The sequence below is a fragment of the Rheinheimera sp. genome, from assembly GCF_036782235.1.
Taxonomy (GTDB): Bacteria; Pseudomonadota; Gammaproteobacteria; order Enterobacterales; family Alteromonadaceae; genus Pararheinheimera.
On the sequence record NZ_DAIPZL010000012.1, the window covers coordinates 57,672 to 114,799 of the forward strand.

59 protein-coding genes and 1 riboswitch (1 of these 60 only partly in view) are annotated in these 57,128 nt (G+C 49.9%); of the genes, 37 read left to right on the forward strand and 22 right to left on the reverse strand.

Annotation, left to right across the window (positions count from 1 at the left end; genetic code table 11):
- Positions 1–92 precede the first annotated feature (92 nt).
- The 3 genes from V7P87_RS13070 to V7P87_RS13080 all read right to left on the reverse strand — a co-directional run bounded on the left by V7P87_RS13070 (position 93) and on the right by V7P87_RS13080 (position 3,249).
- Positions 93–410 carry a hypothetical protein gene (locus tag V7P87_RS13070; protein WP_333797826.1) on the reverse strand — a complete coding sequence of 106 codons (318 nt, stop codon included), beginning with the start codon at positions 408–410 and terminating at the stop codon, positions 93–95.
- A 380-nt stretch (positions 411–790) separates the two neighbouring features.
- Positions 791–1,822: a cytochrome d ubiquinol oxidase subunit II gene (gene cydB, locus V7P87_RS13075; protein ID WP_333797827.1), complete on the reverse strand. Its 1,032-nt coding sequence runs from the start codon at positions 1,820–1,822 to the stop codon at positions 791–793.
- Positions 1,822–3,249, reverse strand: coding sequence for a cytochrome ubiquinol oxidase subunit I (locus V7P87_RS13080; protein WP_333797828.1), 1,428 nt, complete (start codon positions 3,247–3,249; stop codon positions 1,822–1,824). The genes cydB and V7P87_RS13080 overlap by 1 nt, the downstream gene beginning before the upstream one ends.
- Before the next feature lie 320 nt (positions 3,250–3,569).
- Between V7P87_RS13080 and V7P87_RS13085 the strand changes: the two genes are divergently transcribed.
- From V7P87_RS13085 to V7P87_RS13095, 3 genes are all read left to right on the forward strand, one after another.
- Complete coding sequence (locus V7P87_RS13085) at positions 3,570–5,471, forward strand: sensor histidine kinase (protein ID WP_333797829.1); 1,902 nt, start codon at positions 3,570–3,572, stop codon at positions 5,469–5,471.
- Positions 5,472–5,474: 3 nt separating this feature from the next.
- Positions 5,475–6,863 (forward strand): sigma-54-dependent transcriptional regulator, encoded by a 1,389-nt coding sequence (locus V7P87_RS13090; protein WP_333797830.1) that lies wholly within the window; start codon positions 5,475–5,477, stop codon positions 6,861–6,863.
- 300 nt (positions 6,864–7,163) lie between these two features.
- The gene (locus V7P87_RS13095) at positions 7,164–7,544 is read left to right on the forward strand and encodes a DUF3592 domain-containing protein (RefSeq protein ID WP_333797831.1); all 381 of its coding nucleotides are present in this window, start codon (positions 7,164–7,166) and stop codon (positions 7,542–7,544) included.
- Positions 7,545–7,640: 96 nt separating this feature from the next.
- On the opposite strand, the gene V7P87_RS13100 is transcribed toward V7P87_RS13095, so the two are convergent.
- Genes V7P87_RS13100 through recQ form a run of 4 tightly spaced genes read right to left on the reverse strand, consistent with a single transcriptional unit; the run spans position 7,641 to position 13,281 of the window.
- Positions 7,641–8,228: a YkgJ family cysteine cluster protein gene (locus V7P87_RS13100; RefSeq protein WP_296295034.1), complete on the reverse strand. Its 588-nt coding sequence runs from the start codon at positions 8,226–8,228 to the stop codon at positions 7,641–7,643.
- A 59-nt stretch (positions 8,229–8,287) separates the two neighbouring features.
- On the reverse strand, positions 8,288–11,146 hold the full coding sequence (locus V7P87_RS13105) for an EAL domain-containing protein (RefSeq protein ID WP_333797832.1): 2,859 nt from the start codon (positions 11,144–11,146) through the stop codon (positions 8,288–8,290).
- 30 nt (positions 11,147–11,176) lie between these two features.
- The gene (locus V7P87_RS13110; protein ID WP_333797833.1) at positions 11,177–11,482 is read right to left on the reverse strand and encodes a DUF3630 family protein; all 306 of its coding nucleotides are present in this window, start codon (positions 11,480–11,482) and stop codon (positions 11,177–11,179) included.
- Positions 11,482–13,281 (reverse strand): DNA helicase RecQ, encoded by a 1,800-nt coding sequence (recQ, locus tag V7P87_RS13115; protein WP_333797834.1) that lies wholly within the window; start codon positions 13,279–13,281, stop codon positions 11,482–11,484. Before recQ ends, V7P87_RS13110 begins: the two co-directional genes overlap by 1 nt.
- A 158-nt stretch (positions 13,282–13,439) precedes the next feature.
- Between recQ and V7P87_RS13120 the strand changes: the two genes are divergently transcribed.
- The 3 genes from V7P87_RS13120 (at position 13,440) to V7P87_RS13130 (ending at position 15,144) form a co-directional block, all read left to right on the forward strand.
- Complete coding sequence (locus V7P87_RS13120) at positions 13,440–13,892, forward strand: thioesterase family protein (RefSeq protein ID WP_333797835.1); 453 nt, start codon at positions 13,440–13,442, stop codon at positions 13,890–13,892.
- Between the two features lie 71 nt (positions 13,893–13,963).
- Positions 13,964–14,881 (forward strand): EamA family transporter RarD, encoded by a 918-nt coding sequence (rarD, locus tag V7P87_RS13125; protein WP_333797836.1) that lies wholly within the window; start codon positions 13,964–13,966, stop codon positions 14,879–14,881.
- The gene (locus V7P87_RS13130; protein ID WP_333797837.1) at positions 14,878–15,144 is read left to right on the forward strand and encodes a hypothetical protein; all 267 of its coding nucleotides are present in this window, start codon (positions 14,878–14,880) and stop codon (positions 15,142–15,144) included. Before rarD ends, V7P87_RS13130 begins: the two co-directional genes overlap by 4 nt.
- Before the next feature lie 161 nt (positions 15,145–15,305).
- Here the strand turns inward: V7P87_RS13130 and recG are convergent, their stop codons facing one another.
- The 11 genes from recG to V7P87_RS13185 all read right to left on the reverse strand — a co-directional run bounded on the left by recG (position 15,306) and on the right by V7P87_RS13185 (position 26,050).
- Complete coding sequence (recG, locus tag V7P87_RS13135) at positions 15,306–17,387, reverse strand: ATP-dependent DNA helicase RecG (RefSeq protein WP_333797838.1); 2,082 nt, start codon at positions 17,385–17,387, stop codon at positions 15,306–15,308.
- Positions 17,388–17,464: 77 nt separating this feature from the next.
- A complete protein-coding gene (locus V7P87_RS13140; RefSeq protein WP_333797839.1) occupies positions 17,465–18,256 on the reverse strand; it encodes a transporter substrate-binding domain-containing protein in 792 nt (263 codons plus the stop codon).
- Positions 18,257–18,309: 53 nt separating this feature from the next.
- Positions 18,310–19,137 carry a substrate-binding periplasmic protein gene (locus tag V7P87_RS13145; protein WP_333797840.1) on the reverse strand — a complete coding sequence of 276 codons (828 nt, stop codon included), beginning with the start codon at positions 19,135–19,137 and terminating at the stop codon, positions 18,310–18,312.
- Positions 19,138–19,220: 83 nt separating this feature from the next.
- Positions 19,221–19,613 carry a RidA family protein gene (locus V7P87_RS13150; RefSeq protein ID WP_260656948.1) on the reverse strand — a complete coding sequence of 131 codons (393 nt, stop codon included), beginning with the start codon at positions 19,611–19,613 and terminating at the stop codon, positions 19,221–19,223.
- Between the two features lie 5 nt (positions 19,614–19,618).
- Positions 19,619–21,733, reverse strand: a complete 2,115-nt coding sequence (gene spoT / locus V7P87_RS13155; protein WP_260656949.1) for a bifunctional GTP diphosphokinase/guanosine-3',5'-bis pyrophosphate 3'-pyrophosphohydrolase — start codon at positions 21,731–21,733, stop codon at positions 19,619–19,621.
- Between the two features lie 195 nt (positions 21,734–21,928).
- Entirely contained in the window at positions 21,929–22,201 is a 273-nt protein-coding gene (gene rpoZ, locus V7P87_RS13160; protein ID WP_260656950.1) for a DNA-directed RNA polymerase subunit omega, read from the reverse strand.
- 54 nt (positions 22,202–22,255) lie between these two features.
- Complete coding sequence (gmk, locus tag V7P87_RS13165; protein ID WP_333797841.1) at positions 22,256–22,879, reverse strand: guanylate kinase; 624 nt, start codon at positions 22,877–22,879, stop codon at positions 22,256–22,258.
- A gap of 150 nt (positions 22,880–23,029) precedes the next feature.
- Positions 23,030–23,536, reverse strand: coding sequence for a DUF4442 domain-containing protein (locus tag V7P87_RS13170; protein ID WP_333797842.1), 507 nt, complete (start codon positions 23,534–23,536; stop codon positions 23,030–23,032).
- A gap of 32 nt (positions 23,537–23,568) precedes the next feature.
- On the reverse strand, positions 23,569–24,135 hold the full coding sequence (locus V7P87_RS13175; protein WP_333797843.1) for a hypothetical protein: 567 nt from the start codon (positions 24,133–24,135) through the stop codon (positions 23,569–23,571).
- 314 nt (positions 24,136–24,449) lie between these two features.
- Positions 24,450–24,752, reverse strand: a complete 303-nt coding sequence (locus V7P87_RS13180) for a hypothetical protein (RefSeq protein ID WP_333797844.1) — start codon at positions 24,750–24,752, stop codon at positions 24,450–24,452.
- Positions 24,749–26,050 carry a motility associated factor glycosyltransferase family protein gene (locus tag V7P87_RS13185; protein ID WP_333797845.1) on the reverse strand — a complete coding sequence of 434 codons (1,302 nt, stop codon included), beginning with the start codon at positions 26,048–26,050 and terminating at the stop codon, positions 24,749–24,751. The genes V7P87_RS13180 and V7P87_RS13185 overlap by 4 nt, the downstream gene beginning before the upstream one ends.
- 309 nt (positions 26,051–26,359) lie before the next feature.
- On the opposite strand from V7P87_RS13185, the gene V7P87_RS13190 reads away from it, so the two are divergent.
- From V7P87_RS13190 to V7P87_RS13310, 25 genes are all read left to right on the forward strand, one after another.
- A complete protein-coding gene (locus tag V7P87_RS13190; protein ID WP_333797846.1) occupies positions 26,360–27,193 on the forward strand; it encodes a flagellin N-terminal helical domain-containing protein in 834 nt (277 codons plus the stop codon).
- A gap of 56 nt (positions 27,194–27,249) precedes the next feature.
- A complete protein-coding gene (gene fliD / locus V7P87_RS13195; RefSeq protein WP_333797847.1) occupies positions 27,250–28,539 on the forward strand; it encodes a flagellar filament capping protein FliD in 1,290 nt (429 codons plus the stop codon).
- Between the two features lie 11 nt (positions 28,540–28,550).
- Positions 28,551–28,940, forward strand: a complete 390-nt coding sequence (fliS, locus tag V7P87_RS13200) for a flagellar export chaperone FliS (protein ID WP_260656958.1) — start codon at positions 28,551–28,553, stop codon at positions 28,938–28,940.
- A gap of 255 nt (positions 28,941–29,195) precedes the next feature.
- Positions 29,196–29,519, forward strand: a complete 324-nt coding sequence (locus tag V7P87_RS13205) for a hypothetical protein (protein ID WP_333797848.1) — start codon at positions 29,196–29,198, stop codon at positions 29,517–29,519.
- A complete protein-coding gene (locus V7P87_RS13210) occupies positions 29,519–30,925 on the forward strand; it encodes a flagellar hook-length control protein FliK (RefSeq protein WP_333797849.1) in 1,407 nt (468 codons plus the stop codon). Before V7P87_RS13205 ends, V7P87_RS13210 begins: the two co-directional genes overlap by 1 nt.
- A gap of 26 nt (positions 30,926–30,951) precedes the next feature.
- Positions 30,952–31,380 (forward strand): flagellar basal body-associated FliL family protein, encoded by a 429-nt coding sequence (locus V7P87_RS13215; protein ID WP_333797850.1) that lies wholly within the window; start codon positions 30,952–30,954, stop codon positions 31,378–31,380.
- Positions 31,381–31,388: 8 nt separating this feature from the next.
- Positions 31,389–32,108, forward strand: coding sequence for a FliA/WhiG family RNA polymerase sigma factor (locus V7P87_RS13220; protein WP_333797851.1), 720 nt, complete (start codon positions 31,389–31,391; stop codon positions 32,106–32,108).
- A gap of 18 nt (positions 32,109–32,126) precedes the next feature.
- The gene (gene motA / locus V7P87_RS13225) at positions 32,127–32,984 is read left to right on the forward strand and encodes a flagellar motor stator protein MotA (protein WP_333797852.1); all 858 of its coding nucleotides are present in this window, start codon (positions 32,127–32,129) and stop codon (positions 32,982–32,984) included.
- Positions 32,984–33,967: a flagellar motor protein MotB gene (locus V7P87_RS13230; protein WP_333797853.1), complete on the forward strand. Its 984-nt coding sequence runs from the start codon at positions 32,984–32,986 to the stop codon at positions 33,965–33,967. Before motA ends, V7P87_RS13230 begins: the two co-directional genes overlap by 1 nt.
- A 7-nt stretch (positions 33,968–33,974) precedes the next feature.
- On the forward strand, positions 33,975–34,391 hold the full coding sequence (locus V7P87_RS13235; RefSeq protein WP_333797854.1) for a PilZ domain-containing protein: 417 nt from the start codon (positions 33,975–33,977) through the stop codon (positions 34,389–34,391).
- Between the two features lie 30 nt (positions 34,392–34,421).
- Positions 34,422–35,312: a FliM/FliN family flagellar motor switch protein gene (locus tag V7P87_RS13240; RefSeq protein WP_333797855.1), complete on the forward strand. Its 891-nt coding sequence runs from the start codon at positions 34,422–34,424 to the stop codon at positions 35,310–35,312.
- Positions 35,312–35,668 (forward strand): FliM/FliN family flagellar motor switch protein, encoded by a 357-nt coding sequence (locus tag V7P87_RS13245; protein WP_333797856.1) that lies wholly within the window; start codon positions 35,312–35,314, stop codon positions 35,666–35,668. Before V7P87_RS13240 ends, V7P87_RS13245 begins: the two co-directional genes overlap by 1 nt.
- Positions 35,661–36,401 (forward strand): flagellar type III secretion system pore protein FliP, encoded by a 741-nt coding sequence (fliP, locus tag V7P87_RS13250; protein ID WP_333797857.1) that lies wholly within the window; start codon positions 35,661–35,663, stop codon positions 36,399–36,401. Before V7P87_RS13245 ends, fliP begins: the two co-directional genes overlap by 8 nt.
- A complete protein-coding gene (locus tag V7P87_RS13255) occupies positions 36,398–36,667 on the forward strand; it encodes a flagellar biosynthetic protein FliQ (protein ID WP_333797858.1) in 270 nt (89 codons plus the stop codon). Before fliP ends, V7P87_RS13255 begins: the two co-directional genes overlap by 4 nt.
- Positions 36,664–37,440 carry a flagellar biosynthetic protein FliR gene (gene fliR / locus V7P87_RS13260; RefSeq protein WP_333797859.1) on the forward strand — a complete coding sequence of 259 codons (777 nt, stop codon included), beginning with the start codon at positions 36,664–36,666 and terminating at the stop codon, positions 37,438–37,440. Before V7P87_RS13255 ends, fliR begins: the two co-directional genes overlap by 4 nt.
- Positions 37,441–37,442: 2 nt before the next feature.
- On the forward strand, positions 37,443–38,597 hold the full coding sequence (flhB, locus tag V7P87_RS13265) for a flagellar biosynthesis protein FlhB (protein ID WP_333797860.1): 1,155 nt from the start codon (positions 37,443–37,445) through the stop codon (positions 38,595–38,597).
- Complete coding sequence (gene flhA, locus V7P87_RS13270) at positions 38,594–40,666, forward strand: flagellar biosynthesis protein FlhA (protein ID WP_333797861.1); 2,073 nt, start codon at positions 38,594–38,596, stop codon at positions 40,664–40,666. The genes flhB and flhA overlap by 4 nt, the downstream gene beginning before the upstream one ends.
- Positions 40,667–40,988: 322 nt before the next feature.
- Positions 40,989–41,081, forward strand: a riboswitch (cyclic di-GMP riboswitch).
- A gap of 268 nt (positions 41,082–41,349) precedes the next feature.
- Positions 41,350–42,117, forward strand: a complete 768-nt coding sequence (locus tag V7P87_RS13275) for a MotY family protein (protein WP_333797862.1) — start codon at positions 41,350–41,352, stop codon at positions 42,115–42,117.
- A gap of 13 nt (positions 42,118–42,130) precedes the next feature.
- On the forward strand, positions 42,131–43,441 hold the full coding sequence (locus V7P87_RS13280) for a sigma-54-dependent transcriptional regulator (RefSeq protein WP_333797863.1): 1,311 nt from the start codon (positions 42,131–42,133) through the stop codon (positions 43,439–43,441).
- A gap of 18 nt (positions 43,442–43,459) precedes the next feature.
- Positions 43,460–43,780: a flagellar hook-basal body complex protein FliE gene (locus V7P87_RS13285; RefSeq protein WP_333797864.1), complete on the forward strand. Its 321-nt coding sequence runs from the start codon at positions 43,460–43,462 to the stop codon at positions 43,778–43,780.
- An 80-nt stretch (positions 43,781–43,860) separates the two neighbouring features.
- Positions 43,861–45,543: a flagellar basal-body MS-ring/collar protein FliF gene (gene fliF, locus V7P87_RS13290; protein WP_333797865.1), complete on the forward strand. Its 1,683-nt coding sequence runs from the start codon at positions 43,861–43,863 to the stop codon at positions 45,541–45,543.
- Entirely contained in the window at positions 45,524–46,543 is a 1,020-nt protein-coding gene (locus tag V7P87_RS13295) for a FliG C-terminal domain-containing protein (RefSeq protein WP_333797866.1), read from the forward strand. Before fliF ends, V7P87_RS13295 begins: the two co-directional genes overlap by 20 nt.
- Before the next feature lie 2 nt (positions 46,544–46,545).
- Positions 46,546–47,184 (forward strand): FliH/SctL family protein, encoded by a 639-nt coding sequence (locus V7P87_RS13300; protein WP_333797867.1) that lies wholly within the window; start codon positions 46,546–46,548, stop codon positions 47,182–47,184.
- A complete protein-coding gene (locus V7P87_RS13305; protein WP_333797868.1) occupies positions 47,171–48,514 on the forward strand; it encodes a FliI/YscN family ATPase in 1,344 nt (447 codons plus the stop codon). The genes V7P87_RS13300 and V7P87_RS13305 overlap by 14 nt, the downstream gene beginning before the upstream one ends.
- Positions 48,507–48,857, forward strand: a complete 351-nt coding sequence (locus V7P87_RS13310) for a hypothetical protein (RefSeq protein ID WP_333797869.1) — start codon at positions 48,507–48,509, stop codon at positions 48,855–48,857. The genes V7P87_RS13305 and V7P87_RS13310 overlap by 8 nt, the downstream gene beginning before the upstream one ends.
- 62 nt (positions 48,858–48,919) lie before the next feature.
- On the opposite strand, the gene V7P87_RS13315 is transcribed toward V7P87_RS13310, so the two are convergent.
- The 4 genes from V7P87_RS13315 to flgA form a co-directional block, all read right to left on the reverse strand.
- Positions 48,920–50,962: a GGDEF domain-containing protein gene (locus V7P87_RS13315; RefSeq protein ID WP_333797870.1), complete on the reverse strand. Its 2,043-nt coding sequence runs from the start codon at positions 50,960–50,962 to the stop codon at positions 48,920–48,922.
- A gap of 267 nt (positions 50,963–51,229) precedes the next feature.
- Positions 51,230–51,670 carry a flagellar export chaperone FlgN gene (gene flgN / locus V7P87_RS13320; RefSeq protein ID WP_333797871.1) on the reverse strand — a complete coding sequence of 147 codons (441 nt, stop codon included), beginning with the start codon at positions 51,668–51,670 and terminating at the stop codon, positions 51,230–51,232.
- Positions 51,667–51,948 (reverse strand): flagellar biosynthesis anti-sigma factor FlgM, encoded by a 282-nt coding sequence (flgM, locus tag V7P87_RS13325; RefSeq protein WP_333797872.1) that lies wholly within the window; start codon positions 51,946–51,948, stop codon positions 51,667–51,669. Before flgM ends, flgN begins: the two co-directional genes overlap by 4 nt.
- Before the next feature lie 69 nt (positions 51,949–52,017).
- The gene (flgA, locus tag V7P87_RS13330; RefSeq protein ID WP_333797873.1) at positions 52,018–52,776 is read right to left on the reverse strand and encodes a flagellar basal body P-ring formation chaperone FlgA; all 759 of its coding nucleotides are present in this window, start codon (positions 52,774–52,776) and stop codon (positions 52,018–52,020) included.
- 79 nt (positions 52,777–52,855) lie between these two features.
- Between flgA and flgB the strand changes: the two genes are divergently transcribed.
- The 6 genes in view from flgB to flgG are tightly spaced (at most 18 nt apart) and all read left to right on the forward strand, a layout consistent with a single transcriptional unit that may run on beyond the window.
- Positions 52,856–53,230, forward strand: coding sequence for a flagellar basal body rod protein FlgB (flgB, locus tag V7P87_RS13335; protein ID WP_333797874.1), 375 nt, complete (start codon positions 52,856–52,858; stop codon positions 53,228–53,230).
- 2 nt (positions 53,231–53,232) lie between these two features.
- Complete coding sequence (gene flgC / locus V7P87_RS13340) at positions 53,233–53,649, forward strand: flagellar basal body rod protein FlgC (protein WP_260656985.1); 417 nt, start codon at positions 53,233–53,235, stop codon at positions 53,647–53,649.
- Positions 53,650–53,659: 10 nt separating this feature from the next.
- The gene (locus tag V7P87_RS13345) at positions 53,660–54,331 is read left to right on the forward strand and encodes a flagellar hook assembly protein FlgD (protein ID WP_333797875.1); all 672 of its coding nucleotides are present in this window, start codon (positions 53,660–53,662) and stop codon (positions 54,329–54,331) included.
- 11 nt (positions 54,332–54,342) lie between these two features.
- Positions 54,343–55,683 (forward strand): flagellar hook-basal body complex protein, encoded by a 1,341-nt coding sequence (locus V7P87_RS13350; protein ID WP_333797876.1) that lies wholly within the window; start codon positions 54,343–54,345, stop codon positions 55,681–55,683.
- Between the two features lie 10 nt (positions 55,684–55,693).
- Entirely contained in the window at positions 55,694–56,422 is a 729-nt protein-coding gene (locus tag V7P87_RS13355) for a flagellar basal body rod protein FlgF (protein ID WP_333797877.1), read from the forward strand.
- 18 nt (positions 56,423–56,440) lie between these two features.
- A protein-coding gene (gene flgG / locus V7P87_RS13360; RefSeq protein WP_333797878.1) for a flagellar basal-body rod protein FlgG crosses the window boundary here: on the forward strand, positions 56,441–57,128 show its 5' portion. It continues 98 nt past the right edge of the window; 688 of the gene's 786 nt are visible here — the first part of the coding sequence; its start codon is at positions 56,441–56,443; the stop codon falls past the right edge of the window.

The following is a 57,128-nucleotide window of genomic DNA, read 5'->3' on the forward strand; positions in this document are numbered from 1 at the left end:
ATGACTCAGAGGCAGTCATTGCGAATTCATTTGATAGGTGATTTTGCGCTTTGTATCAGCGGCAAAATTTAAAACAACAACAAAATGAACAATCAGTGATGGGCTGGTGGAGCGCGTGGTTGAGCGGCAATGGCTCTGTTGATCGGAGGTTCGGTGACAACAAAAACAGGCACAGCGTTAGAGGTGCTGGCGATATGAAGGGTAGCTTTGCTGCACAAAGCCAAATCATCAGGACTGTCGTTAAATTCAAGCTGGCCTGATGCAAGATGTTGGGAAAGCGGCATAATGGCTTGCTGACTGGCGATACCGCCGCTTATCACATCAACACGACTGGCAGTGACCGCTTTCACTGGTGGTGAAAACAGCACACTCAGATAAATGATAGTGATAAAAAGGTGAAACCAGCGCATAACCTGACATCCCGGAAATTGGCGGTACTACACTGCCATGACCTGACTATAGCAGCGGCTAATTTAAAATAGCAATCGCCAAAACCTGCTGTTGTCGAAAATAAAGTCAAGGCTGAAGAACGGGAAAAGCCTGATCCAGGTCAATAAAGTTGACAAAAGCTGAGGCGGAATCAAAATTCCGCCTCAGTGATTTTCGCTGATTTAGATAAATTTCATCGCTAATTTCAGTAAAAATACAACAATGAGTAAAGAGACTGTACCCACAAGGTATAACAGCAAAAACCATTGGGGCGCCGTTAATTTTTTATTGAGCCTGCGGTAAAAATTGCGACCAGTGACCAAAAATTTCTGCCCGCAAACACTGTTGTGGTTGGCAAACATTAATAACCCTCCTCAAAATCTTCGACTTTGCCGGCAAAAATGCGATAACCCCACAGGGTGTACGCCAGAATAAGCGGCACAAAAATCAGCACACCAGGCAGCATAAACCACAGACTGTGTTCAGGCGCTACCGCTTGTTGATAACTCAGCTGACGTGGCAGCAGGTAAGGGAATAAACTGACCAGTAAGCCAGCAAAAGCAAGCACAAATAAACTGACTGCAAGCCAAAAAGGCCTATCCTCGTGTTTTTCTGTCACCTGCTCTTTGTTGTGATGGCTTTTGCGCACCCGGCCAAGGTCGCGATACAACAATCTGGCTGCTGCCAGTGCCAGCAGTGGCAAAGGTAACAACCACAAGGTTTGCCAGCCGCCAAACCAGCGTTGCCAGATCAAGTCGTCGCTGAGCACGGTAAAGAGGCTGACCAGCGCCATCGCCAGCATCACCACCCAGACCAGCACACGCCCGCGCTGCGCCGCTTTGTGCTGAATAGCCCCGCGGCTTTTCATCACCAGATAAGCGCAGCCCAGCAGGGCGTAACCAGCCACCACAGACACTGCGGTAAAAAGTGAAAAGGGCGTGACCAGCTGCAGGCTGTTAGCGCCAAGGGCATCTGCAGGTACACCTTGTACCACTGCACCCAGCATCAGTCCCTGACAAAATGCCGCCAGGGTAGAACCCAGTGCAAAAGCGCGGCTCCACCACACTTTGGAGCTGTGTGACTTAAAGCGGTATTCAAAAGCAACACCACGGAAAATCAAGCCAATCAGCATCAACATAATGGGCAGATATAAAGTCGACAATAACTGGGCATAAGCCGTCGGAAAAGCACCAAACAATATGACACCACCAAACACCAGCCAGGTTTCGTTGCCATCCCAGACGTGTGAAACAGAGCGCATCAGATGGTCGTGCTCGGCATCTGAATTAAACCAGGGATATAAAATGCCAATACCCAAATCAAAACCATCCAACAGCACATACATCAGAATGGCAAAACCCAATAACAGGAAATAAAACAAGCTGATATCCATTAATGTGCTCCCTGGTGTTTTGTTTCGTCGGCGAGGTTTTTGGTAAATGCTACGGCATAACCTGACGCTTTTACCCCTACTTTTAACTGCTGCAAATCGGCCAGTTCAGGCGGACCTTTTTTGACCAGTTTGCGGAAAAAATACAGATACACGCCAAACAGCAGGCTGTACGTCAGTACAAATAAAGTCAGGGACAAGGCCACCCGCTCCGCAGGCAAAGGAGAGACCACATCCATAGTGCGCACTAAACCTTGCACCAGCCAGGGCTGACGACCCACTTCCACTACATACCAGCCCGCCAGCACTGCAATAACCCCGCTGGGCGCCATCACAGTGCACAGCCGCAAAAACCAGCGACTTTGATATAAAGTGCCACGTTTTCTCAGCCATAAGCCTGCTACTGCGATAAAGATCATCAAAAGACCAAGCCCAACCATCAGCCGAAACGAAAAAAACACCAGGGGTACATTGGGTCTGTCGGCTTTTGGCACAGACTGCAGCCCCTGTAATTCACCCTGCCAGTCATGGGTCAGCAGCAGGCTGGCCAAACCCGGAATTTTCACTTCAAAGTGGTTTTTTTCCTGCTCCGGGTCGGGAATCGCAAATAACAAATAAGGCACATTGGCTTCGCGGGCTGGCCAGATCCCTTCCATCGCCGCCAGTTTTACCGGCTGATGTTCTTTGACATTCAGGCCATGAAAATCCCCCACCAGCGCCTGCAGTGGCGCCAGTACCAGTGCCAGCCATAAGGTCATCGACAAGCCTTTACGGGCAAACGCCTGATGTTGTTGTTTCAGCAGATACCAGGCACTGGTGGCCATCACCACAAAAGTGGCGGTCAGCATAGTTGCCAGCAACATATGAGATAACCGATAGGGCATCGAAGGGTTAAAAATAACGGCAAACCAGCTTTCGACTTCAAAGCGGCCGTTGACGATTTTATGGCCGGCCGGGGTTTGCATCCAGCTGTTGGCGGCGATGATCCAAAAAGCTGAGATCCAGGTGCCGACTGCCACAGTGCAGCTGGCAAAAAAGTGCATCCGTTCGCTGACCCTTTGCCAGCCAAATAACATCACCCCTAAAAAGCCGGCTTCAAGAAAAAACGCCGTCAGCACTTCGTACGCCATTAAAGGCCCGAGCACAGCGCCGGTCAGTTCGGAAAATTTCGAGAAGTTGGTACCAAATTCATAAGACAATACGATGCCAGACACCACGCCCATGCCAAAGGTAATGGCAAAAGGTTTGATCCAGAATTTGGCCAGCTGCAGATACACAGGGTTGCGGGTTTTTAACCATAAACCTTCCCACACCGCAATCAGCGTGGCGAGACCAATGGTAATAGACGGAAAAATGATGTGAAAACTGACGGTAAAGGCAAATTGGATCCGCGATAAAATGGCGGAGAGTTGTACGCTGTCCATCTCCATGCTCAGCGCTCCTCATCCTTGCGGCCAAGCGCCAGATAGTGGGGCAGCTGCCATACCAAAGCACTGGACAACAACAGCAACAGCGCCATACCCAGTTCCACCACAAAAATATGTATATCCATCAATCACTCCGGTTATTTATTTGTGTTGACGGTGCAGGTGCCAGAATCAGGCCAGTTGTTATCATTGAGTGAAAACATTGATCTATATCAAGTTTTCTGGAATCGCTTGCACACACTGTGAACTTGATTTACGCTCTTGTCGCCTTGAGGTGTCAACAGTGTGGACAGCTGATATAAAAGAGCTGCAACCGGAGTCTTATGCTGGATTTAAGTTTGCTGTTTGAACTGATGCTGTTATTAACCAGCCTCTGTGCCGGCTGGACCGCCTTGTGGTTATGGTGGCATGCCCGGTTTCAGCCGTTGTTATCACCGCTCAGTGCTTTTTGTCTGATGTTGATGTTGTGGTGTCTGGGGCATCTGGCGCTGCAACACCAATTCTGGCTGGTGGGGAAGGCGCTGATCCTGGCCAATCCGTTGATGCCGGCCTTTTATCTGCAATTTGCCTTGTATTTTGTTGCCGATGGCAAAAATGCCACGGCTGATTCCGGTATTTCCAGGCTCAAAACGCTGTTACCCCTGCTGTTTTTAACCTCGATCCTGGTCACTTTATTAAGCTGGTCCCAACCCTCTGCCACTGTACAACCTGCAGCGCAGTTGCCGCAGTTTTTCCTGTTTAGCGGTTTTGGCTGGGTGAATCTGCTGTACACAGTCGCGCTTGGTGTACTGGCCCATGGGGTGCTTTGGCAGGGCTGGCGCAACAGTAGTGGCAATAAACGCCGCACCATTGCCGCCATCAGTGTCAGCGCCGGTTTAGGTTTGCTGCTGGCCAGCAGTTTTGTGTTGCCGTCACTTGGGCTCGACTGGTATCCCTATCCTATGTTGCTGCTGCCGGGTTATCTGCTGCTGCTGGTGTACAGTGTGGTGCGTTATCAGATGCTGGCGGTGAACGCTTTTGCCAGCAGAGCTTTATTTGTGCTGGTGATGGGGCTGTTGCTGCTGCTGCTGATGGGGCTGATTAGCGCCCTGTTTGGTCAGCTTGGGATGCCGGCGCTTGCCGCAGTGCCCGGCTGGCAGCTGTGGTTATATTCATCGTTATTATTGTTGCTGGCGGCCGCCTGTTACCGGCCTTTAAGCCGGTTAGCCGAAAGATTAATTTACCCTGGGGTTGCGCTCAGTCAGCAGATGGTCAGCTCCTGGCTCAGTGAATTGTCCAAACCACAACAATGGCAGGCACTGGCGGATGTGGCGGCGGCGCTGGTGAGTCAGCCGCTGAAACAACCGCTTCAAATCAGGTTGCAGCAGGGCGACAGGCTACTGGCGCAGAGCGGCCCTGGCACAGCAGCGCTGCAGCTTTGTTGTAAAGCGCAGCAGGACGGCTGGCATTTTGTGTATAGCCCGCACACTGAACTCACCCCTGGCATGCAGCTGACCACTGAAGTCTTTGGCTCTTTATTACAAAGTAGCTGTACCAATCTGGAACGCTCTCTGGCGCTGGCCGAGGCAGAAAAAAGCCGCCTGAGCCAGCAACATCTGGTGGAGCTTGGCGCGCTGGCCGCCTCTATGGCGCATGAGCTGCGTAACCCACTGAATATTATTTCGATGGCGTCTGCTGCTGTAGACGCCGAACTCAAAGGTCATATTCAAACCCAGCTGAAAAGAGCCGACCGACTGATTGCCGATATGCTGGTGTATGCCGGTAACCTGCAGTTGCAGAGGCAACAGTTGCAGTTGTTAGCTCTGGTGCAGGGTGTGCTGGCGCAGTGTGAGCTTGGTGAAGTGCAGTTAGATTTACGCATTTCGCCAGATCTCTGGCTGCAGGCGGACGCTATGCGGTTACAGCAAGTGCTGATTAACCTGATTGACAACGCACTGGCGTTTTTACGCAACGCGCCAGCAGCAGAGCTCTGTATTGAAGCCGATGCAGCCACACAAAACAATGGCAGCCGCTCTGTAGTGTTGCGCCTGCATAACAATGGCCCGGCGCTGGACCCTGCCATTGAGAGCCGGTTGTTCCGGCCTTTTGTCAGCAAAAGAGCGGGCGGCAGTGGCCTGGGCCTTGCCATAGTGCAACGCATTGTTGCTGCCCATGGCGGCACTATTTGCCATCGTACTGACCTGGGCTGGCCTGTCAGTTTTGAAATTTGTTTTCCCGGAGCCTGATGAATGACGTTGGAACGTTTTGACATAGCGCGTATTTTGCTGGTGGATGATGAGCCGGCTTTTCGCTTATTAGCCGAGCGTTTTTTAACGCAACAAGGCCATCAGGTGGTGTCGGTGGCCGATTTAGCCACTGCCAGAACCCAGCTGGCCGCGCAGAGTTTTGATTTAATTTTGCTGGATTTGTCGTTGCCACCGGCTTTTGATCCTCAGGCAACACTGTTGGCTTTAGCGGAATTTACCGCGCAGCCGGTGATTATTATGACAGGCCACGCCGAGCGTGAGCTGGCACTCAAAGCCATCAGCCTGGGCGCCTGGGATTTTCTCGCCAAACCTGTGGACCCCGATATGCTGGCGGTGGTGGTAAAACGCGCTATCAGCAAACATCAGCTGTCCCGCGAACTGACCTTACTCAAAAGGCATCATCAGCCGACTGATGTGTTGTCGCAGCTGGTGGGTGTTTCCAGGCAAATGGACAATATCCGCACTCTGGTGCAGCGGATTGCGCCCACCGAAGTGCGGGTGCTGGTGACAGGCCCGTCCGGTACCGGCAAAGAAGTGGTATCGCGGGTGTTACATCAGCTGAGTTTGCGTAGCAAAGGGCCTTTTGTCTCTGTGCATTGTGGCGCTATTCCGGCTGAACTGTTAGAAAGTGAGCTCTTTGGGTATGTGAAAGGCGCTTTTACCGGCGCCGACAAAGACCGGCAAGGGCTGTTAAGCCTGGCCAACGGCGGCACTTTGTTTTTGGATGAAATTGGCGAAATGCCGCTGCCAATGCAGGTCAAAATGCTGCGAGTATTACAGGAAGGTACTTTTTATCCTGTGGGTGGGCGCGAGCAAAAACAGATTGATGTACGGCTGATTAGCGCCACCAATGCGGTATTGCCTGAGCTGGTGCGCCAGGGCAAATTCCGTGAGGATTTATATTACCGCATTAAAGGTATTACGCTGGAAACCCCGGCTCTTGATGAAAGGCGCGAAGATATTCCCCTGTTAATTCAACGGTTTTTACAGCAGCATCCGGCGGACATTCAGTTATCACCCGAAGCCATGGCCTGGTTTTTACAACAAACTTTCCCAGGCAATGTGCGGGAGCTGAAAAACACCTTAGAAAGTGTGCTGGCAATAGCCCAGGGTGGGGTGGTGACCCTTTCGGATATTCAGTTGTTACACTTAACCCCGCAGCAAACAGCAGCAGCGACGCCGCTGTTGGCAAGCCCTGGTCTGTCGCTTGATGAGCAGGTGCGACAGCTGGAAGTCAGCTTATTAACCCAGGCCCTGCTGGAGTCGCAGGGCAACCGCAGCCAGGCCGCCCGCGTTTTGGGGTTATCGCGCCAGGGGCTGCTGAAAAAAATTGAGCGTTATGGCCTGCAACAAATGGGGGTTGAGGACTGAAAGTTTTCACCTGATAAGTTGTGGTGATTTGTTCGCTATGTGTGGTTTTGTTGTTGTTTGTTCTGCAGTGGTCAGATAATCTGCTGACCCGCTTTGGCAGGGACGCCGGACGTTGTTTTGATGGTATTTTTTTATCACAACCACGTTTTCTGCTGTTTGGTATCAGTTTGTTATTTATGAACTGAGCTGTGCTTAGCCAAAATCCCCGAATAAATAAAACCCCGGTTATTGCACCTGAAAGTGTCCGGCGCTGAGTCTTGCACATTTCATCGACTGAAATTGAAAGGAATATATTAGAAAATGAAGAAAATAACCCAGATGCTTGGTTTTGTTGTTGTCGTCTTTATTTTAATCAAAGGCTGCCAACGTACCATGGAGGTGCGCTCCTGGCCTGAAACTTCAGCCGTTATCAGCAGCCATGCCGTTGAAGAATATACGGAAACCGAAAGCAAAAAGAATAGTGACGGCACAGTGAAACACAGTAGCGACAATGAATACAGATTGTGGGTTTCTTATCAATTTCAAATAGATGGTGTGCAGTATAGCGGTCGTTTTGATAAAGATGATTTGGATGATGAGCGGCAGGTAGAGCAACAACAACGCATTTATCCGCTGGGTAAAAAAATTACCGTCCGGTACGACCCACAAAATCCTGCAGATAGTGAATATAAAGGGTATTGAAGGTTTTAACGCAATTTAACCATTAATTTCAGTGTATTAGTGGCTCATTGTGACTGTTGGCTACAAAATGTAGCCAGCAGTCGTGAAAATGCAGTGTTATTCCGCTAACCCAGCGTAATACTGCTCAAATAATACTTTTTCCAAGGCCTGACGCATGGCTTCGTTAATCGGGAAATTGACACCACCCAGCTCATAGTCAATCTGACGGATTTGTTCTTTGCCGTTGCGGATCATTGGCGGTGGGTCGGATTCCAGCGCTATTAAAGTGTCGGCATAAGCCACCGGATGGTCGGCTTTAATGTTTTTACACACCGACAACAACACTTCACCTTCGCGGCCGTTATAACCGGCGGCGCCAAATAACCGGCAAATACCGGGGCGTTTTAAATACACACTGCACTGGCCCATTTTGCCATCAGCGGAGTGGCGCTGATAAAAAAAGCAGCCGTCTTGTTGGTGGTTCGCCAAAGCATCCAGCGTGCTTTCGGCTTTGCCTTCTTCCAGTAAACTGTAAGCCAGTGGCAACATTTCCAGCACTGTGGCTTCAATGCCCGGGTGTAAACAACATTCACCACAACCAGAGCGGCAGAATAAACCGCGGTCTCTTTGATATTGAGCATAAGTCTGGCCAATGTCGGCGAACACCTGTTCGACTTCAAGAGACAATTGTTTTAAACGTTGCATAGGGCTACCTCAGTTGGGGCGCGTATTGTACTGAGGTCACACAGCGATCAGCAAGAGGCTCAGAGCTCGCTGAGCGGTTTAGGTTTGGCAATGCCATAACCCTGGGCGTAATCCACCCCCATAGCGCGCAGCTCGTGCAGAATATCGATACTTTCAACATACTCCGCCACTGTCATAATGCCCATGGCGGCGGCCACATCGTGAATCGAGTTCACAATAGCACGGTCAAATTTGTCGCTTAATAAGTCCCGCACAAAGTTGCCGTCAATTTTAATGTAATCCACCGGGAAGTTTTTCAGATAACCATAAGATGAAAAACCACTGCCAAAATCATCCAGCGCAAAATGACAGCCTAAATTTCTGAAATGATGAATAAAATCCAGAGTGTTTTGCAGATTCAGAATGGCCATGCTTTCGGTAATTTCAAAACAGATATGGCGTGGCGGAATTTTATATTCCTGAAACAGCGCCGACACATAAGCTTTAAATAACGGGTCTACCAGGGAAGCGCCCGACAGGTTAATGCTGCAATGCCCCAAATTCTGCAGATGGGCCGGGTGTTGCGCCAGCCAGCGGAAATAATTGCGGATCACCCAGCGGTCGATATGTGGCATCAGCCCATAACGTTCGGCCGAACTTAAAAAATTACCAGGCGCAATAATGCTGTTATCTTCGCCTTTGAGGCGCAGCAATAACTCATAATTACTGACACTCTGTGGCAGCTGAATGGCCTGAATTGGCTGCATATAAAGCACAAAACTGTCATGCTCCAATGCCCGCTGCAGGATCTGCACCCACTGAATTTCGGCTTGTTGTTTTTGTAACTCATCATCATCCGGATGGAATAAATGAATGCGGTTACGGCCTTTTTCTTTGGCAACAAAACAGGCGGAATCGGCTTTTTTCAGTGTCTGTTCGGCCGACAGATCGTCGCGGCTGATATCGGTCATGCCAATGCTGACGCTGATACTAAACAGGCTGTCCTGCCAGAAAAAGCGGAATTCCTTCACCACTTCCAACAGGTTATAAGCCACGGCAAAGGCTTCCTGCGCTGTTTTACCCGGTAACAATACGGCAAATTCGTCACCACCCAGGCGCGCCAGCACACCATGATTGCCGAGCGCCCGTTTCAGCTGATCGCTGATTTGCAGCAGCAATGCATCACCGGCGCTGTGGTTGCAGGTGCTGTTCACCAGCTTAAACTGGTCGATATCTATATATAAAATGGTGCTGGTCAGATGCTCTGTCTGCATCCGGTGCCAGGCCTGCTGTGCCAGCTGGGCAAAATGATGACGGTTATACAGGCCGGTTAACGGGTCGTGTGAAGCCAGATAAGCCAGTTGTTCGTGGTTAACTTTTTGTTCGGTAATGTCGATGACAGAACCATGGATAAAAGCTTCGGCAGTGCCGTTTTGGGTCAGTCTTGCCGACATCAGTGCCCAGAATGGTGTGCCGTCGGCGCGTAAACCTCTGAATTCAAAACTCTGGTTATTGCTGTGCTGCAGCTGACGCACCATTTGTAATCTGTCATCCGGATTGGCGTAAAACTTGGCCATACCGTATTTTTTGACATCCTGTTCCATGTCGCTCAGCTGCTGGTAACCCAAAATATTCAGCAATGAACGGTTGGCGGCAATAAGGCCACCATCCAGGGTGGTGGTAAACATACCTTCCACCGCATTGTGGTAAATATCGTAATACTGTTTGAGCGTCTGAATGGCTTGCTGGTGCGCCTGGGTACTTTCTTCACTGACCTGCTGCATGCGCTGCGCCAGGCCATAACTCATCAGCGCCATGCTGCACACCACAGAGCCTATCAGCAGATATTGCCAGGTTTTGGTGTCTGAAACATAACCCAGCTGCGCCAGCAGCAGCACCAGGCTGGCGGCAAAAAACAATAACCAGCTTAAGCTAAAAGTGCGGGCTCTGGGTTTGCCACTAAAGGTATGGGCCAGCACCTGCAGCAGGTTAGTGCCCATCACCAGTGCCAGCACCGCCAGTAATAACAACAGCCGGTGTTCAAATTCAATATAAAGCGGACTAAACAATAACAGTGCAGAGGCCAGCAGGTTCAGCCATAACAGGCCTAGCCGGGCATTGCTCAGCATGGTGTGGGTGGCCAGGCTTAAAAACGCCAGACAGGCGCCCACGGCCAGATAAAAGACGGCCTGATTGACTTCCGGATATTCCGGCCACATTAACGCAAAGCCGGCGCCATTTAACACCGCAATCACCAGACTGAAAAACACAAAAAAACCGGCAAAATAACCATAAAGTACGGTTTTAATATTCAGATATAACAACAGGTTATACGCTGCCATTAACAGCAACAGCCCCAGCATCAGGCCATCAAATAAATTGGAGGTCAGTTGCAGCTGATAATAACGGTCGGGTTGCCATAGCTGAAAATCGGAGCGGATCAGGGTGCCGTCCTGCACTTTGATCAGAATATCCAGCTCTTGCTCGGCTTTAAACTGCAGGGGCACGGCAAAAGTGCGGCTTTTGATCTGCCGTTCGCCAAAAGGCAGGCTGGTACCGGCGCGGTTCAGTTTTTTCAGTTCGTGGTTTTGCCGGTCAAAACTATAAAACTCCACCAGATTGGCCGACGGAAAGTTGTAATCGAGGATCAGTTGTTGCTGGCGTTGCCCTAAATAATGTAGCCGGGTAAAAAACCACACCACTTTATCCTGGGCTTTAAAACTAAAATCGGCGGAAGGTACAGGGCTAAAAGCGTGGTGGTGTTCAGGTTCGTACACTATGTCTTCAATGCTGACACTGGCGTCAGTGACCTGATAATGCAGGTGCGGATGCAAAGACAGGCGTTTGAGTTGTTCGTCCAGTTTCAGCACGTCAGCCGGAAAAGCCTGCAGCATGGCCGGGAACCACAACATCAGCAGCAGCCACCACCTTGTTACCACACCAACCTCCGCTCTGTTAAATCCCTAAGCCTATGATAATGCACTATTGCTCTGCAGCAGGCTTGCTAAATCTGACAGTAACACAGCGCCGGCTGCGTTGTCAGCCTCCACCCAGCAACTGTCACTGTAGTGTTCATAATGCAGCGCAAAAACGGCATTGCAAAAATAAAAGCGGATCTGCAGCCAGTCCAATCCTTGTTCTGCTTGCAGCTGACTGAGCTGTGGCATGTTTTGCAGGTAGTTTTTAAAAAATGGCAATAACAACTCGGGGTCGGGCAGGGGTTGTGACGGCTGTAACAACAGTTGCCCCTTGGCAACACGAACTAACATCTGCATCAGTTATCCAGATATTCTGCAATTAAATCAAGGAAATCATCACCATAGCGGCTGAGTTTAGTTTGGCCAACACCGCTGATGGCTAAAAACTCAGCCGGTGTTTGTGGCATTTGTTGTGACATTTCAATCAGGCTGGCGTCGCTGAACACCACAAAAGGGGCCACATCATCACGCTCGGCAATTTGTTTACGCAAGGCTCTGAGTTTACTAAATAAAACGCGGTCATATTCTTGTTTTTGCTGTACTTTGCCTGCTTTGCTGCTGGTTTTGGCTGGTGCAAGGCGCGGCACTGCCAATGCCAGACTGCTTTCGCCTCTGAGCACAGGTCGGGCCGCAGGCAACAGCTTTAATACCGAGTGCTGGGTAATATCCTGTTGCAACAATCCATGATGGATCAACTGACGAAACACCGACAGCCAATAATCGTGGCTTTGTTCTTTGCCAATGCCAAAGGTAGAGAGTTTGTCCTGCCCCAGTTCCAGAATACGCTGGTTTTGGCTGCCCCTGAGCACATCAATGACATGGTGCATGCCAAAACTCTGGCCCACCCGATACACGCAGGACAACGCTTTTTGCGCCAGCACAGTGCCGTCGAATTTTTTCGGTGGATCCAGACAAATATCACAGTTACCACAAGGGGTTTGATTGGCTTCGCCAAAATAATTTAATAACACCAGCCGGCGGCAGGTTTGAGCCTGCGCAAAAGCAGCCATAGCATTAAAACGCTGCATGGTGACTTCGGCTCTGGCCTGATTCTCTTCCGCCATGATCCAGCTGCGCATCCGGCTGATATCGGCAGGGTCGACCAGCATCACAGCTTCGGCGGCTACACCGTCACGGCCGGCGCGGCCTGTTTCCTGATAATAAGCTTCAATAGTGCGGGGTAAGTCGTAATGCACCACAAAACGGATATTGGGTTTATTCACGCCCATGCCAAAGGCCACAGTGGCAACAATGATCTGCAGGTGGTCGCGTTTAAACTCGTCCTGCACTCTCATCCGTTGTTCGTTGCTTAATCCGGCATGATAAGCACCTACGGCAAAACCTTTATTTTGCAGCTGTTCATACAGCTCATCTACTTTTTTGCGGGACGAACAATAAATAATACCACTTTGATTTTCCTGGCTTTTAAGTAGCGATACCAGTTGTTCAAAAGGGCGGAATTTTTCCTGCACCGTATAACGGATATTGGGTCTGTCAAAACTGCTGATGCTGGTGTAGGGGTTGACCAGTTGCAGCTGAGTGCGGATATCCTGCTGCGTGGCCGGGTCGGCAGTGGCGGTCAGTGCCATTAATGGCACCTGCGGGAACTGCTGTTTCAGCTGCGCTAATGCGATGTAGTCGGGTCTAAAATCGTGGCCCCACTGCGACACACAATGGGCTTCATCAATGGCAAACAAACTGACGCCGACTTGTGATAATCGTTGTAAAAACTGCGGTTGTAATAAACGTTCCGGTGCCACATACAGCAGTTTCAGCTGCTGAAAATGCAGTTTTTGCAGCACATCGTCCACCTGATCGCGGCTTAAACTGCTGTTGATAAAATCGGCCGCTATGCCCATCGCCTGCAGGCTATCCACCTGATCTTTCATCAACGACATCAAAGGCGACACCACCACTGTGACACAGGGTAATAACAGCGCCGGCAGCTGATAACAGAGCGACTTACCACCGCCTGTTGGCATCAGCACAAAACTGTCGCGCCCCGACAGGGCAGCGCCAATCACTTCAGTCTGGCCAGGGCGAAATTCGCTGTAACCGAAGTATTGTTTTAAGGTGTTGTGCAGTAAGTCGGTCAAAAAAATATCCAGCGCGGCAAACAAAGCCGGCATTGTAATCAAAAGCGTTGGCACTGTCTGCTGTTGCAGTGGCTTAGTTCAGAGCCTTTACATCGGGGCAGCGGCGTTTTATCTTCACTGCTCTTACCAGTCTTGTTGCCCCTATTTGGAGTTGTGCCATGTCGGCTGACGTTTTGTTGCCTTTTATCGCTGAGGTCTTTGATCAAATGCCTTTTAACCGTTTGCTGGGGTTAAAAGTCACAGGCTTTTCTGCCGACCAGGCTGAAGTGCGTTTTGCCTTTAAACCCGAGCTGGTGGGCAACCCGGTCCAACAAATTCTGCATGGTGGTGTGATAGCTTCTGTGCTTGATACTGTGGGTGGCATTATGGCCATTTCCAGTGCACTGAAACGGCTGGGGCAGGTGGAACACGAAGTGCTGGTGGCCAAAATGGGCAAAATGAGCACCATTGATATGCGCAGTGATTATTTAAGGCCGGGTCGGGGTACTGAATTTATTGCCACTGCCCAGGTGATCCGCTCCGGCAATAAGGTGTGTGTTTGTCGCATGGAGCTGCACAATGAACAAGGTGTGCATATTGCCCTTGGCACCGGCACTTATCTTGTGGGTTAAAATTCGCTACACTGTCGCCCTTTTCCAGAGTGCCACTTTGATGCTGGCGCCAGCGCCGGGGGCGCTTTTTTATGCAGTTAAACCGCGAACAGAAAATTGGTGGCATTTTTGCTGCCAGTGCTTACACCCTGTGGGGCATAGCGCCACTTTATTTTAAACAGATTGATTTTGTTCCTGCCCTGGAAATTCTGCTGCACCGCATAGTCTGGTCTTTTGTATTGCTCGCGGTGATTTTAACTGTGATGAAACAATGGCCTGCGGTGCAGGCCGTGTTTAAAAAACCAAAGTTGCTGGCCGCTATGCTGGGCACGGCTTTATTGCTGGCAGGCAACTGGGGGCTCTTTATCTGGGCGGTGAATAACGACCATATGCTCGAAGCCAGCCTGGGTTATTACATCAATCCGCTGTTAAATATTCTGCTTGGCATGTTGTTTTTAGGCGAGCGGCTTCGCAAGTTGCAATGGGCCGCTGTAACCCTGGCCCTGACAGGAGTGCTGATCCAGCTGGCTTATTTTGGCTCTTTGCCCTGGGTGGCTTTGGTGCTGGCCAGTAGTTTTGCGCTTTATGGTTTATTTCGCAAAAAACTGGCGGTGGATGCCCTGAGTGGTTTATTTGTCGAGTCGTTATTATTAATGCCGCTGGCGCTGCTGTACTGGTGGCAGTTTGCCGACTCTGCGTCGGCCAATCTGCTGCAAAACACTGTTGGGCTGAATTTATGGCTGATAGCGGCCGGTGTGGTGACCACAGTGCCCTTGTTGTGTTTTATTGCCGCAGCAAGACGTTTGCAGCTGTCCACTATGGGCTTTTTCCAGTATATAGGCCCAAGTTTTATGTTTGTATTTGGGGTGTTTTTATATAACGAGCCGCTGGACCCCAGCAAACTGGTGACCTTTGCTTTTATCTGGACAGCGCTGTTGGTGTACTCGCTGGACGCAGCCTGGCAAATGAATAAAGGCCGCAAGGCGACAACTAAAAAGGCAGCATCATGAAGTTATATCTGGCGCTTGATATTTCAGACGACGATGTAGACCTTACTGAAGTTGCACAACAATGTGGTTTTGATGTGCGCCACAGTGCTGTGCTGGATTTAACAGCGCCTGTGGTGGCTGTTTATCATGACATTGAATGCCTGATGCTGGAACTGCAGCTGGGCCAGGGCGCGCCAGCTGCCGACATCTTATTGGCAGAACTTGAAGTGGTGTTGTCGCATCCTTCGGTGTCGGCGGTGCGTAAACTGGCGCTCGAACTTTAACTGGTTCTCAGCATAAGGCTGTGCGTTTGCACAACCTTGTTGTGGGCGCTGCTGCTACAAAGCACTGCTGTAAAGTGAAGCGCTGCCGTATAGTGAAGCGCCGCCGTATAGTGCAGCATTATCCAAGTCAGATTTTTCAGCTGCTGTAGGTTACCGGCAACTTAAGCCTGAGCGTATATATCTCTGTATCCCAACCAGCGTCTGATCAAGCCTTCAGCCGCGGTTTTATCCAGTTGCCATAGCCGCTGGGCAGCCTGTTGTGCTGCCGGGATCAAAGCGCCATCCCTGGTTAAATCGGCAATACGGTAACTGGCAAGGCCGGTCTGGCGGGTACCCAGCAACTCACCAGGCCCCCTGATCTCTAAATCCCGTTGTGCTATGACAAAACCGTCATTGCTTTCGCGCAGCACGGCCAATCTTGCCTGGGCTGTGCCCGACAAAGGCGCGTGATACATCAGCACACAATGAGAGGCGACGCTGCCGCGACCGACCCGGCCACGCAACTGATGCAACTGCGCTAAGCCCAGCCGCTCCGGGTTTTCAATGATCATCAGGCTGGCGTTGGGTACATCCACCCCCACTTCAATCACAGTAGTGGCCACCAGCAAATGAACATCACCTGCAGCAAAAGCCTGCATCACAGCTTGTTTTTCGCTGCTTTTTAACCGGCCATGCACTAAGCCAATACGTAAATCCGGCAACGCAGCGGCAAGTTCAGCGGCCGTATTTTCGGCGGCCTGGCACTGCAACACATCAGACTCATCAATCAGGGTGCATACCCAATACGCCTGCCGGCCCTGTTGTTTTACCACCTGTTCCACCCGGTTCACCACTTCGGCACGGCGACTGTCGGGCAGCACTACAGTGGTCACCGGTGTGCGGCCTGGCGGCAGCTCGTCAATCACCGAAGTGTCGAGATCGGCATAAGCGGTCATGGCCAGAGTGCGCGGGATAGGGGTGGCCGTCATCACCAGCTGATGTGGGTAATAACCACTTTGGCTGCCTTTTTCTCTGAGTTCCAGCCTTTGATGCACCCCAAACCTGTGCTGTTCATCAATGATCACCAGCGCCAGCCGGGCAAACTGCACCTGCTGCTGAAAGAGCGCATGGGTGCCGATGACCAGCTGGGCCTGACCTGACTGGATGGCGGCAAGTTCGTTGTCACGTGCTTTGCCTTTGCTTTTGCCGCCAAGCCAGGCCACCTGTATGCCCAAAGGTTCAAACCAACGGCGAAAAGTTGCGGCATGTTGTTCAGCCAATAATTCAGTGGGCGCCATCAGCGCCACCTGAGCGCCAGCGGCAATCACCGGCAAAGCGGAAAGTGCCGCCACCAGGGTTTTGCCTGAGCCGACATCCCCCTGCACCAATCTGAGCATAGGGTCAGACTGGGCTAAATCCTGCAAAATATCCTGCACCACCCGTTGCTGCGCCGACGTTGGCGAAAACGGCAGGCTGGCTAAAAAGGCCGGAGTGAGGGCGGAGTCCGGTTTAAATACAATGGCTTGCTGGCTGCGGCACTGGCCACGCAGTTGCAGCATACTGAGCTGCTGCGCCACCAGCTCTTCAAAAATCAGCCTTTGTTGTGCAGGGTGCTGGCCTGCTTCTAACAGCTGCAATGAAGCGTCCGGTGGCGGCCGGTGCAGATAACATAAAGCGTCGGTCAGCGACCAGGCCTGAGGGGGCAATACCGGGGCTAGAAATTCGGCAGGATAACAACGTTTTAATTCAATCAGCGCCTGATCGGTCAGGTTACGCCAGCTGGCCTGTTTTAAACCTTCAGTGGTGGGGTAAACCGGAGTCAGGGTTTCTGCAACTTCCAGCGGTTCGTCAGTTTTGACTACTTTGTATTCGGGGTGCAGCATTTCCACACCACGCATGCCACGTTTCACTTCACCAAAACAGCGCAGCCTGACCCCAGGCGTCACCGCATTTTTCTGTGCCGCACTAAAGTGGAAAAACCGCAGCGTGATGCTGCCAGTGCCGTCGCTAAGCACCACGACCCAGCTGCGTCTTTTGCCAAAAATAATGTCGCTGCTTTGCACTATTCCCTGGACCGACACTTGCTGCGCCGGCCAGATATCTCTGATAGCACAAAGGCGGGTGCGGTCTTCATAACGTAAAGGCAGGTGAAATAAAATGTCCTGCACCGAAACTATACCCAGTTTGGCCAGCAGTTCTGCTGTTTTGGCGCCGACACCTTTCATCTCGGCGATGGCCAGATTTGCCAGTAAAGTTCGTTGCAAAATCAATATCCTGAAGGGCAATACAAAAATGCATCATACCCAATTGCCGGCAAAAACGCATGGGATGACAACGGATGTCAGTGAGGCTTTGTTGGTTGAGCCGCAGGCACAAGCTTGTTTGACTGATAAAAATCAGTTTGCTGTTGAGCGGTAATAAGTTGCAGCTGCTGACTGATTTGATGATGCAACTCAAAATGCCGGCTCAGGCGGGATAAAGCCAGATGGTTTTTCTGCTGTTGCGATTGCGGCGGCTGCCATGGGTTTAAACCGATTTTGGCCGCCAAACGCGGGTTATTTTCTAATAAATTCATTGTGATATGTTGTGGCCCCGCCACTAAATCTACATTGCCGTAATGTAATAACGCCAGTGCCTGCTCCAGATTGGGTACCTGTTTCACTTTTACCTGATGTTGTTGTAATAACTGAATAAAATCAGGGTGATAATGACGATCAGCGGCCAGGGCAATTTTTTTGCCATTCAGTGCGGCCAGGTTGCGCACTGGGTTTTGCTGATGCCGGCTAAACAGGGCATCCGGCCTGGCGTTATCAAAAGGCAGCAACAACATAAACTGCTCCCGCTGTGCCGACCACAACAAACCAGTCATCAGATCGGTTTTGCCTTGTTGCATCAGTTTCAGGCAGCGGGCACTTGGGGTTGGCGGGCTGAATTTCAGGGTAAAACCACTTTGTCTGGCCAATTGTTGCATCAAATCGACCACAGGCCCTGTGGGTTGTTGTGAGCCAGTATAAATCTGGCGTGGTGGCAAATGATCCAGACACCACTCAAGTTCGGGTTGCTTGGCTTGTGCGGCCGGCCACAGCAGCAGAGAAAACAGGCTCAGATTTATCAGGCAACGGAAAAAGGGCATGCTGTGCTCCTGTTGGTCGCTGACAACTCAAGTTACAACACAACCTGCGGGGTTTAACGGTTTTGCAGTGGTTCGTTATCGCTGACCAGATATTGTTTGCCACCATCCGGCAGCTGATACAGCCGGTTGACTGTACCGTCATCTTTCATTAAAGCCACGGCCTGTTCTATCTGGTCTTTTAAGTATAAGTACTTACTTTTTCTGGAAAAACCAATATTGATATATCTGGGCGTACCAAACCTAAACGTTAAGGCAGCTTTTCTGAACTGATAATGTAAAGCAGGGTTATTACGGATCACTTCCAGCGAACTCTGGGTGGGCACTATCAGACCATCAACCCGGCCCTTACGCAGCAGTTCAAAACCCGCTTCGATACTGTCGACCTCAATATGTTGCTCTTTCTGGTTTTTAATCAACGCCATCAGGGTTGGGTTGTAAATATAGTTGCGCACTGTCACCAGGATCAGCGGGCTGAGCTGGCTGATTTGATCAATCAAACGCAAATCGTTTTTGCGCAAATACAAAGACTCGGGGATGGTTTCGTTATAGGGAAACAAATGCATCAGCTGGTTGCGTTCTTCGGTGAAGTTCAGATTGATCATTAAATCTGCCTCACCTGTACTCATCTGACGAAAACAGCGGGCTATCGGCGTTTTGGGGCTGTAACTGAGCTCAAAACCCACTCTGTTGGCCAATTCCTGCATCACGGCCACTGAGGGGCCTGTTGGCAGGCCGCGGCCCTGAAACTCGTGAAAACGCGGGAAATGGTCAAGGCACCAGTGTAATACCGGTTTTTTTACCACAGACTCTGCCGCCGCAGGTTGCAGCAAGGTGCTCATCTGTGATATCAGCAAAAACAAGGCCAGCGTGGTTTTTTGCATCAAACTCTGTCCTGCCGGCACAGCGCTTGGGCTGTGCCTGTATTGTCGTTGTTGCGGCGAACCAGCAGCAAGGCAGACGGAATTTAGTTGGTTGACGGCACTTCCATCACGCCGTCGATTTCAATTTGTGCACCGCGCGGTAAAGCGCTGACTTGTACTGCAGCCCTTGCCGGGTAAGGGGCGGTAAAATGCCGTGCCATAATTTCATTCACAGTGGCAAATTTGCTTAAGTCGGTCAGGAAAATATTCACTTTCACCATGTCGTTTATACTGCCACCAGCAGCCTGGCACACGGCGCTCAGGTTCTGAAACACCTGTTCTGCCTGTTCGGCAAAATCTTCCGACACCATTTGCATGCTGGCGGGCACCAAAGGAATTTGGCCGGATAAATACACTGTGGTGCCGATTTTGACCGCCTGGCTGTAAGTACCGATAGCGGCAGGGGCTTTATCAGTGCTGATAATCACTTTTGACATAACTGTTATTTCCTTCGATAAACTTTCAGCACATCCGGTGTCACCCGGATTTTGCGCATCACATTGGCCAGATGCACCCGGTCGCGAACCGACAAGGTGATTTTGATCACATAGTCGCCGGTGTCACGATCGTCAGTGGATAAGTCCTGAATATTAGAGTCGAGGCTGGCAATGACGGTCGTCAGTTTTGCCAGCATGCCTTGTTTGTTCACAATAAAAACCCGGATATCACAGAGAAATTGTTTATCTCCGGTTTTATCCCAGCGCACCGGGAAATATTTACCCGGTTCTTTTTCCCAGCCGCGGATATTGCGGCATTCAGAGCGGTGTACGTTTAATCCTTTGCCCGGTGAAGCACTGGCGGCAATCGGATCTCCCGGAATAGGGCGGCAACATTTGGCAAAGGTGGTGAGCATACCTTCAGAACCGACAATAAAAGCTTTGGGTTTGGCCGGCAGCACTTCATCCACTGTATTACTTTCGTCAAATTCGCCGAGTAAACGGCGGGCAACTGCTATCGGCAACTGGTTGCCCAGGCCAATGTCGATAAAAAGTTCGTCCAGGGTTTTTTGTTTGCTGTTTTGCAGCACCTGTTCAATACGTTCGCTGGCAATAGATTCCAGCGGTACTTCACCAAGCGCCGAAGTCAGCAGCCTTTTACCCAGCGCAATAGCTTCGCTTTGTTCTTGTTTTTTCAGGAAATTGCGGATGCCCATAATGGCGCGGCTGGTGACCACATAGTTCAGCCAGTTGGCATTGGGTTTGCCTCCGGGGCTGGTAATTATTTCAACGGTCTGGCCGGTTTCCAGCGCTTTGGTCAGGGGGTAAGGTTTGCGGTCTACCCGTACACCAACACATTTATTGCCAATGTCGGTATGCACGGCATACGCAAAATCAACGGCGTTGGCGCCAATTGGCAGTTCAACAATTTTGCCTTTAGGGGTAAACACATAAAGCTCATCCGGGTAAAGCTCAGACTTGACGTTTTCCACAAATTCATAGGTGTTGCCGGCACTTTGCTGAATTTCCAGCAAACTTTGCATCCAGCGTCTGGCGCGGATTTGTGCTGTGGTGTCGCCTTGTTCACCGGATTTTTTATACATCCAGTGTGCGGCAATGCCGTTGTCGGCCATCTCATCCATTTCGCGGGTACGCATCTGAATTTCCACCGGAATACCATGTGGGCCAACCAGAGAAGTGTGCAGCGACTGATAACCGTTTTGTTTGGGAATGGCGATGTAGTCTTTAAAACGGATTTCGATAGGCTTATACAGATTATGCACTACACCCAGCACGCGGTAGCAGGAGTCGACACTGTCAACCAGCACTCTAAAGCCATAAATGTCCATCACATCGTTGAACATCAGCTCTTTACTTTTCATCTTACGGTAGATGCTGTACAGATGTTTTTCCCGGCCCGACACTTCGGCCTGAATGCCGGCATTGCGGATGCGTGATTCTATTTCATTCTGAATTTTTTCAATCACTTCGCGCCTGTTGCCACGCGCTTGTTTTACCGCAGTTTCCAAAGCGCGGTAACGCATTGGGTATAAAGCACGAAAACCCCAGTTTTCCAGTTCGTTTTTAATATTGTGAATACCGAGCCGGTTGGCGATAGGGGCGTACAGTTCCAAAGTTTCTTTGGCAATACGGCGGCGTTTTTCCGGTTTTAACGCGCCTATGGTGCGCATATTGTGTGTGCGGTCAGCCAGTTTGATCAGGATAACGCGGATGTCCTGCGTCATCGCCATAAACATTTTTTGCAGGTTAGTGACTTCAAACTCTTTGATATCTTTAAATTTTACTTTATCGAGTTTGGATACACCCTGCACCAGTTCGGCCACTGTCTCGCCAAAACGCTCTGCTAAGTCTTCTCTGCTGTATTCGGTGTCTTCAATCACATCGTGTAACAGCGCAGCCATCAGGGTTTCATGGTCCATCCGCATATCGGCCAGAATGCTGGTGACTGCCACCGGATGGGTAATATAAGGTTCACCACTGGAGCGGGTTTGCGGGGCGTGCGCGTCCCTAGCCAGCACATAAGCCTGTTGCACCAGGGCAACCTGTTCTGGCGGCAAATACGCACTGATCTGTTGTTTCAGACCTTCAAATAAATACACTGCACTAAGCTCCATATCGGGGCATCACGCCGATCCCCGCTATCTGCTTAAAATATACGTGGATTTTTCCGGCTTGCCAACGGGAGAAACAGCGGCTTGTGTGAAAGAATAACAAGGGGATTCAGAAAAATAACGCCCCGGCATTAAGGCTGCCGGGGCCTTTGCTTCTGCTGGTTGCAGAAGGCTTAAGTGTGATTACTCGTTACCGATGATAGCGGCAACGGCAGCCATTTCTGACGCTTCCTGTTGCAGCTGGTCACGACGTTCTTGCTGATCAAGGATGTCGGCGGTGATAAAACCTTTTTCGATTTCACGTAAGGCAACAACTGTTGATTTATCGTTTTCGATCTCAACCATGGCTTCTTTGCCTTCAACTGATAATTGGCGGGCGCGACGCGCTGCAACCAGGATCAGATCAAAACGGTTACCAATTTTATTTACTGCATCTTCAACTGTTACGCGAGCCATTTACCACTCCGGTATTCAAATTCTGACAAGACCGCATAGTCTACGCTATTTCGGTTAATTCGCCAACAGGTCCGTCAGCAATGTCTGCTGCCGTTGCTGTTGTTTTGGCAAAGTTAAACGGTGACTCAGCACCACATGTTGCAGGTCGGCAAGGCATTGCTGAAAATCGTCGTTCACCAGCACATAGTCGTATTCCACCACATGGCTGATTTCACTTTTGGCCTGCTGCATGCGTTTTTGAATCACTTCCTGTGAATCCTGCCCCCGTTGATTTAACCGTCTTTCTAATTCAGCCACGCTGGGCGGCAGAATAAAAATGCTGCGCACCGAAGGCACCTGCGCTTTGATTTGTCGTGCACCTTGCCAGTCGATATCAAGAAAAACATCGCGGCCTTGCGCCAGCACCTGCTCAATAGCACGGCGGGAAGTGCCATAATAATTGCCGAATACTTCAGCCCATTCCAGAAATTCACCTTGCTCAATCAGCGCTTTAAATTCATCAACACGAGTGAAGTGATAATGCACACCGTCGGTTTCGCCAGGCCTTGGCGCACGGGTGGTATGAGAAACACTTAATTGCATATCGGCGTGCTGGCCTAATAACGCATGGATTAAACTGGACTTGCCGGCGCCACTTGGCGCCGACAGAATAAAAAGGTTGCCTGGTAAATGCTGCATAACAATGCCTGAGCTAACGGGAAAGGTTGAATTTTACGTCTGTGTTGCCAAGGCTGCAAACTTTTAACCAGAGTGCTGATGTTGCGGCCAAAGCCGCTACAAGATCCGTCACAGTAACCACAGCATTGGCTGTCTGGGCCTTTGGGCCACCTAGCGTTTTTTTGGTGTTGCTTTGATCGACAAAGTTAATTTGAACCTGGCCATTGGCTCATCACCATGCAATGAAGGACAGGTAATGTTGACGCTGACTGTTTTGTTAATACGTTGACCACTTTGCAGTGACTCATCAATCATGGCATCTATTAAAGCGCCGTCATCACTGGTAAACCAGACTTCAGCTTCCGGTCGTTTTAAAAACTCTCCATGTACATCTTTAAAGGCAAAATTAGCGTTGACGCCGCGCGCCTTGGCTTTACTGAATACCAGAAAAGCACCGGCTAAATCTGCTCCAATGGCCAGAGCACCAAAATAAATACTGCCTAAATGGTTTTTGGTGCGCCAGCCGTGCGGGATACTAACAGTCAGGCTCTGTTCGCTGATCTGACGGATTTTTGGGGCGCAAAAACCAATCAGCGGAATATAACGCCAGCCGAACCACCAGAGTTCACGGTTTGCCTGTTTTAAGTTGATGGTCATCACGCTGTGTTCTCCGCTCACCAGGTTGCCTTATTGCAACTGGTCGGAGCTTATCATTGCGTTCGCTGGTCAGACAAGATCTGCAGACGTTGTTGCTGCCACAGGGCTTCAAAACGTTGTTGGGCTTTTTGTCGGTTATTCACACATTCAACAATCTGAGCTGTTTGCTGCACACCAAAGCAGGATCTGGGCTCCTGATAATATCTGAGCCATTCCGTCAGTTGCCGGCCCTGATAAGGAGCCCTGACTTCAACAGCTGAAGCAAAAAACTTGCGTGCAGATATAGTGGCGTCTGCAGCTATGTCGCTGGCGTATTCATAAGGTTTTCTTTTTACAGGGAAAATTCTATTTTTAGTACCAGGGGCAGGGCTGGCGATAGGTTTGACACAATGGTGATAAATCTGTTGTGCCAGGCTTTGTTCCGCAGCTTTGAGTGCATCGGCGTTTTTTAAACTATAACCCCGCCTTTGTGTGTCTCTGTTGTCGTCTAACTCCTGCTGCATCTGAAGGCATTGTTGTTGATTAAACTGCTCTACAGCCGGAATATTGGCGACAAAACACAGTATTAACACCAATAAACCAGCCTGTCCTGTAATAAGTACTGCGGTTGATGTATTCATCACGGCTCCTTGTGACATTTTGGTGAAAAACGAGTAATAAAAATAGCTGAAATAACTGTTTGTCTATACAGTTTTGTTTCTCTTTTATCAGGTTAAAATGCCTGCTGTGAATAACAACATGAAGCGAAAAGAAAAATTTTATAGCTTGTTTTAGGAAAATTTTATTTGTCAGAAAAATATCAAATAGTCGTGTTGTTTTCTGCTGCTTCAGACCTTTTACACCGCAGATCCAAATCAAAAAAAGCCGTTATTTTTGATGAACAGGCCGGTGCGAGCATAGCTGAAATGATGCCATCAGCCGAACAGACCGCTATTTATTCCGAAGCTGACATTGTGGTGCCAGGATGATGATCACTGAGTGGTTGTAATAAGTGCTGCAGTTCATATTCAAGGTAATCAGCCAAAGCCAGCCAATCCTTGCGTTGTTGGCATGCCAAACATTGGCTCAGAATATATTGTAAGTTTTGCACCTGCTGTACGTCTGATGTCGGAAAAAGGCTGAGCAGGTGATTGACCATAGTGGCCATTTCCAAAGCGGCCTGGGTGTTTTTCCCAAGACGAAATTGCAGCGCCAGCTGTTTTGCCTGCTGTTGGCAGCCGTGAAGTGTTGGCGTCATCTGCAGTACTCCGGATGATAATGGGTGCCTTCAATGACAGCACCGGCTTTGGACATGTTGTAAAAAGTGATGGTCGGATGGCGCTGGATATAACGCTCCAGACCAATCAGATAGGTCATAAAGTTAGGCAAAGTGGGCACTTTTTCACCATAAGCGTTCATGACCCATTCGCTGGCTTGCTGATAAGGAATACCAATTTCGCCATCCTGCCAGCTGGCATGGGTTTTTTGGTGGCTAAATGCAAAATCAGCACCAAACAACAGCACTTCACGGGCCCCCATTTGGACTGCAAGATCGACGGCCGGATGGATCACACTGCCGTGCATAAAAAGCCGCGCTGCGCTGAGTTGATCGCGAAGGGAGGCAAACATCTGCGTCTCATTCATCGCTACATAACGCTCACCGGGAAAATCCGCCAGAATTTCAGCACTGGTGATGGGGAAATACACCAGTCTACAGCTGGCCGGCAATTCGGCCACCGGTAAGTGGCGGGCGCTGATCAGATAATCCACTGTAACCACAATATCAGGCACTATCTGATGCGCTAATAAAGCTTTAACTGCAGTGTCGACACAAATCAATAAAGGAGGAACTGGCTGAGTACGACATTGTTGCAGCAACCCATAATGTTGCTCCAGCGATGGCCCGGCGGCAATCACAAAAGCCTGTTGTCCTGTACTCATAGTCCGGAACAACTGTTGCACCTGTTTATCCTGTTGCCAATAACATTGGTTCTGTTGCAGACGGGGCAGTAAAGGCGCAGTGTTTTCTGCCAGCCGCAGGCTGACATTACCCACTTCCAGTTCACTGCAAAGGCGCTGGCGGATTTTCTGACTAAAATCACTGGCCAGCTCCAGTTCGGATGGCAATACCACATAAGGAGGCTGTAGTTCTTTGTCCTCACCTGCCAGGCTTAATTGCACCCTTGGGTCGCTCAGCCAGCTGCGTTGGTCCAGCAACTGCAAAACCAGACTAAACAGCGATTCGTTCAGAATTTTCACCTTGAGTGTATTCAGCTCGCGTCTGCTTAGTAACTCATGCTGCAAGTCACCCAGCCCTGTACCATAAAGAGTCACCACCGGCTGCTGTTGAACCTGTGCTGCCTGTTGCTGCGCTTCAAGAGCACGGTTATGCCGGCTGGTCAGCTGAATACCATTGACTGACAAAGTTGACTCTGCACCTTCGGCCAGCGCTAAGGTCAGTTCAGTGGCTTTTTCTGCCATAGTGTCCAGTTGCGACGCCAGCACCGGCCAACGTTGACGGATCACAGTGATATTCTGCTGATAGCAGTCGTTCATCAGGTTTTCTCTGTTTTAACGCCGGAAGACTCAGAGTTAAATTAGGGCCGGCAGCAGTTATTTTTGTGTTGGCTAAAGTGTGCAACAACGTGCTTTCACAGTGCAGCTGTCGCGGAAAAGATAACCGATCTGAACTTGATAAGTGAAAGTTGTTTTTTGTTTAATGACTAAGATATTGATATTAAAAAACTTTTCATTCGTATTTTGAGTGGAGTTAAAAGCACCGCAAAAAAATTCAAAAAATAAATTTCAGTTTCTGCTGGCAGTTGTCGCTCTAAGTTTATGAGCATCATTTCAGGAGAACTCAAAATGGCTTTATCAATTCAATCAAATGCAGCAGCAACAGTTATCCGTAATCAGTTAAATCGTACCAACGACGGTCTGGCAGTTGCTTTAGAACGTTTAGGTACTGGTTTCCGTATCAATTCAGCAAAAGATGACGCTGCCGGCTTGCAAATTGCAACCCGTCTGGCTGCCCAGGTTGTCGGTCAGGAAACTGCCATGAGCAATGCTGCCAACGCCAATGCGATGTTAAAAACCGCAGAAGGTGCTTTTGATGAAATGACCAATATTGCTTACCGTATGAAAGAGCTGGCAACTCAGGGTGCCAACGGTACCAATGCCACAGGTGAATATACAGCTCTGGGCAATGAGTTCACTGCATTAAATGACGAATTAACCAACATTATGACCAACACCTCTTTTGGTGCCGGTACTATATTGCTTAGCGGTGGTAAACTGGCTGCAGCAGTGACCTTCCAGATCGGTGCTTCTGCCGCAGAAACTCTGGATGTGGATATTTCTACTGAAATTGGTGATGTAGACACTGCTATTGCTGGCTTCACCGGTTTAGCGGATCAAGCCGATTCATCGACCACCATGGGTGAAATTGATGACCTGATTACCGCAATTGGTGCTGCCCGAGCCGCTTTGGGTGCGTCCATGAACCGTTTGGATCACACCATCAATAACCTGAGCAATATGTCTGAAAACACCAGTACAGCAAAAAGCTTGCTGATGGATGCCGACTTTGCCCGTGAAACATCTAATATGACCAAACAACAACTGCTGATGAATTCAGGTATTTCTGTATTGACTACAGCCAATACCACCACACAAATGGTTGCTCAGCTGTTACGTTAAGAGGTTGACTGGGAGCCGGCTTTATCGCTGGCTCTCATTTTTTGCAGGAATTCAACATGGCATTCTCCAGTATAGATCCAGCCTATCTTGCTCAGCAGTACACACAGATTGAACGGGCCGGTAAAGATGGCGTGCTCAAGGCGCAACAAAACAGGTTTTCGAGCTTGCTGGCATCTTATAAAAAACTGGAAACTTCACTTGGTTCCATGCGCGATCTGCTGACAAGTTTTACCACCAACAATGAATTATTGAGCAATGCCGCCACCAGCAGTGCTGACACAGTACTGGGTGTTACGGCCGGCAGCAAGGCAATAGCCGGAAATTATGAAATTTTTGTGCAGCAACTGGCGCAGAATCATCAGCTTTCTCTGAATTTTAACAGTACCGATACCTTACCCACAGATGGTCAGCTGGAGCTGACAATAGCGGGCAATTCTTTTGCCGTAAATCTGGCAGCATTGCCAGCGGGTTCAGGCATATCTGCACTTGCCAATGCGATTAATAATGCCGCTGATAATTCTGGTGTGCAGGCCACAGTGATGCGCAGCGGTGCCTTGTCTTATTTAGTGTTGACCAGTAAAGAATCAGGTGCTGCTAATACTATCAGTTTAAATTTTGTGCCTGGTGTTGATAACTCTGGTGCCGATATCAGTGGTGCAGTGGCGGCAGCTACTGAACTCAAAACAGCGCAGGATGCCATTATCAAGGTTGGTGCGCAGAATCCCATTACTGTAACCTCAAGCAGCAACACCCTGACGGATGTGATTGAGGGGGTAACGCTTGATTTAAAGCAAGCACAGGCGTTGGCCGATCAACCTGTCAAAATCAGTATTTCGCAGGATCCAAAAGCGGTCGAAGAAAAACTGAAAAAGTTTGTTGAAAGTTACAATGCATTGTTAAAGCAGATAGGGTCAGACACTTCGTTAAACACCGACAGTATGGCAAGAAGCATCGCCAATCAGTTGCGTCAGTCATTCCAGAAATTATACGAAGGTACGCCTTTATTGGAGATTGGTATTAAATTTGATAGAAGCGGTGTGTTGTCTATCGACAGCACAAAAATGCAAAAAGCATTGGCGAGTGACCCTGCTAAAATCGAAAAAATGCTGGTGTCTGATACGGGATTGTTCAGCGGTATACAAGATCGACTGGAGCCATATACTAAGCGTTTTGGTCTCATGAGGGACAAACAACAAACCTTGCAGGCCAGTTTGGACTTGGTGACCACAAAACAAAAACGGCACGATTATTCAATGGAGCTGGTTTACAAAAGATACCTGGCACAATTTACCCAGATGCAGGTAACCATAGCGCAGTTGGAAAGCTCCATGGCGAACTTTGGATAACAGAGGTTTTTATGTTGGATTTTGCACAAGGCTATCAGGCGTATCAGAACACTAATGTGAATGCAAAGGCTTCAGGTGCTGATATTCACAGTCTGGTACTGATGTTATTTGATGGTTTTTTAGATGAACTTGCCCGGGTCGAAGGCCATATTCAGGCCAACCGTTATGATAAAAAAGCCCAGAGTGTTGAAAAACTGCTGAAAATTCTGGGTGGGCTGGACGCTTCGCTGGACCTGGAAAAGGGCGGTGAAGTTGCAGTTAATATGCATAATTTATATGAGTTCTGTGGCCAGGAAATTTTAAAAGCCAGTTTAAAAAACAGCGTTGATGCCTTAGCACCGGTGAAAACCGTGATGACCGATTTGCAACAAGGCTGGCAAGGGTTATTAGCACGCAGCTGACAGGCTGCTGTGATCAATCAAACAAAAGTAAAAAGCCGGGGGAGCCCCCGGTTTTTTATTGGCCATTTTTTATTTAACCAAAAGCCGGGACAACTTGTCTTTCATGGGGGGAAATGGCGGCTGAGGTTCCGCTATTGCGGAAGTTTCTCTTCCTCTTTTTATGGGGTAATGCTAGTAAATTCCTTTTGATTCAAAGGCTTGAATTGTGGAATGTTTGTTGCTTTGGGTTTGGGTTCCATGGCAACAGGTCGCATCATGTCAAAAGCATCCAGTCAGGCAGCCAGCCAACTGCAGCAGATACAACAGCTGCTGAAGCAATTACAGCAAGCGATGGAGGCAGCGCAGTGGCTGCAGGTGCAGGCGTGTGACCGGCAAATCGGTGCTATGGTGCAGCAGTTGCGTGAGCAAGGGCCGGATGCACGAACACAAGCCGCAATTGACACTTTAAAACTGCATTATCAGCAGCTCATTCAATATGCCAGGCAGCAGCAACAGGAGCTGGAGCAAAAAATGAAAGCATTTAATGACAATAAAGCTGGGGTATTGGCTTACCAGCAAACCACTGAGAGCAGACGTTGATGTTGCCATTGACCAATCCCACAAAAAGTCAGGCGACGGGCAATCTGCTGTCTACGACGTCAGTGTTACCCGGAAAGATTGCTGCAACGGCACAAGAACAGAGTGGCGAACAGCAAACTGCCGCATTGCTGGATTTAAGCGTGTTGCTGGAGCAACCTTACCCTGAAGATGCGCCGCAAGAAGCTGTCGCTTCGTTGTTATCACAAGAGACTGAGATGCCGCTTACAGACCTGACTCAGGCTGGAGGTGCACAAACGGGCTCAGCAACACCGGCGCAACAACTATTTCAGAGTCAACAAACGGCAATATTGGCGGCCGGTTATAGCCAGAGTCAGCCATTGCTGCCGCATACTTTTATTCACCAGGCAATGTTAGCTGCCTCCCCACAGATCACGTCAACAGCTGAGTTTGGCCGGGCCACGCCTGTGAATATGCCGTTGCCGGCAGCGCTCATTCAAGGCAGTGCTGTTATACCTGAAGTTCTGGGTCAATCTCTGGCGCAAAACGGAACCTTGCCGTCAGCACAAATTTCACAACCTGGTTTGCAGTCCGGCTCGTCGCTACCAGCGGCAGTGGCAGCCAGTCTGACAATGCAGGCGCCTGCACAGGCGGTGAGCGCCGCTGTAGTGGCTGCCGCTTTAACCCCCTTAACGTCACCTCTGCCGGTCGCAGCTTTAGGGCAGATGGAAGGTGGGCAGCAGCCAAGCATGGCAACGGTAGCAACTGGCAACACCAGGGGGGCGGAAGACAACACAGCTGCAGTACAGCGGTTGTTGTCCGCTGAAAAATCCCAAACGGCAATTCTGGGTGCAAGTGCTAGCAGCAGGTCTTCGCAGCTGTTACCTGCATCACAGTCTGGTGCAGTGTTATCAGCGGCAGCCTTGTCGCTGACAGCGGACAGTGGTGCAGCGGTTCTGGTGCAGTCCGCAGGCGGCAATGCCCCGGTCAATTCACCCCATCAATGGCAATCCGAGCCGATGCCTTCGGATCCTGCCCGCTTTGGTCAGAAGCTGGTGGCACTGTTGAGTGACAAGGTGGATATTCAGCTGGGGCTTGGAGTGAACAGAGCCATGATCAGACTGGACCCGCCGGCCCTTGGCAGTATTGATCTGTCGCTTCAGTTTGAAGGCGAAAAGCTAACAGTGCTGCTTAATAGCAGCAATGGTCCGTTAAAGGAAGCAATGCAACAAGGCCTGGAGCAGCTGCGAGCCAACCTGCAGCTGAAGTTAGGTGCGGACACGCTGATTGAACTTCGGATGGGGGCGGACAACCAGTCGCAACAACAGCGTGAACGTCAGACGCAGCTGACAGATGAAATCGCAGCTAATATTGCCGGTGTAGAACAAATAGAAAGCCCTGATGCTGTGGCAGCAGTCACGACCGGGCTGGTGAATCAATTGGTGTAATGCCAGAAAGCACAGAGGATAAACAGATGCAAAAATTGGTGTGGCTGCTGTTAACGCTGTTAGTGGGTGGTGCTGCCGGTGCTTATTATTGGTTTCAGACCAATTTTAATCAGCAACAAGCTGAAGTTTTAAGTGTTCAGCCGCTGTTTCATCCGATGGAAAAGTTTGTGATGAGTGTGGCAAGTGACCCAAATTCCAGATATCTGGTGCTGGAATTAACGCTGGTCAGCCACAAAGCCAGCACCATTGAAGCGTTAAAAGAAGCTACCCCTTTATTGCGTAATGTGCTGGTGGAGCATTTTGCCACTACCAGTCATATGGAAGTGAAGGTGGCGATGCAGCAAGTGGCCAAGGTGCAGGACGAATTGCTGGAGAAGTTTAATAAAGCCCTGGCTGACAACAAGTACGAGCATCAACTCGATAAAGTCTTGATCACGAATATGTTTATTCAGTAGGGCAATCCATGTTGGCAGAGCATCAATGGTCAGACGCAGAGCTGCAATGCAATGGCACTCAGGCCGTCAGCAATGAAAATGAGTTGCTGCAGAAGTACAGCATGCTGGTCAAACGTGCTGCAGCGCACCTGCGCAGTTTGTCCGGTGCTATGGTCGACTCTGACGATTTGCTACAGGTTGGTTTATTGGGTTTGTTATCTGCCATTCGCCGTTATGGGCGTGAACCTGATGAGTATTTTGAGGCTTATGCGTTTAAAAGAGTGCGCGGTGCCATGCTGGATGAATTCAGACGCACCGACTGGCGGGCCCGGCAACAGCGCCAGCAGGCGCATCAGTTCCGGGATGCCAGCCGTGACTTGATGCGTCAACTTGGCAGATTCCCCACCCATGAAGAACTGAGTCAGCATCTGGGAATTGATAATGTCAGGCTGCACGAGCTGATGTATCTGGATCAGGCCGAGTCGATGGAAAGTCTGGATGCTCTGCTGGAGCAACAGCAGCATGCGGTGCTGGGGGAAACCTCGCTGAGTGCGCTTGAAGTCAAAATGTCGCTGAAGCAGGCGATGGCTGATCTGCCGGAGCGTAACAAGTTGCTGCTGCATCTTTACTACAGCCATGAGCTGAATATGAAAGAAATTGCTTTGGTACTGGAGCTGACTGAATCCAGGGTCTGCCAGTTGCACAAGCAGTCGATTGAAATGCTGAATAAAAAACTGTCACAGTGGTAACAGAGTAGGGCTAAGGCAATGCAAAGAATAGTTGGATTAATAGTGGTGTTGGCGGCTGTCATCGGTGGTTTTATGATAGCCGGCGGCAACCCAGCCATGTTGTGGCAACCTGCTGAATTTGTTGTTATTTTTGGTGCTGCTATCGGCGCTTTAATTATCGGCAACAGCAAATATGTACTCAAAGACATGATACAGCAAATTAAAGCGCAGTTTGTGGCGCAACCCGATCAGGCGCAGTTATATAAAGAATTGCTGCTGCTGATGTATCAGCTGCTTGAAACCATTCGCAGCAAAGGTTTCCGTGAACTGGAAGATCATGTCGAAAACCCGGAAACCAGCTCCATTTTTATCTCTTATCCTGCTGTTCTGGCCAATCCTGATTTATTGATGTTCGTTTGTGACAACCTAAGGTTGATCAGCATGACCAAAAGTTCGCCACACGATTTAGACGCCACGCTGGAGCAGGAAATTATCCATATTGAAGATCAGCATCTAAAGCCCAGCCACTCTTTACATACCATTGCTGAAGCGATGCCGGGCTTTGGTATTTTGGCAGCGGTTGGCGGCATTATTATTACCATGCAGCATCTGGACGGCCCGCTCACCAGCATTGGTTATCACGTAGCAGCGGCGCTGGTGGGAACCTTTATTGGTATTTTTGGCTGTTATTGTCTGTTCGAACCGCTGAGCACGGCAATGGAATCCTACGTGAAAAAGAAAATTGCGGTGCTTGAGTGTGTGCGCGCCATGCTGGTGGCGCATATGAAAGGTCATGTGGCTGTAATTGCAACAGATTGTGGCCGTAAATTGATTAATGAAGAGATTAAACCGTCCTTTACCGAGATGGAAAACTGGATCAACAACAAGGCGGCCTGATGAACGAAACCACACCAGTGATAATCCGCCGCTCCGGGCGGCGCGGTCAGGAAGAAAAAAGCAGTGGTGCCTGGAAAGTGGCATTTGCTGACTTTACGCTGGCAATGATGGCTTTTTTTATGGTGTTGTGGATCCTCGAAGTATCTACAGTAAAAGAGCGGGTCAAAGTGGCCACTTTCATGCGCACTCAGTCTATTCTGGGCGGCCATACCGACCCATTTGATACGGTGAACAGCCCTTATCCGGTCGACCTTGGCGGTTCGCCGTCACCAGTGGAAAAAGAGGTTTCAGACAACGAGCTGCCGCAAAATTATATTGCCGGTATGTCGGCACATCTGGAAGTGCCGGAAGGCAAAAGGGAACCTTCAGCCGGTATGGGCGATAAACTCAGCTCTTTAATCAGCGGCCAATATGAAACTCCCGCCGATTTAAGTACTCTGGCCCAGGCTTTTCGCGAGTTTGCTGAGACTAACAAAGCCGACGCCAACCTGATGGTGGAGCAAATACCGGCCGGCCTTAGGGTCATTATCCGTGACAGTGAAAACCGCCAGATGTTTATGCGCGGTCAGGTGCAGATGACGCCCTATTTTGAAGATTTGCTGCTGAAGTTAGGCCCGGTATTCGGCAAAATTCAGAACAAATTGTTGTTATCAGGCCACACTGACGCTACCAGTTTTAATAGTAGTCAGTACAGTAACTGGGAGTTGTCCGGCGATCGTGCATTACAGGCCCGCCAGGTGTTAGCTGCAGGCGGTATGCCGCCGGAGCGGATAGCGCAGGTCAGCGCCTTTGCCGAAACGATGCTGCTGAATAAAGCCGCGCCCGGTGCCAGCGAAAACCGTCGTATTGAATTGTTGATCCTCACCAAAAAAGCTGAACAACAGCTGCTTGACATGTTCTCCACTGAAAACAAAAACAATGCACTGGATGAAGCAGCTGAGGCCGCCCGCAAAAACGAGCCTGTGCTCAGAACTAAATCTTAGGAATGTTATGCCGTATTTACGCCAGCAAGGTGGCCGTCAGTTTTATCGTTGGTATTTTTATGACCCGGCGCAGTCACTGGAATTCCAGACCAAAGGTATTTCCGTGCGTTTGCTCAGGTCATCCTGGTTTGGCGGTGACATAGGTTTGGCCGTGGTAAAAGACATGAGTATTGGCGGTTGTGGTTTGTTGGTGCCCACCCTCGATCAGGTCCCGGACAAGTTCTGGGTGATGTATGACAATGATATTAAAGTAAAAGCTTTGGTACGGTATCGCAAAAAGGTCAATGACAAGCTAGAGTTTCTTGGATTGCAGTGGCTCGGCAAAGATTATGCGGTGAGGCTCAAATTACTGCGCAGACTGCGCCGTATGGCTTTTATGCAAAAACATGATCACTTCCGTTTGGTTGCCAGTGCGTCCCGATAGCCTTTATGCAAAACAGGTATGTTAAATCTGATGAGTAGTCATAAACCGCAACTAACAAAGCTGCTCAAAGGCGAGCAAGCGTCGGTTTTGCAGCCTTACGCTCTGACGGCACAGCAGCGGCATTTTGAAACCGCCAGTTCTGTAGCCCGCAGCCGGCTGACCGATTATGGCAATGCATTGCAGGCCGAATTAGGCCGGATGCTCAGAGATGTTGAGTTCAGCCTGGATGTTAATCTGTGTAGCAGCGTGGGTCTGGAGCAATGGCTGGCTGAACCTGGTGTGTTATTGCTTGATTCAACCTTGCCGCTGGAAACAGACTTATTGTGTTATATGTCGATCGATTTTCAGGCGGTGCACAACATGTCCGATTTGTTTTTGGGGGGCAGGCTCAGTGAAGAGCAGGTTTTGGTTGAAAAAGCAGAACTGAGTAGTTCAGAGCTGCGCATTAGTTGCCGTTTGCTGCAAAAACAAATGCAGGTGCTGATGCAGTCGTTGTTTAACCAGCATTTGCCATTGTCGGCTTTTGTTTACAAACAGCAGCTGCAGTTTGAACCTTATGCTTATATGCCATTTAAAGTACGTTTTATCCTCGACAATACGGTGGTCAGCTGGTTTATCTGGTTGCCGGTGGAATTGTTCCTGGCCGACAGCATCAGCTCTCCAGTCCAGGACACCGCGTTAGTGCCTGGTCCGGTGTTAACGGAATGGGAGCAGGTTCCGGTCAGGGCTCAGATTGAAATGGCGCGCAAACAAGTCAGGGTGCAGCAACTCGAAAACTGGTTGCAAGGCGAGGTGTTGCCGCTTGAGTTATTCACCCAAATGCCATTTCGGCTTGGCAAACAAAGCTTGTTTTATGGTGTGGTGGCCGAAGAAGGCAACCAATTAATGTTTCAAGTCAGCACTATTGCAGAGAATAAATAATGAGTGAAACGCAAAACAACAATACTAATCCCTTGGCCGAGCTCGATATGCTGGAAATGGATGATTTATTTGGTGATGGGCAGGGCACAAAAAGTGCGCCTGCCGGAAGCGGGATCTCCCGTTTTATGGACGTGCCGCTGACAGTGACCCTGGAAGTATCCAGTGCCGAAGTGACATTGGGTGAATTGTCCAAGGCACAGGCCGGAGATGTGCTGGCGCTGGAGAAAACTGTGGGTGAACCGCTGGATGTGAAGGTCAACGGTGTGCTGTTTGCCAAGGCCGAAGTGGTAATGGTGAACGGCAAATACGGCCTGAAGTTTGTCAGCGGTGCAAAAGAGCCGACTGCGAATGGCTAAACACTGGCTGCTGTTGGCATTACTGCTGTTATTGCCTTTTGGGCTTTCGGCAGAAGATTTAACTTTATTGTCGGTTAAAGACAGCGAGTCGGGGCAGGATTACAGCGTCAAGCTGCAGATTGTATTGTTGATGACGGTACTGAGCCTGTTGCCCGGTATTGTGCTGATGATGACGTCCTTCACCCGCATTATTATTGTGCTGGCGATTTTACGCCAGGCGCTTGGACTGGCACAAAGCCCGCCCAACCGTATTTTAATCAGCATAGCGCTGATGCTGAGTTTGTTAATTATGCGGCCGGTATGGCAAGACATTTACCAAAATGCGGTAAAACCTTATCAGGCCGATACCATGACACTGGAGCAGGCTATTGCCAGGGCGGAAATTCCGGTGCGGCAGTTTATGTTGGCACAGGTGCGGGAAAACGAACTGCATCAGGTGTTAAAAATTGCCAGAGAACCCACTACGATGGCGGCGGCCGATGTGCCTTTTGATGTGTTACTACCTGCTTTTGTACTCAGTGAACTGACCACCGCCTTTCAGATTGGTTTTATGTTGTTTATTCCTTTTTTGATCATCGACTTAGTAGTGGCCAGTGTGTTGATGTCGATGGGGATGATGATGTTGTCGCCTTTGATTATCAGCCTACCCTTTAAACTGATGATTTTTGTATTGGCCGATGGCTGGTCTATGGTGGCAGGCACCTTATCGGCCACCTTTGGAGCAGCACCATGAACACCGGCATGGCGGTCGAGCTGGTCAGTAACGCCATTTTTATGATTATTGAAATCCTGCTGGTGTTGATAGTGCCGGGTTTATTGCTCGGCATTGTTGTTGCGATATTTCAGGCGGCAACTTCTATTCAGGAACAAACTTTGACCTTTTTGCCGCGGATGTTAATAACCCTGCTGATGGTGGTATTTGCCGGGCATTGGATGATCCAGAAACTGCTGGATTTATTTGCCGGGCTCAGTCAGATGATCCCTGGAGCTATTGGGTGAATGCGCTGCTGAATCTGACCAGCGATCAACTGATGGTCTGGTTTGGCACTATCTGGTGGCCTTTTATCCGACTGGCGGCTTTTTTCTGGATTTTGCCTGTGTATGACAACCCTGCAGTGGCGCCCAGAGCCAAGGTGATGACGGCGCTGTTTTTAAGTTTTTTATTGTCTTCTTATGTGGAAGTAGTGCCTGTTGACCCTTTTTCGGTGGAAGGGGCCATTGTGACCGGTGAGCAAATTCTGTTTGCGCTGATCATGGCTGCGGCAGTGCGGATATTGTTTGATGTGCTGGCGCTGGTGGGTTTAACCATTTCGATGCAAATGGGCTTGTCGATGGCGATGATGATGGACCCGGGCAGTGGTGATCAGGTGTCCGTACTCAGTCAGTTGTTTTGGGTGATGACAGTACTACTGTTTTTTGCTTTTGATGGTCATTTAATTTCGTTGCAGCTGATGGTCGATAGTTTCACTTTATGGCCTGTTGGCAGCAGTTTGTATCAACTGGATTTACCGGCGCTGATATCGCTGTTTGGCTGGATGTTGGGAGCCACTTTAACAGTGGCTTTGCCTGCCATTATTGCCATGTTGCTGGTGAACTTAACCTTTGGTGTGGCCAGCCGCTCTGCGCCCAGTATGAATTTATTTGCGCTTGGTTTTCCTATGGCACTGCTGCTTGGTTTTGTTTGTGTTTATCTGACGTTGTATCAGATGGGGAACCATTTTTTTAGTCTGGCCGAATATGTTTTTGCCCTGATGCGTCGGGCTATGGGTTAACAATGGCAGAAAATACCGGTCAGACCAAGTCGGAACAACCCACCGAACAACGTAAACGAAAATCCAGAAAGGAAGGCCAGGTTGCACGCTCCAAAGAGCTGAATACAGCGCTGGTGGTGCTGATGGGCAGTGCCGCTATGTTGTGGTTTGCCGACTTGTTTATGGAGTTGTTTCTGAAGCTCGCTGAAAGCAGCTGGCAGCTGGACAAAGACGCACTGAAACAAGGTGACTTAATGACGGGTTCGCTCGCGAATGCCTTTCTTAAGATGCTCAGCGCCGGTTTGCCGTTTTTCAGTACCTTGTTTATTGGCAGCTGGATTGGTGGCATTTTTCCGGGAGGCATGAATTTTTCGCGAAAACTGCTGGGGCCCAAGTTCAGTAATTTAAATCCAATTGCGGGTTTTGGCCGCATGTTTGGCTCCGAGAGTTTGGTTGAACTGGCTAAGTCGGTTGTCAAAGTGGTGCTGTTGGGGGGTTGTCTTTGGGGGCTGTTGAGCCATCTGGCTGAGCGTTTAATGTTTTTACAACGGATGGATTTTAGCATTGCAGCCAGAGAGGGGCTGGAGCTGGTGTCTTTTAGCCTGATGGTGATGGCGATAGCGTTAATTCTGGTTGCTGTGATTGATGTACCCTATCAGCAATATAAAGTCAGCAGCAAGCTGAAAATGACCAAACAGGAAGTTAAAGATGAACGCAAGTCTACCGAAGGCAATCCCGAGATTAAAGGCCGGATCCGGCAAATACAGTACCAGATTGCCAGCCGCCGTATCGACGATAAGGTGCCTACTGCAGACGTGATTATTACCAATCCAAGCCACTATGCGGTGGCGATTAAATATTCAGAAAAAAAAGCCAAGGCACCTTATGTGGTGGCCAAAGGGGTAGACCAGATAGCGCTGCGGATCCGCGAAGTGGCACGTCAACATCAACTGGAAATTCTTGAACTGCCGCCACTGGCACGGGCCATTTATTTTTCCACCAGGGTTGATCAGGAAGTGCCACGGGGCTTGTACACAGCAGTGGCCTATGTGCTGACCTATGTGATGCAATTAAAAGCTTATAAACAAGGCCGTGGTTACAAGCCGGCACCACTGCCCGAACTCTCCATACCGGCCAGCCTGCTAAAGCGGGCTAATGAACGAGGAAATCTATCTTGAACTGGCGTACTTTGTCGCAACCTTACACCGCTATTCCTGTGTTGCTGCTGGCTGTGTTGGCCATGGTGGTTTTGCCGCTGCCTGGCTGGTTACTGGATATCCTATTCACTTTTAACATTGTATTGTCGATTGTGGTGCTGCTGGTGGCGGTGTCAGCCAAAAAACCGCTGGATTTTTCCGTGTTTCCTACTGTGTTACTGGTGGCAACACTGATGCGGCTGACGCTGAACGTTGCGTCTACCCGGGTGGTGTTACTGAATGGCCACGAAGGTACAGATGTGGCTGGCCGGGTTATTCAGGCTTTTGGTGAGGTAGTGATCGGCGGCAACTATGTGGTCGGTATTGTTGTTTTTGTCATCCTGATGGTGGTGAATTTTGTTGTAATCACCAAAGGTGGTGAGCGTATTTCCGAAGTGTCCGCCCGCTTCACCCTGGATGCCATGCCCGGCAAACAGATGGCCATTGATGCTGATTTAAACTCCGGGCTGATAGCGCCGGAGCAAGCGAAAGAGCGCCGGGCCGTGATTGCCAAAGAGGCGGATTTTTACGGTTCGATGGACGGTGCCTCCAAGTTTGTCCGGGGGGATGCCATTGCCGGTCTGGTGATCCTGATCATCAACCTGTTGGGTGGTGTTGCCATCGGCGTGTTTATGCACAGTTTAAGTTTGGGAGAAGCCTTCCAGCGTTATGCGCTCTTGACCATAGGTGATGGTTTGGTAGCACAAATTCCCTCGCTGCTGATGTCGGTGGCGGCAGCTATTATCGTCACCCGGATGAATGACGAAGGCGAAATGTCAGATGAGGTTGGCCGGCAACTATTGGCTGAACCCAGGGTGCTGTTAACCGCTGGCTCAGTGATGACGGTACTGGGGCTGGTGCCCGGTATGCCAACCGCTGCCTTTTTAGGTTTTGCCGCGCCTTTATTGTTTGCCGCCTGGCGCATGCAGCAAAAACTGGTACGGGAAAATTATACCGAGGTGGAAACCCTGACTGAAAAAATCAGCCAGGCGCCTGTGCCACTTGGCTGGGAGGATATTCCTTATACCGACAGGTTGTCGGTTGAACTGGGATTCAGGCTGGTGTATTTGGCTGATAAAACCCAGGGCGAAGCGCTGTTACAAACCCTGCGTGGTGTGCGCAAAACCCTGTCGGAAGGGGCTGGTTTTTTGTTGCCTGAAGTGCGGGTGCGCGACAGTCTGAAACTCAATCCGCAGGAGTATCAAATCAAACTGGCGGGTGTGGCTGTAGGCGGTGGCAGGTTAAAACCCCAAAAGTTGCTGGCGCTGAACACGGGTGACACTTACGGTCAGATGGACGGTGAAGTGGCAAAAGATCCGGCTTATGGCCTGGATGCAGTCTGGGTAGAGCCTGAAGAAAAAGCCAAAGCGCTGAATCTGGGTTATTCGGTGGTGGACACTGCCACTGTGATCGCCACTCATGTTGGCAAAGTGGTAAAAGAAAATCTGGCTGAGCTTTTTATGTTTGAAGACATTAAACAGCTGAATAAAAGATTGGCGCAGGTGTCACCTACTTTGGCTGAAAATCTGGATAAAGTCCTGAGCGCCAATCTGCAGTTAAAAGTGTTCCGACTGCTGCTGAAAGAGCAAGTGGCGTTAACCGATGTGGTGACTATAGCCACGGCGCTGGTCGATAGTGCCGAAATGACCAAAGATCCGATATTGCTGGTGTCTGATGTGCGCTGTGCGCTGCAAAGAGCCTTGATGCAGCAAGTACTGGGTTCGAATGAAGAACTGGCGGCTTTTAGTCTGGATGAAAAGCTGGAACAAACCTTACAGAGTGCTCTGAATCAGGCGATGCAATCGGGCAAAGTTGCGCTGGACAGCTTTCCGGTGGCTCCCAATCTGCTGAGTCAGTTCCAGCAGGCTATGCCGCAGGTCAAAGAAAAAATGCAGCGGCTTGGCTATCAGCCGGTGCTGGTGGTATTACCACAGTTGCGGCCGCTATTAGCCCGTTATGCCAGAACCTTTACCCAGGGCAGTCTGGTGGTGTTGTCTTATAATGAAATTCCGGAAACGGTACGGGTGAATATTTTGGGCACTTTGGGATGAAGCGACCAAACTACGAAAAACTTTAATTTAAGATTTGCATTTAGTCGCTAAAAAATGTGCATTCGTCGCATTCTGTAAAACAAATTGCTGGAGCATTTTAAAAAAATCGTGGTATATTGCCAAGGTACTTTATTAAAAGCTAATGATGTAATTTGCTGATATAGGTACAAAATCTGGTGCTTTAACCATGTTAGGTAGTAAACAATAGTTTCTAACTGATTGAAATTTAGGTTAAAGAATAACCAGATTTTTTTAGTCATTTTTTTTGCGGTTAAGCGTCAGTTCAGATTCATATAATTTGAAGGCGTTTTAATCAGGCTTAAAAATTAAAAGGCAAACTGTGCCGAAAGGTCAGGACGCAAAGCCTCCGGTCTAAGGGATCTGCTAGGATCCTATTGATAGCGGGGTTGCATTAGTAAGCAGCATCTTTGAGGTGATCTGTTGGTTTTCATTCTGAAATCAATGGCTTACCTGTCAAAGTAAGTTGGTATTCCGGATGTAGTTCCGGATATTGCTACTTGCTCCTGCGCGTTGCTTTTAATTTGTTATTGGTTTGTTGCCGGCAGTTGTTGCCCGTTGCAATTGATAAAGATTTAAAGGACGGCAATATTGTGATTGATCTTCTGATGAGCCTCTGGCTCGCGCCAGCTGTAATCCATGCTGACCAGCAGTATGTGCCTGCTATGGATCAATCCCATTGGCAAATCAGTGGCGACCAGTTTTTGTGCCGTATGTCTCAATCTCTGGGAGCTATGGCCACTCTGGCTTTTACCAAAGAACCCGGACGTCAGATTGAGATGCAACTGCAGCTGGACGCCGTGCATCTGGAATTACAGGATGTGCAGGGTCAGGTGGTAACAGCTGGCTGGCAGCCGGTTCAGACTGCGCCTGCAGTGCGTTTTTCCCCTTCTTTTACCTCGGCCAGATTGGCCCGTTTTACCGAACAGGTTCCGCTGATCATGCAGCAGCTACAGCAGGGTTACTGGCTGAAACTGAGTCTGGATCTGCCAGGTCAAGCCATTGATCTCACAGTGCCCAATCTGAAGTTTGAACCTGCTTTACAGCAATTTCAGGCTTGTATCGCTGGTTTGTTGCCGCTGCGTTGGGAACAGGCGCGGGAATATCAGGTGATTTATCCCTCAGGTGAACGTCTGGCGGATGCCGACAGTCTGGCTTACCTGCGTTTGCTCGCTAGTTACATCCAACAAGATAAAAAAGTCCGGAAAATTCTGATAGATGGCCACAGCGACGATGCGCCAACCAGCTTGGCTAACAGGGTATTGTCGGAAGAACGCGCCGATGAAGTGGCGTCCCGGCTAATCGAATTTGGTGTGAATAAACAAAAAATAGAAATCCGCGCTCACGGTAACAGATATCCCCAGGCCGTTGGCCATGGTGGGCCTAAACACAACAGACGGGTGATGATCCGTCTGATCCGTACCCCAGCTTAAGGACAGACAGCACATGAACATGAAACATTTATTGTGGATTGAGCCATGCAGGCCGGTCACGGAAGTGCAGCAGTGTATCAAAACCGAAGGTTATCAGTTGCAGCATGCCGCGGATTTAACCGGTTTACTTAATTGCTGCAGCCAGCAATCCCCCGAAATTGTGGCCCTGGCAACTGAACTGCCACAAATGCAAATGCCGGATTTGGTGTTTCTGCTGAAAAAACGTTATCCGTCCTGTCAGATTATTGTGCTAGTTGATAAAACCCAACATCAGCAGGCCGCACAAAGTCTGAATAACGGTGCCATCGATTATTTATTAAAACCGTTTAATACCAAACAGTTACAGAATATTTTACGCAACGTCGCTTCGATGAGCCTGGGCTTAAAAGAGTTGGTGGCTGTGTCGGCCGGCAGTCGTCAGGTGTTGCAACTGGCAAACCGCGCAGCACAAACCGACGCTACTGTGCTGCTGCATGGGGAGTCCGGTACCGGCAAAGAAAAACTGGCACGTTACATTCACAATGTGTCACCGCGCCGCGACAAACCTTATGTTGCAGTGAACTGTGCTGCTATTCCGGAAAACATGCTGGAAGCCATGTTATTTGGTTATAACAAAGGTGCTTTTACCGGTGCGGTCAGCCAGCAGATCGGTAAGTTTGAAAGCGCCAATGGCGGCACGCTGGTGCTGGATGAAATCTCCGAACTGCCACTGGCTCTGCAAGCCAAATTATTAAGGGTACTGCAGGAGCGTGAGCTGGAACGCCTTGGCAGCAATCAGAAAATTAAACTGGACCTTCGTATTATTACGGCCAGCAACAAAGACTTACGCTTATTGGTAGAGCAGGGGTTATTTCGCGAAGACCTGTTTTACCGCCTCGATGTTCTGCCCCTCAGCTGGCCGGCTTTGCGTGAACGCAAAGACGACATTATTCCGCTGGCTGAGTTTTTTATTCAAAAGTATGCCGATGGTAAATATCTGCTTAGCAAGGAAGCCAAACAGTTACTGCTGCAATACAACTGGCCCGGCAATGTGCGTGAACTGGAAAACGTGGTGCAGCGGGCACTGGTGATGGCAAGGGGGATTGAAGTTCAGGCCATTGATTTAAACCTGCCACTGCAGTCAAAAGCGGTTGAGGTGGTCGCTGGAAACAACTTAAAACGCAGCAAAAAGAATGCTGAGTTTGATTACATTCTTGGGGTGCTGAGCCAATGCAAAGGCCATCGCGCCAAGGCAGCGCAAGCGCTGGGCGTCAGTACCAGAGCACTGAGATATAAACTGGCTGCCATGCGTGAGCATGGTGTTGATATTGATGCAGTGGCCTGAAACAGAAAAGGAAATCCGATGATGACTCCAATTGATACCCAACAAAGTTTACTTGCTCAGTTTGCCGATCTGAAACAGATCGCCAGCAATGAAGTGATTGCGCCTTCTTCAGTGCAGGACAGCAGTTTTGCCACTGACTTTACCCATGTGATCCGGGGCATTAATGCCGAACAAAATGCTGCTTCTGAGTTAATGGCGGCGGTAGACTCAGGTCGAAGTGATGACTTGGTCGGCGCTATGGTGGCTAGCCAGAAAGCGTCGCTCAGTTTTGAAATGCTGTTGCAGATGCGCAACAAGGTCATGAACGGTATCGATGACATTATGCGTATGTCGTTATAAGGCAGTAAACGATGAAAACAGAACTTGCAAAAGCAGCGCCGCCGCCAACAGATAATAGGTTGCGTGAGCGTGTGATTAATATGTCTAACAAAATCAACTGGTTGCCTCAGGGTGATAAAAGCCTTGCGTCCATTGCGTTGTTAGCCACTCTGGTGGCCGCCACCATAGTAGTAATTTTGTGGACTTCCGCCAAAAACTATGTGCCTTTGTATGGTAGTCAGGAACATTATGACAAGGCCGGTATTGTTGAAATCCTCGATAAAGAGCAATTTCCGTTTCGGATAGACACCGACAGCGGCAATATTATGGTGCCGCAAGACCGGTTGGCTGATGCACGTATTACCCTGGCTGCGCGTGGCATTAAAGCCGCAATGCCGGAAGGTTTGTCGGCAATGAACGGCAAGGTCACCATGGGCACCAGTCAGTTTATGGAGTCTATGCAGTACCAGCACGCGCTGGAAGGCGAACTGGCCCGCACCATTATTACGATGGATGGTGTGCGGAACGCCAGGGTGCATCTGGCCATTCCCAAACGCAATCTGTTTGTGGGTCGCGCCGAAGAAAAATCAGCTGCTTCAGTGATGGTCGACCTGGCTCCCGGTTATACGCTGAAGCCTGAACAGGTGGAGGCTATTGTCAGTCTGGTGGCCGGCAGTATTCCGGGTCTGGACAGCCGGCAGATCTCGGTGGTGGATCAACGCGGCAAGCTGGTCAGTGGTGATTTGTTTGACACTACTCCTGTTGGCAAAGAAACCGATAAAAAACTCGCTTTTATTGAAAAAGTGGAGCGCAATATTGAAGAAAGAGCGTCCATTATGCTGCTGCCCATTGTCGGTGAGGGCAATTACCGTATTCAGGTGTCAGCCGATGTTGATTTTAACGTGGTGGAAGAAACCCGCGAGTCGCTGGATAAAGACACTGTCCTGACGTCTGAAATGCAAAAAACCGATTCGATGCAGGATCAGCTGGCGATGGGGATACCTGGTTCTTTGGCTAATCAGCCACCGGTACCAAACCCGCAGGATCCGAATGCACAACAGGCCGACGCCAACGAGCGCACCTCACAGCGTAACGAAATGAATAAAAAGTATGACACCGGCAAAGCCGTGACTCATACCCGTTATGAAATTGGCCGCATCCGCAGTCAGAGTGTGTCTGTGCTGGTCAATGACACTGCTGTAGCCGGTGCTGAAGCAAAAAGCTGGACGCCGGAACAACTGGCGCAGCTGGGTGAAATGGTCAAAACAGCCACAGGTTTTAATGCAGAGCGGGGTGATCAGTTCCATATCAGCAGTTTTGGGTTTGTGAAATACGACCCTGCAGCAGAGCTTGAAGCTGTGCCTTGGTGGCAACTTCCTGAAGTAAAAGAATATGCCCGCTATGCGGTAGGGGCATTGTTGGGTCTGGCACTGATTATTTTTGGTGTACGGCCACTGGTGAATCACCTGGTCAGCCGGAAAAACCGTGAGCTGGTGCCGGCACAGGCTTTTGGCCCGGCCATGGCTGGCACCCCAATGCATGACAATGCAGCAGCGGCAGAGCCTGCAGTGCTGGAAAACCAGGCTGCTGCAGCCCCGGGTCATACAGCCTCTCAACATCAGGCAGCGCATGTTCACCCTATCGATCTGCCGCAGGTGGGTTCTGAATTTGCAGAACAAATCAGTCACTTACATTTACTTGCGAATCGTGAGTCTGACCGGGTCACGGCAGTTATTAAGTATTGGATAGAACGAGGAGTGGCCATTGAATCCGTCAAGAGCTGAACCAGCCAAGCAGATTTCTGACCTCGACAGGGCTGCCATCCTGCTGCTGAGCATGGGAGAAGAAAATGCTGCCGGCATTATTAAGAAACTCAGTCGTAACGAAGTGCGTGCTTTGTCTGAGCGCATGGCAAAAATTTCGCACTTTACCCAGGATCATGTGGCGCAGATCCTGACTGACTTTTTTGACTGTTACCGCAATGAAAGCGGCGTCAGTGGTGCCTCCAGAGTGTATCTGGAACGCGCGCTCGATAAAGCTGTTGGCCGTAAACTGGCGCGCGGCATGCTGGATGATATTTATGGCGGCGCTTTAGCCGATGATATCCGCCGGCTTGAGTGGGTGCCTGCCGACTTGCTGGTGCGTTTTATGGAGCAGGAACATATCCAGATGCAGGCGCTGATCCTGGCGTTTTTGCCGGCTGAGCAAGCCAGCGCTGTGTTAAGCCTGTACCCGGCGGAAAAACACGACGACATTTTGTACCGTATCGCCAATATGCGGGAAGTCAGCGAACACGTCATTGAAGACTTACGCTACACCCTGGAACGTTGTATCGAATATGTCGGCGAACAGGTAGGTGCCAGAGTCAATGGTGTACAAAAAGTTGCCGACATAATGAACCGTTACAGCGGGAACAAAACCGAAGTGATGGCGCTGTTGAAACAACATGATCAGGCCATGGCCGAGGCTATCGAAGATAAGATGTATGACTTCTTCAGTATCAGCCGCCAGAGTGAAGATGTGATCAATACCCTGCTGACCGATATTCCGGATGAATTATGGGTGACAGCGCTTAAAGGTGCTGACCAGGCACTAACAGACAGTATTTTGTCGGTATTACCCAAACGGCTGGCAGCTGTGTACCGGCAGCAGATTGAAACGATGAAACCGCAGCCGGTGCGTAAAGTGGAAGCGGCCAGAGCAGAAATTATGGCCATCGTCAAACAACGTATTGCCGGCGGCTGGACTGAATATCGGTTGTATCCTGAAGAAACGGTGGGTTAATTATGCAAAGCACAGCGCAGGATCTTGAATTTCGTTTTCCATCGTTACAACGTCATGACGGTGTGGTCGAGTTTAAACACCCGAACGAACATTATTATCAGCAAGGTTATATCGCAGGCATAGCGGCAGCGCAGCAACAAGCCTACGAGCGGGGCATGCAGCAGGGGCAGCAGAATGCCGAAGCCAAACTCAGTGCTGAGTTAAAGCAGGCCAGCGCTGAAGCTGCCGCCAGGCAACAAGCGGCATTGGACCTGTTAAGCCAGCAATTTCAGCAACAATTGCGGCTCAATGATGCCCAGCTGGCGCAGGAAATTCTGTTGCTGGTGCAAAGTCTGGCATCTCTGGTGATAGAGGCTGAACTCAAATTACAACCGGCCTTATTACATCAGGCCATCGACACTTTGTTGCCTGAGCTTGGTAAAACCGATCAGATTGATTCTATTCAGATTTCCCCCCAGGATGCGCCGTTATTTGACGGTATTAATCAAATTCAGAATATTCCTTTGTTGCAGGAACCGCAGTTGGCGCCGGGCGAAGTGTTTTTTAACGGCCGGGCGCAGTTACATCAGCTGGATTATCAGCACAGGTTACAACAGGCGCTGCAACCGGTTCGGGACAGCTTGATGCATGAAACATTCTGAGCATTTTAGCCAACGCCTGGCACAGGCCAGAACCCAGCTCAGCCCGCCTGATGCAGTGCAGAGTTTTGGCCGGCTGCTCAGACTCAATGGCATGATGCTGAGCGCCTCAGGTGGCGATTTTGTGATGGGACAAAGGTATCAGGTTGAGAGCCAGAACGGCCATTGGTACGACGTTGAAGTTGTTGGTTTTGAACCCGATCATGCCTTTTTAATGCCACTGAGCACAGTCGAAGGTTTGCAGGCCGGGGCCAGGGTCAGGGCAGCGCCTCAGGCCAATCAGCTGTTGGTCTCAACGGCTTTACTTGGCCGGGTGGTCGATGGTCTGATGCAACCGCTGGATGGCCTGCCACCGCTGCGCCACGGAGACACCATCAGCGCCAGTCTGGCGGCGGTGAATCCACTGCAAAAAAAAGGCGTGCTGCAGCCACTTGATGTTGGCATTCGTGCCATTAATGCATTATTTAGCGTGGGGCAGGGGCAAAGACTTGGTCTTTTTGCAGGCTCCGGGGTCGGTAAAAGTAAGCTGCTGGGCATGATGACGAGGTACACCCAGGCCGATATTGTGATCGTCGGTTTAATTGGCGAGCGTGGCTGGGAAGTCAAAGATTTTATTGAACACAGTTTAGGGCCACAGGGCTTAAAAAAAGCCATAGTAGTGGCGGCACCGGCCGACCAATCGCCGTTATTAAGGTTGCGTGCGGCCGAGCTGAGTCACCGTCTGGCCGCTTATTTTCGCGATTTGGGTTTTCATGTGTTGCTGCTGGTGGATTCACTGACCCGTTACGCTCAGGCGCAACGTGAAATTGGTTTGTCGGTGGGCGAACCTCCGGCCACTAAGGGTTATCCGCCTTCTGTGTTCAGCAAGCTAACACAACTTGTTGAAAAAGCGGGAAACAGTGCCGACAGTGCCGGCAGTATGACTGCCATTTATACAGTGCTGGCGGAAGGGGACGATCAGCAGGATCCGATAGCAGACGCCTGTCGTGCCATTCTGGATGGTCATATAGTGTTAACCCGTGAGCTGGCCGAGCAGGGTCATTACCCGGCCATTGATATTGGCGCTTCTATCAGCAGGGTGATGCCGCAAATAGTGCCGGAAACCCAGCTGAAACATGCGTATTTATTAAAGCGTTTATATGCCCGTTACCAGCAGGTGCGCGAGCTTATTCCGCTTGGTGCTTATCAGCGAGGTAAAGATCCGGAGCTGGATGTTGCTGTGGATATGTACCCGGCGCTGGAAAAGTTTTTATGTCAGGGGCTGTCTGAAGCCCATAATTTTCAGCAATCGCAAACTGAGCTGGCGCAGCTGCTAAGGCCAAAACATGCTTAAAACCTATGCCCAGATGCAAAAAGATAAACTCAGAACCATGAATGAAAGGGTTAGGGATTTGTCCAGGTTGCAGCAGCAGGAGCTTGATCGCCTGACGTTATTGCAGCAGCACAGTGACTCTATTCACCCGCCGCAAAACGCCAGTTCAGTGTTGTTTTATCAAAATGCGGTGGCGATGAAAGCGTCGGTAGAGCAGGTGATTGAAGTGCAAACCCAGAGGGTTGTGAACACAGCTCATGATCTGCACCAGCAGCAGGATGCCGCCGCGAAACAGCGCGCCTATTATCTGGCGCTGAACACTTTGCTGGAAAAACGTAAACCGGCCAAAAGCCGCGAGGATTAACACAAGCTGAGCCCGTTGTCGTGGTGCTGGTCTTGCAGCAGTAGCTGCACCAAAACGTCAGTTCAGTTGTGCATTGTGCCTGGTGGTTGTGTTGGGGCGACAGACTGAAGACTGCTGCTTAGCACAAGCTGTTGCTTTGACACCGATAATGCCAAATCCTGCTGCAAAATTTGTTCAAGTGCGGCTAAATCCAGAATATTGTCCACGCAAACCCAGCAATTACGTTCTTTGTGTTTGCCCAGATATAAAGCGGCATCAGCAAGTTGCACCAGATGATGCCAGTCCATCTGCACCACATCATTTTTTGCTTGCGGATACACCACGGCACCTATAGTACAGGACACCGTCAGCGGGTTTTGATTGGTCAGCGCAAAGGGCTGGCTATTGACCACAGTGCGGATGCGCTCGGCAATATGGTGATGATCGGTTTTTTGTTCCAGCCTCGCTACCAGCAAAAACTCTTCGCCGCCCCAGCGGATCAGCATATCGGTTTCACGAATGGCTTGTTTGATACGGCGGGCAAATTCAACCAGCACTTCATCACCGGCATCATGGCCGTAGTTATCATTAATTTTTTTAAAGTGGTCGATATCCAACAGGTAAAAGGCAATGGTGTGACCCGTGTCATCCTGTTGCGAGCGCCGGACATAGTTCAGTTCCCGCTGAATATTTTGTTCAAAATAACGTCTGTTATGTAGACCGGTCAGGCCATCGAGCACACTGAGTGATTCATATTGTTTGGCCAGTTTGCGGTTTTGCCGAAGCTGAATGGTGATCACCAGCAGCACCAGCAATAAAATAGCGATGGCTGCTGCAGTCAGCATCATCTGGCTTTGGTGTTGTTCCTGCTCGGCTTTTTTTAAGGATTGTTCTTTTTCCAGCAGTTGGGTTTTTAATTCTGACTCCAGCTGCAACCGGCTCAGTTCGGCATGGGAGGCCGATTGGGTGGCACTTTGTTTCAGCTGGGCTTCCAGTTTGCTGCTGAATAACTGATGCAGTTTTTCCAGCCCCACTAAACGCCAGTCTGCTGTGTCCAGTTTTGCCATACGTTTATACAGATCCAGACTGACTTCCAGCGGAGTTTGTTCACCCAGTTGCTGGCAGGGCTGAAGTGCCGCCTGACGGCTTAGTTTCAGTTGCACCAGTTGCTGATAACAGTCGAGATAATCTGTGTTCACTTCAGTACTTCTGGCGGCTTGTACCGAAGCGCTGAGCAACTGTTGTGCCCGCTCAGATTGTTGCAGTTCGGCGGCAGCCAGCGCAGAAAATACCAGGGATGAACGGCGTAACTCCTTATTATCCGGAGGAACCCGGTCAAACCAATCTAGAGCCTGTTGATAGTCATGCAGGTGCAGTGCATAAGCCACGCCAATGTTGTGGTGGGTTAAGGCCAGAATTTCGTCGGCATAAGCGGTCGCAGCCGGCTGCTGTTGTTTTAAGTTTTCTAGACGGCCGATGGTTTCCTGCTGTAACTGCACACCTTTTCGCACATACGCCTCATCACCATGCATCACATACAAAGCTGCAGTGTTCAGCATCACATCATTCAGTGCTTCTGGGCTGGCCTGCTTGGCCAATGACAGCGCTAGTTCGTAACTGCGAAAAGCGCTGGCAATATCACCTTGACTGGACTGTTTCCAGGCAACGCCCGATAAAATTTGTGTTGCCAAATCCATATTTTTTGCAGCAATGGCATCATCATACAGTTGCATAAGCTGGCGAATACTGTCGTCGTAGCTGTTATTGTCACTGGCGGCACAGATATAACGGTATTGCAGGTCGAATTTTGCCGGTTTTGTTTGCTGGCACACCAGCTGTAATTTGTCATTGGCGTAATTGGAAAAATGCTCAAAGCCCATTTCGCTGCTGAGCTGGTAAATGCGGGCGGCGGAATCAGCGGTTTTCAGCTGTTGCTCCAGCCAGTCCAGCCGTTGTGGGTATGACAGCTTTTGATATTCAGCCGGAAAGGCCGGTTGTTGCTTCAGCTCGTCCGCACTGAAGGCGGTTTCGGAGGCAGCAGTCGCAGGCTGTATCAGCAGGGTGACCAGGGCTGAAACCACAAGCGACAATACAGTGAACTTTCGCAGATTTTTTATAATCAACATCTGGCCTTTTTAGTGTCAAAAGTTTCAGAAATTGTGGCAAAAGCAATACCAACGGCGCTGGCATCACATGGCGTAAAGAACGGGTGTTACCATAGTGTGGCTACGGTACCGGTCTATTATTTTTGCGCCTGCACTGAGCAAGGTTTTACTGCTGATTCTGCCGGATGTGACAATAATCATGTTGTAACACAATCAGTTATAGCTGCTTATCAGAGCGGGAGCCAGTGTTTTTGGAGAGAATGTAGGGACAAAACCAAACTAAAGTGGTTAACGCTGATCCATCTGCAGCTGTGGGTACTGAGTTTTATCATCCAGCCCCAGCAGTTTTTGCATCAGACCACGCTGATAGGCCAGCAGCTCGCCGTTTTTCTGATTCAGCTGCTGACAAATTTGGGTGTGCTGCTGCACTTTATCAAACAATTGCCGGCTGGGATTCCGTACTTTTTCCGGCAGCATCGCCAGTAAAGTTTCGATACCTTGCTCGGATAAAGGTAATTGCATTTGTTGCATGGCGTTTTGCCGCTCTGTGGCATTCAGTTGTAATTTGGTCAGCAACTGCTGCGCCTGTTGATTCAGCTGTTCCAGCTGCTCGCTTTGGCGCAAACTCATTAAAATATACTGTTGTTGCAATACTTTACCCAGTTCAGCCAGCAGTTCAGTGTCCTGCTGTAAACCGGCGATCACCACTTTCAGCGCTTGCTGGTTCATTTTCTGTGAAAGTCCAGAATGGCCTGAGCCAGATTGTCTTCGTCCATCGATAACTGCCCATTGGCCAGTGCGACTTTAATTTGCGCTACTTTATCGAAGTCAACTTCACCATGTTGTGCCAGAGTATTAAACGCCTGTTGTATTGCCTGAGTGGTACTGCTGATTTCACTTTGTTGCACGTAACTTGCAGGTTGCGACGTTTTTTGTGTCACCTGCTGTATTTGCTGCTCGGTTTTTGGTACCGGCTGAATTTGTTTCGACTGGTCTATCTTGATCATGTTGCCTACCACGCGCTAAAAGCTAAATCTGCTGTTAAGCATAATCAGCGACCAACAGCCGCTGAAACTTTAATGTGATTTAAAAATAGTTTGTACCCTGGCTTCTGCCACTACCTCAGCTTCAATCACCACACCGGACGACAGGTTCTGCACCTTAATCCGTTGTCCGAGCTGGCCATCTTCCAACGCCACCCCTTTAGTACTGGCGGCAAAACCGCCGCTTTGCACAGTGATCAGTACATGGTTGCCTTTTTCGACCAGCAGTTGTGCTGTGAGATGTTGCCTGCTCAGCACTTGCCCCGCCGCAATACGGCGTTTGACCTGCAGTCCAAGCAGCGCCTCGGGGTTAAGTTCAACACCCAGTTTACTTTGTTCCAGCTCAGTCAGGCGGGTGCTCAGCATATCGGCGCTCAGCACTTCGTCCCGCTGAATTTGCCGGCTGGCCACCACCACTGGCAACCAGACCCGCACTTTGGCGGTGGCCCGGCTTTGCCAGCTTTTTTGATCACGGCATTCCACACTATAGCTGGTGCGGCCCCAGGGCGCCTGTTGTGCATTGCTGCGGCTGATCATGAGTTTGTTGCAGGCTGGCTTTTTCTGCAGTGCAGGCGGTAACGACAATTCGATTTGCTGTTGAACTTGCCCTGTAGCACCCAGCTGCCTGGCAAAACGCTGCACTTCAGCGCTGATATGACTTCTGATTTGTTGTTCGGTACTGGCGTGTAGCTGCCACGGCAGCGCCAGAAGGAGGAAAAATAACCACTTCCACAGCGGAAGCAATGCTTCCGTTTTACTGATTTGCTGCGGCAACCCGATGTGGTAACTCATTCAATCATAGAGCCTTTTGATAGTGGCACAAAGCTTGTAAATCAGCCTCAGCTGCTGCGGTTTATTACAGGGTACACAGATGGACATATTTCACAAAGCTTTAGGCGTACATCCATTTTCGCTGCAATTACGCCTGGACAGAGCGGAGATTATCTCAGGCAATCTGGCCAATGTCGACACACCTGGTTTTCTGGCGCGGGATCTGGATTACACCAGTATTTTGCAGCAGGTGGAAAGCAACCTGAAATTTGGTGAAGGCCCTGTGCTGACCCGCGCTGATGTAAAAGCTGAGCACAAGTACCGCATTCCATTTCAACCCTCTGCGGATGGCAATACATCTGAGCTCAGTGTAGAGCAGGCAAATTTTGCTGCCAACAGTATGGATTTCCAGACCAGTCTGACCTTCTTAAATATGAAAATCAGCGGCTTACATAAAGCCATTAAAGGAGAATAACGATGTCATTCACCACTATTTATGACATTGGTGGCAGCGCAATGCGGGCACAGGTGATGCGGCTTGATACTGTGGCCTCGAATCTTGCCAATGCTGACACTGCGGCCTCAAGCGCCGCTGAAGCTTATAAAGCCATTAAGCCGGTATTTTCGGCTTTGTACAGTCAAGACTTTGATAACCGCAGCATGTCAGCTCAGGTGCAAACCATGGGGGTGGTGCAGTCTGACCGCACAGTTGAAAGCCGTTACGAACCCAACAGTCCTTTGGCTGATGCCGAAGGTTATGTGTTTTATTCCAACGTAAATCCGGTGGCCGAGATGGCAGACATGATGTCTGCATCCCGTGCTTTTCAAACCTCTGTCGAAGTGATGGGGCGGGTGTCTAGCATGCAGCAAAGCCTGCTGAAACTGGGCCAATAAGGAGTGTCTGATGTCTGCGATTGACAATAATTTTTCTGCCCCGCCACTGAATACCAGCAACACCATTGCCAGCAATGGCAAGCCGGATGCGGCGGCTTTATCCAGCATGTTTCTGGAATTGCTGGTGGCACAAATCAGCCATCAAAACCCGCTCAATCCAATGGACGGCACTCAGTATGTCAGTCAACTGGCTGAGTTCAGCAGTGTTGAGAGTCTGGAAAAACTGAATCTGCAGTCGCAGCAACAACTGGGTTATATGAAAAGTTTGCAGGCGCTGGAAGCTACAGCCCTGGTCGGGCAGAAAGTGGATGTTAAAGCCGACACTATGTCGCTGGAACAGCCTGGAGCTATTAGCGGTGCCGTGAATCTGGGAGCACAGGTAGACAGTGTCACGGTGCGGCTGTATGACGCCGGCGGCAAGCTGGTTGATGAAATTAAACTGCAGAACCCAACCATAGGCACTTTACGTTTTAGCTTCCCTGAGCAGCAGGCCGGTGCTTATCAGGTACAGGCCGAAGTGGCGGTGAATAACAACAAACAGCAGATCGCCACTTATCTGACCAATGAAGTGGAGCGGGTGTCGGTAGGCGCTGGCCCGGATGACATCATTCTGCAGGTGAACGGTTTAGGTAATCATTACCTCTTTGATATTAATCAGTTGTCGAAGGCAACAAAAAGTTAAAAGGATCAGATATGTCTATGTTTAACATTGGCCTCAGTGGTCTGTCTTCGACCCAGAAGGCGCTGGAAGTCACCAGTAACAACATCGCCAACGCCAGCACAGCAGGTTACAAAACAGCCAGCACCGAGTTTTCGGCGCTTTACAACGGCGGTCAGCGCAGCGGTGTTAAAGTGGCCGCCACCAACGAAAACTTTGAAAAAGCCGGCGGTCTGGTCAGTACAGGACAGAGCCTGGATTTGGCCATTACCGGCAAAGGTTTTTTTGTTGTAAAAGAGAATGGCCGGCTGGCATTTACCCAGGCAGGACAATTTGGCTTGGATGCTAATCGCCATATAGTGACCAACAATGGCAATAAACTACAAGGTTTCGGTATTGATGGAAACGGCAACCTGGTGCCGGGCATTCTGACTGATTTAAAAGTGGAAGCAGCTAATATACCAGCCAAAGCCACCGGAAATATTGCTTTTTCTCTGAACCTGAATTCAGCCAGCAATGTGATTCCTTACCCTGTTGCCCCTGCAGCTTTTGACCCTGCAGACGGCACCTCTTTTAACTATTCCCAATCAACAGAAGTGTTTGATTCGTTGGGCAATAGCCACACTCTGACGCAGTATTTTAACCACACAGGTGTCAATACCTGGCAGGTGCTTTATTACATTGACGGCAAGCCATTACCGGCAGCTGATATTAATCCACCAGCCGGTGCAGTGGTCAGCAGCGTTGAGGCCACAGACGATGCTGGTGTGATTACCACAGCAACAGCCTTAACCATCACCTTTAATACCGACGGTCAGTTAGAACCTATGGGAACCTTACCGGCACCACCTTTGGTTCCTGCAGATAACAACGTTAACGACCCTTACAACGTGCGTGAGCTGACGCTGGATTTTGCACCGGCCGGTGCTTCTGTGATGGCAATTAAACTGGATATGGTGAAATCGTCCCAGTTTGGCAGCGCTTTTGGTTTGTATGAAAACAATTCAGACGGTTACACCTCAGGTGAGTTTACCGGTGTGGCAGTGGCCGAAGATGGCAAGGTACTGGCCACTTTCTCCAATGGTGAATCCAAGTTGCAGGGGCAAATTGCTTTGGCAAATTTTGCCAATCCGCAGGGGCTGGAATCGGGCAATAACACAGTGTGGTATGCCAGTGAAGCTTCAGGTGCTGCCATTATTGGTGCGCCGTCCGAAGGTAGTTTTGGCGGTATTCTGGCCGGCTCCTTTATGGGCTCAAATGTCGATATCAGCGCCCAGCTGGTTGATTTAATGTCGTTCCAGCAAAGTTATCAGGCCAACGCTAAAACCATCAGCACCGCTGATGAAATGATGCAAATTTTGTTTAACGCAGTGTGAGGACTAAAGCATGGAACGTCTGATCCACACCGCAGTGTCCGGCGCCGAACTGGCCCAGACCGCACTGCGCATTACCGCCAACAACCTGGCCAACATCAATACCGTTGGTTTTAAAGCGGATATGGAACAAGCCAGGGCCATGCAAATTACCGGTGAAGGTTTTCGCACCAGATTTCAGGCTCAGCTGATGCCGGTGGCAACCGATCTTGCAGCCGGTGCCGTGATGGAAACAGGCCGGGATCTGGATATCACCGTCAGTGACAAGGGTTTTATTGCGGTGCAGGACGCCGACGGTAATGAAGCTTATACCAGAGCCGGCGAGCTGCAGGTGGCCTCTGATGGCAGCCTGATGGTGCATGGTTACAGAGTACAGGGCGGTGGTGGCGCCATAGTGTTGCCTGAATTTGGCGACATCGATATCAGCGCCGACGGCACCATTAATTTGCTGCCGGTAGGTGGTGGTGTCATTGAGCAAGATGAGCGCATCAAACTGGTGAGTGCCAATAACGTGGTGCTGGTCAAAGGTGACGATGGTTTGTTCCGTGCTCAGGATGGTAATCCGTTGGATGCCGACCCGGCTGTGACAGTGCGCAGTGGTGCGCTGGAAGGCTCAAACGTCAATGCCGTAGAGCAGATGGTCAATACCATGAATATCAGCAGGCAGTTCGAGCTGAACATCCAGATGATGAAAGCAGCCGACGAACTGGCGGTGTCCGGCAACAAACTGATCAGCGCTTAAGCAACAGGAATTAATTGTATGAATTCAGCATTATGGGTAAGCAAAACAGGTTTGGCAGCGCAGGACATGCGGATGACCACCATCTCCAACAACCTGGCCAACGTCAACACAGTTGGTTTTAAAAAAGACCGGGTGGTGTTTGAAGATTTGTTTTATCAGGTACAGCGTCAGCCAGGTACCCAGGCCGATGAAGTGAATCAGGTGCCGGCCGGTATTCAGCTGGGGACAGGTGTGCGGGTGAATGGCACGCAAAAAGTCTTTACCGAAGGCAGTTTTGAAACCACCAATAATCAGCTTGACGTGGCTATTGCAGGTCAGGGTTTTTTCCAGGTGGAAAGTCCGGACGGTGAGCTGTTGTATTCACGCAATGGCCAGTTTCATGTGAATGCCGATGGTTTAATCACCAATGCCAATGGGTTACCGCTGGCACAAAACATCACTATTCCACCTGAAGCCACCAAAGTGACTATTGGTAGTGACGGCACAGTGTCGGCGCAGGTGGCGGGTCAGGATCAGTTGCTGGAACTTGGTCAGATCCTGACGGTAAGTTTTGTTAATCCGGCGGGTCTGGAAGCGCTGGGGGGCAATTTATACCGTGCAACTGCCGGTTCTGGTGAAGCACTGGAAGGGGTGCCAGGTGAAGATGCTTTTGGTCAGCTGCAACAGTACACAGTGGAAGGCTCAAACGTCAGCGTGGTGGACGAAA

Bases quoted from the DNA above. Each gene is read 5' to 3' on its own strand.
- V7P87_RS13345 (WP_333797875.1), top strand. From the start codon at position 53,660: ATGTCTGCGATTGACAATAATTTTTCTGCCCCGCCACTGAATACCAGC.
- V7P87_RS13070 (WP_333797826.1), bottom strand. From the start codon at position 410: ATGCGCTGGTTTCACCTTTTTATCACTATCATTTATCTGAGTGTGCTG.
- V7P87_RS13180 (WP_333797844.1), bottom strand. From the start codon at position 24,752: ATGACGCCAACACTTCACGGCTGCCAACAGCAGGCAAAACAGCTGGCG.
- flgN (WP_333797871.1), bottom strand. From the start codon at position 51,670: ATGAACCAGCAAGCGCTGAAAGTGGTGATCGCCGGTTTACAGCAGGAC.
- motA (WP_333797852.1), top strand. From the start codon at position 32,127: ATGCAAAGAATAGTTGGATTAATAGTGGTGTTGGCGGCTGTCATCGGT.
- flgC (WP_260656985.1), top strand. From the start codon at position 53,233: ATGTCATTCACCACTATTTATGACATTGGTGGCAGCGCAATGCGGGCA.
- V7P87_RS13120 (WP_333797835.1), top strand. From the start codon at position 13,440: ATGTCGGCTGACGTTTTGTTGCCTTTTATCGCTGAGGTCTTTGATCAA.
- V7P87_RS13305 (WP_333797868.1), top strand. From the start codon at position 47,171: ATGAAACATTCTGAGCATTTTAGCCAACGCCTGGCACAGGCCAGAACC.
- V7P87_RS13350 (WP_333797876.1), top strand. From the start codon at position 54,343: ATGTCTATGTTTAACATTGGCCTCAGTGGTCTGTCTTCGACCCAGAAG.
- V7P87_RS13090 (WP_333797830.1), top strand. From the start codon at position 5,475: ATGACGTTGGAACGTTTTGACATAGCGCGTATTTTGCTGGTGGATGAT.
- V7P87_RS13080 (WP_333797828.1), bottom strand. From the start codon at position 3,249: ATGGAGATGGACAGCGTACAACTCTCCGCCATTTTATCGCGGATCCAA.
- rpoZ (WP_260656950.1), bottom strand. From the start codon at position 22,201: ATGGCTCGCGTAACAGTTGAAGATGCAGTAAATAAAATTGGTAACCGT.
- V7P87_RS13275 (WP_333797862.1), top strand. From the start codon at position 41,350: ATGGATCAATCCCATTGGCAAATCAGTGGCGACCAGTTTTTGTGCCGT.
- flgA (WP_333797873.1), bottom strand. From the start codon at position 52,776: ATGAGTTACCACATCGGGTTGCCGCAGCAAATCAGTAAAACGGAAGCA.
- V7P87_RS13185 (WP_333797845.1), bottom strand. From the start codon at position 26,050: ATGAACGACTGCTATCAGCAGAATATCACTGTGATCCGTCAACGTTGG.
- flgM (WP_333797872.1), bottom strand. From the start codon at position 51,948: ATGATCAAGATAGACCAGTCGAAACAAATTCAGCCGGTACCAAAAACC.
- V7P87_RS13300 (WP_333797867.1), top strand. From the start codon at position 46,546: ATGCAAAGCACAGCGCAGGATCTTGAATTTCGTTTTCCATCGTTACAA.
- V7P87_RS13215 (WP_333797850.1), top strand. From the start codon at position 30,952: ATGCAAAAATTGGTGTGGCTGCTGTTAACGCTGTTAGTGGGTGGTGCT.
- V7P87_RS13235 (WP_333797854.1), top strand. From the start codon at position 33,975: ATGCCGTATTTACGCCAGCAAGGTGGCCGTCAGTTTTATCGTTGGTAT.
- fliP (WP_333797857.1), top strand. From the start codon at position 35,661: ATGGCTAAACACTGGCTGCTGTTGGCATTACTGCTGTTATTGCCTTTT.
- V7P87_RS13315 (WP_333797870.1), bottom strand. From the start codon at position 50,962: ATGTTGATTATAAAAAATCTGCGAAAGTTCACTGTATTGTCGCTTGTG.
- V7P87_RS13280 (WP_333797863.1), top strand. From the start codon at position 42,131: ATGAACATGAAACATTTATTGTGGATTGAGCCATGCAGGCCGGTCACG.
- V7P87_RS13190 (WP_333797846.1), top strand. From the start codon at position 26,360: ATGGCTTTATCAATTCAATCAAATGCAGCAGCAACAGTTATCCGTAAT.
- V7P87_RS13175 (WP_333797843.1), bottom strand. From the start codon at position 24,135: ATGAATACATCAACCGCAGTACTTATTACAGGACAGGCTGGTTTATTG.
- V7P87_RS13110 (WP_333797833.1), bottom strand. From the start codon at position 11,482: ATGCAGATGTTAGTTCGTGTTGCCAAGGGGCAACTGTTGTTACAGCCG.
- V7P87_RS13205 (WP_333797848.1), top strand. From the start codon at position 29,196: ATGTCAAAAGCATCCAGTCAGGCAGCCAGCCAACTGCAGCAGATACAA.
- V7P87_RS13150 (WP_260656948.1), bottom strand. From the start codon at position 19,613: ATGTCAAAAGTGATTATCAGCACTGATAAAGCCCCTGCCGCTATCGGT.
- V7P87_RS13220 (WP_333797851.1), top strand. From the start codon at position 31,389: ATGTTGGCAGAGCATCAATGGTCAGACGCAGAGCTGCAATGCAATGGC.
- V7P87_RS13285 (WP_333797864.1), top strand. From the start codon at position 43,460: ATGATGACTCCAATTGATACCCAACAAAGTTTACTTGCTCAGTTTGCC.
- V7P87_RS13245 (WP_333797856.1), top strand. From the start codon at position 35,312: ATGAGTGAAACGCAAAACAACAATACTAATCCCTTGGCCGAGCTCGAT.
- fliD (WP_333797847.1), top strand. From the start codon at position 27,250: ATGGCATTCTCCAGTATAGATCCAGCCTATCTTGCTCAGCAGTACACA.
- fliF (WP_333797865.1), top strand. From the start codon at position 43,861: ATGTCTAACAAAATCAACTGGTTGCCTCAGGGTGATAAAAGCCTTGCG.
- V7P87_RS13145 (WP_333797840.1), bottom strand. From the start codon at position 19,137: ATGCAAAAAACCACGCTGGCCTTGTTTTTGCTGATATCACAGATGAGC.
- cydB (WP_333797827.1), bottom strand. From the start codon at position 1,822: ATGGATATCAGCTTGTTTTATTTCCTGTTATTGGGTTTTGCCATTCTG.
- V7P87_RS13085 (WP_333797829.1), top strand. From the start codon at position 3,570: ATGCTGGATTTAAGTTTGCTGTTTGAACTGATGCTGTTATTAACCAGC.
- V7P87_RS13130 (WP_333797837.1), top strand. From the start codon at position 14,878: ATGAAGTTATATCTGGCGCTTGATATTTCAGACGACGATGTAGACCTT.
- V7P87_RS13230 (WP_333797853.1), top strand. From the start codon at position 32,984: ATGAACGAAACCACACCAGTGATAATCCGCCGCTCCGGGCGGCGCGGT.
- gmk (WP_333797841.1), bottom strand. From the start codon at position 22,879: ATGCAGCATTTACCAGGCAACCTTTTTATTCTGTCGGCGCCAAGTGGC.
- flhB (WP_333797860.1), top strand. From the start codon at position 37,443: ATGGCAGAAAATACCGGTCAGACCAAGTCGGAACAACCCACCGAACAA.
- rarD (WP_333797836.1), top strand. From the start codon at position 13,964: ATGCAGTTAAACCGCGAACAGAAAATTGGTGGCATTTTTGCTGCCAGT.
- V7P87_RS13210 (WP_333797849.1), top strand. From the start codon at position 29,519: ATGTTGCCATTGACCAATCCCACAAAAAGTCAGGCGACGGGCAATCTG.
- V7P87_RS13140 (WP_333797839.1), bottom strand. From the start codon at position 18,256: ATGCCCTTTTTCCGTTGCCTGATAAATCTGAGCCTGTTTTCTCTGCTG.
- V7P87_RS13310 (WP_333797869.1), top strand. From the start codon at position 48,507: ATGCTTAAAACCTATGCCCAGATGCAAAAAGATAAACTCAGAACCATG.
- fliS (WP_260656958.1), top strand. From the start codon at position 28,551: ATGTTGGATTTTGCACAAGGCTATCAGGCGTATCAGAACACTAATGTG.
- V7P87_RS13355 (WP_333797877.1), top strand. From the start codon at position 55,694: ATGGAACGTCTGATCCACACCGCAGTGTCCGGCGCCGAACTGGCCCAG.
- V7P87_RS13255 (WP_333797858.1), top strand. From the start codon at position 36,398: ATGAACACCGGCATGGCGGTCGAGCTGGTCAGTAACGCCATTTTTATG.
- V7P87_RS13240 (WP_333797855.1), top strand. From the start codon at position 34,422: ATGAGTAGTCATAAACCGCAACTAACAAAGCTGCTCAAAGGCGAGCAA.
- flgB (WP_333797874.1), top strand. From the start codon at position 52,856: ATGGACATATTTCACAAAGCTTTAGGCGTACATCCATTTTCGCTGCAA.
- V7P87_RS13100 (WP_296295034.1), bottom strand. From the start codon at position 8,228: ATGCAACGTTTAAAACAATTGTCTCTTGAAGTCGAACAGGTGTTCGCC.
- V7P87_RS13095 (WP_333797831.1), top strand. From the start codon at position 7,164: ATGAAGAAAATAACCCAGATGCTTGGTTTTGTTGTTGTCGTCTTTATT.